Origin of the sequence: Xanthomonas albilineans (assembly GCF_002939705.1) — a bacterium.
GTDB lineage: Bacteria > Pseudomonadota > Gammaproteobacteria > Xanthomonadales > Xanthomonadaceae > Xanthomonas_A > Xanthomonas_A albilineans.
Genome location: NZ_MDCB01000001.1, coordinates 287,465 through 345,135, shown reverse-complemented (window position 1 = coordinate 345,135; position 57,671 = coordinate 287,465). Strand labels below are relative to the sequence as shown.

The 57,671-nt window shown below is 57.0% G+C and carries 54 protein-coding genes, 1 other RNA gene, 4 pseudogenes and 1 riboswitch (1 of these 60 cut by a window edge); of the genes and pseudogenes, 31 read left to right on the top strand and 28 right to left on the bottom strand.

Annotated elements, in window-relative coordinates; translation table 11 throughout:
• Positions 1-109: 109 nt before the first annotated feature.
• The 16 genes from XalbCFBP2523_RS01510 to XalbCFBP2523_RS01440 form a co-directional block, all read right to left on the bottom strand.
• A complete protein-coding gene (locus XalbCFBP2523_RS01510) occupies positions 110-1,282 on the bottom strand; it encodes an IpaC/SipC family type III secretion system effector (protein ID WP_080928089.1) in 1,173 nt (390 codons plus the stop codon).
• A 107-nt stretch (positions 1,283-1,389) separates the two neighbouring features.
• Entirely contained in the window at positions 1,390-2,994 is a 1,605-nt protein-coding gene (gene sctE, locus XalbCFBP2523_RS01505) for a type III secretion system translocon subunit SseC family protein (RefSeq protein WP_012916012.1), read from the bottom strand.
• A 267-nt stretch (positions 2,995-3,261) separates the two neighbouring features.
• Positions 3,262-3,777, bottom strand: a complete 516-nt coding sequence (locus XalbCFBP2523_RS01500; RefSeq protein ID WP_045765732.1) for a SycD/LcrH family type III secretion system chaperone — start codon at positions 3,775-3,777, stop codon at positions 3,262-3,264.
• 180 nt (positions 3,778-3,957) lie between these two features.
• Positions 3,958-5,034 carry an EscU/YscU/HrcU family type III secretion system export apparatus switch protein gene (locus XalbCFBP2523_RS01495; protein ID WP_012916010.1) on the bottom strand — a complete coding sequence of 359 codons (1,077 nt, stop codon included), beginning with the start codon at positions 5,032-5,034 and terminating at the stop codon, positions 3,958-3,960.
• Entirely contained in the window at positions 5,031-5,873 is an 843-nt protein-coding gene (gene sctT / locus XalbCFBP2523_RS01490) for a type III secretion system export apparatus subunit SctT (protein ID WP_080928088.1), read from the bottom strand. Before sctT ends, XalbCFBP2523_RS01495 begins: the two co-directional genes overlap by 4 nt.
• Entirely contained in the window at positions 5,801-6,067 is a 267-nt protein-coding gene (sctS, locus tag XalbCFBP2523_RS01485) for a type III secretion system export apparatus subunit SctS (protein ID WP_045765731.1), read from the bottom strand. Before sctS ends, sctT begins: the two co-directional genes overlap by 73 nt.
• Before the next feature lie 2 nt (positions 6,068-6,069).
• Entirely contained in the window at positions 6,070-6,765 is a 696-nt protein-coding gene (locus XalbCFBP2523_RS01480) for an EscR/YscR/HrcR family type III secretion system export apparatus protein (RefSeq protein ID WP_080928087.1), read from the bottom strand.
• Positions 6,762-7,802, bottom strand: coding sequence for a FliM/FliN family flagellar motor switch protein (locus tag XalbCFBP2523_RS01475; protein ID WP_080928086.1), 1,041 nt, complete (start codon positions 7,800-7,802; stop codon positions 6,762-6,764). Before XalbCFBP2523_RS01475 ends, XalbCFBP2523_RS01480 begins: the two co-directional genes overlap by 4 nt.
• A complete protein-coding gene (locus tag XalbCFBP2523_RS16200; protein WP_146084009.1) occupies positions 7,799-8,947 on the bottom strand; it encodes a hypothetical protein in 1,149 nt (382 codons plus the stop codon). The genes XalbCFBP2523_RS01475 and XalbCFBP2523_RS16200 overlap by 4 nt, the downstream gene beginning before the upstream one ends.
• On the bottom strand, positions 8,937-9,389 hold the full coding sequence (locus XalbCFBP2523_RS01470) for a hypothetical protein (RefSeq protein ID WP_012916004.1): 453 nt from the start codon (positions 9,387-9,389) through the stop codon (positions 8,937-8,939). Before XalbCFBP2523_RS01470 ends, XalbCFBP2523_RS16200 begins: the two co-directional genes overlap by 11 nt.
• Positions 9,376-10,725 (bottom strand): FliI/YscN family ATPase, encoded by a 1,350-nt coding sequence (locus XalbCFBP2523_RS01465; protein ID WP_052687929.1) that lies wholly within the window; start codon positions 10,723-10,725, stop codon positions 9,376-9,378. The genes XalbCFBP2523_RS01470 and XalbCFBP2523_RS01465 overlap by 14 nt, the downstream gene beginning before the upstream one ends.
• Positions 10,726-10,727: 2 nt before the next feature.
• The gene (locus XalbCFBP2523_RS01460) at positions 10,728-11,138 is read right to left on the bottom strand and encodes a type III secretion system chaperone family protein (RefSeq protein WP_045765729.1); all 411 of its coding nucleotides are present in this window, start codon (positions 11,136-11,138) and stop codon (positions 10,728-10,730) included.
• Positions 11,139-11,149: 11 nt separating this feature from the next.
• Positions 11,150-13,261 (bottom strand): EscV/YscV/HrcV family type III secretion system export apparatus protein, encoded by a 2,112-nt coding sequence (locus XalbCFBP2523_RS01455; RefSeq protein ID WP_045765728.1) that lies wholly within the window; start codon positions 13,259-13,261, stop codon positions 11,150-11,152.
• Between the two features lie 195 nt (positions 13,262-13,456).
• Positions 13,457-14,572 (bottom strand): HrpJ domain-containing protein, encoded by a 1,116-nt coding sequence (locus XalbCFBP2523_RS01450; protein ID WP_080928085.1) that lies wholly within the window; start codon positions 14,570-14,572, stop codon positions 13,457-13,459.
• Positions 14,559-16,346, bottom strand: a complete 1,788-nt coding sequence (sctC, locus tag XalbCFBP2523_RS01445; protein WP_158250765.1) for a type III secretion system outer membrane ring subunit SctC — start codon at positions 16,344-16,346, stop codon at positions 14,559-14,561. The genes XalbCFBP2523_RS01450 and sctC overlap by 14 nt, the downstream gene beginning before the upstream one ends.
• A gap of 89 nt (positions 16,347-16,435) precedes the next feature.
• Entirely contained in the window at positions 16,436-17,056 is a 621-nt protein-coding gene (locus tag XalbCFBP2523_RS01440; RefSeq protein ID WP_158250764.1) for a helix-turn-helix domain-containing protein, read from the bottom strand.
• 181 nt (positions 17,057-17,237) lie between these two features.
• Between XalbCFBP2523_RS01440 and XalbCFBP2523_RS01435 the strand changes: the two genes are divergently transcribed.
• The 8 genes from XalbCFBP2523_RS01435 (at position 17,238) to XalbCFBP2523_RS17310 (ending at position 22,230) form a co-directional block, all read left to right on the top strand.
• Positions 17,238-18,641, top strand: a complete 1,404-nt coding sequence (locus XalbCFBP2523_RS01435) for a PrgH/EprH family type III secretion apparatus protein (protein ID WP_146084007.1) — start codon at positions 17,238-17,240, stop codon at positions 18,639-18,641.
• Between the two features lies 1 nt (position 18,642).
• A complete protein-coding gene (gene sctF, locus XalbCFBP2523_RS01430; protein ID WP_012915996.1) occupies positions 18,643-18,936 on the top strand; it encodes a type III secretion system needle filament subunit SctF in 294 nt (97 codons plus the stop codon).
• 87 nt (positions 18,937-19,023) lie between these two features.
• Positions 19,024-19,308 carry a type III secretion system inner rod subunit SctI gene (sctI, locus tag XalbCFBP2523_RS01425; protein WP_146084006.1) on the top strand — a complete coding sequence of 95 codons (285 nt, stop codon included), beginning with the start codon at positions 19,024-19,026 and terminating at the stop codon, positions 19,306-19,308.
• Positions 19,309-19,314: 6 nt separating this feature from the next.
• On the top strand, positions 19,315-20,202 hold the full coding sequence (sctJ, locus tag XalbCFBP2523_RS01420; RefSeq protein ID WP_080928082.1) for a type III secretion system inner membrane ring lipoprotein SctJ: 888 nt from the start codon (positions 19,315-19,317) through the stop codon (positions 20,200-20,202).
• Entirely contained in the window at positions 20,199-20,795 is a 597-nt protein-coding gene (locus XalbCFBP2523_RS01415; RefSeq protein ID WP_012915993.1) for an oxygen-regulated invasion protein, read from the top strand. The genes sctJ and XalbCFBP2523_RS01415 overlap by 4 nt, the downstream gene beginning before the upstream one ends.
• Positions 20,767-21,441 (top strand): hypothetical protein, encoded by a 675-nt coding sequence (locus tag XalbCFBP2523_RS16195; protein ID WP_146084005.1) that lies wholly within the window; start codon positions 20,767-20,769, stop codon positions 21,439-21,441. The genes XalbCFBP2523_RS01415 and XalbCFBP2523_RS16195 overlap by 29 nt, the downstream gene beginning before the upstream one ends.
• On the top strand, positions 21,438-21,668 hold the full coding sequence (locus tag XalbCFBP2523_RS01405; protein WP_012915991.1) for a hypothetical protein: 231 nt from the start codon (positions 21,438-21,440) through the stop codon (positions 21,666-21,668). Before XalbCFBP2523_RS16195 ends, XalbCFBP2523_RS01405 begins: the two co-directional genes overlap by 4 nt.
• Before the next feature lie 115 nt (positions 21,669-21,783).
• Positions 21,784-22,230: a lytic transglycosylase domain-containing protein gene (locus XalbCFBP2523_RS17310; RefSeq protein WP_045765723.1), complete on the top strand. Its 447-nt coding sequence runs from the start codon at positions 21,784-21,786 to the stop codon at positions 22,228-22,230.
• Positions 22,231-22,450: 220 nt separating this feature from the next.
• Here XalbCFBP2523_RS17310 and XalbCFBP2523_RS01395 read toward each other — a convergent pair whose 3' ends face one another.
• A complete protein-coding gene (locus XalbCFBP2523_RS01395; protein ID WP_146084004.1) occupies positions 22,451-23,968 on the bottom strand; it encodes a hypothetical protein in 1,518 nt (505 codons plus the stop codon).
• Positions 23,969-24,092: 124 nt separating this feature from the next.
• Between XalbCFBP2523_RS01395 and XalbCFBP2523_RS01390 the strand changes: the two genes are divergently transcribed.
• On the top strand, positions 24,093-24,500 hold the full coding sequence (locus XalbCFBP2523_RS01390) for a hypothetical protein (RefSeq protein WP_146084003.1): 408 nt from the start codon (positions 24,093-24,095) through the stop codon (positions 24,498-24,500).
• 320 nt (positions 24,501-24,820) lie between these two features.
• Here XalbCFBP2523_RS01390 and XalbCFBP2523_RS16190 read toward each other — a convergent pair whose 3' ends face one another.
• On the bottom strand, positions 24,821-25,009 hold the full coding sequence (locus XalbCFBP2523_RS16190) for a hypothetical protein (protein WP_146084002.1): 189 nt from the start codon (positions 25,007-25,009) through the stop codon (positions 24,821-24,823).
• 249 nt (positions 25,010-25,258) lie between these two features.
• Between XalbCFBP2523_RS16190 and XalbCFBP2523_RS01385 the strand changes: the two are divergent.
• Positions 25,259-25,431, top strand: a pseudogene (locus XalbCFBP2523_RS01385) (transposase); the annotation flags it as partial.
• A gap of 96 nt (positions 25,432-25,527) precedes the next feature.
• Here XalbCFBP2523_RS01385 and XalbCFBP2523_RS01380 read toward each other — a convergent pair.
• Positions 25,528-27,408, bottom strand: coding sequence for an IpaD/SipD/SspD family type III secretion system needle tip protein (locus XalbCFBP2523_RS01380; protein ID WP_080928080.1), 1,881 nt, complete (start codon positions 27,406-27,408; stop codon positions 25,528-25,530).
• 153 nt (positions 27,409-27,561) lie between these two features.
• On the opposite strand from XalbCFBP2523_RS01380, the pseudogene XalbCFBP2523_RS01375 reads away from it, so the two are divergent.
• Both XalbCFBP2523_RS01375 and XalbCFBP2523_RS16185 read left to right on the top strand, forming a co-directional pair.
• Positions 27,562-28,326 (top strand): annotated as a pseudogene (locus XalbCFBP2523_RS01375) (IS5 family transposase).
• Positions 28,327-28,370: 44 nt separating this feature from the next.
• Complete coding sequence (locus XalbCFBP2523_RS16185) at positions 28,371-32,696, top strand: F-box protein (protein WP_146084001.1); 4,326 nt, start codon at positions 28,371-28,373, stop codon at positions 32,694-32,696.
• Positions 32,697-32,754: 58 nt separating this feature from the next.
• On the opposite strand, the pseudogene XalbCFBP2523_RS01360 reads toward XalbCFBP2523_RS16185, so the two are convergent.
• A pseudogene (locus XalbCFBP2523_RS01360) lies at positions 32,755-33,875 on the bottom strand (IS3 family transposase).
• 492 nt (positions 33,876-34,367) lie between these two features.
• On the opposite strand from XalbCFBP2523_RS01360, the gene XalbCFBP2523_RS01355 reads away from it, so the two are divergent.
• The 3 genes from XalbCFBP2523_RS01355 (at position 34,368) to XalbCFBP2523_RS01345 (ending at position 36,735) form a co-directional block, all read left to right on the top strand.
• Positions 34,368-34,880: a cytochrome b gene (locus XalbCFBP2523_RS01355; protein ID WP_045756825.1), complete on the top strand. Its 513-nt coding sequence runs from the start codon at positions 34,368-34,370 to the stop codon at positions 34,878-34,880.
• A gap of 65 nt (positions 34,881-34,945) precedes the next feature.
• Positions 34,946-36,307, top strand: coding sequence for a hypothetical protein (locus XalbCFBP2523_RS01350; RefSeq protein ID WP_045765716.1), 1,362 nt, complete (start codon positions 34,946-34,948; stop codon positions 36,305-36,307).
• 29 nt (positions 36,308-36,336) lie between these two features.
• Positions 36,337-36,735 carry a c-type cytochrome gene (locus XalbCFBP2523_RS01345; RefSeq protein ID WP_045765715.1) on the top strand — a complete coding sequence of 133 codons (399 nt, stop codon included), beginning with the start codon at positions 36,337-36,339 and terminating at the stop codon, positions 36,733-36,735.
• Between the two features lie 149 nt (positions 36,736-36,884).
• Here the strand turns inward: XalbCFBP2523_RS01345 and XalbCFBP2523_RS16800 are convergent, their stop codons facing one another.
• Positions 36,885-37,040, bottom strand: coding sequence for a hypothetical protein (locus XalbCFBP2523_RS16800; RefSeq protein WP_196297177.1), 156 nt, complete (start codon positions 37,038-37,040; stop codon positions 36,885-36,887).
• On the opposite strand from XalbCFBP2523_RS16800, the gene XalbCFBP2523_RS01340 reads away from it, so the two are divergent.
• The 11 genes from XalbCFBP2523_RS01340 (at position 37,033) to XalbCFBP2523_RS01290 (ending at position 45,504) form a co-directional block, all read left to right on the top strand.
• Positions 37,033-37,677 (top strand): TorF family putative porin, encoded by a 645-nt coding sequence (locus XalbCFBP2523_RS01340; RefSeq protein ID WP_230599050.1) that lies wholly within the window; start codon positions 37,033-37,035, stop codon positions 37,675-37,677. The two genes, XalbCFBP2523_RS16800 and XalbCFBP2523_RS01340, sit on opposite strands and share 8 nt — an antisense overlap.
• A 63-nt stretch (positions 37,678-37,740) precedes the next feature.
• Positions 37,741-38,325: an RNA polymerase sigma factor gene (locus XalbCFBP2523_RS01335; protein WP_045765714.1), complete on the top strand. Its 585-nt coding sequence runs from the start codon at positions 37,741-37,743 to the stop codon at positions 38,323-38,325.
• A complete protein-coding gene (locus tag XalbCFBP2523_RS01330; RefSeq protein WP_045765713.1) occupies positions 38,322-38,963 on the top strand; it encodes a hypothetical protein in 642 nt (213 codons plus the stop codon). Before XalbCFBP2523_RS01335 ends, XalbCFBP2523_RS01330 begins: the two co-directional genes overlap by 4 nt.
• Positions 38,960-40,327 carry a S8 family serine peptidase gene (locus XalbCFBP2523_RS01325; RefSeq protein ID WP_104629880.1) on the top strand — a complete coding sequence of 456 codons (1,368 nt, stop codon included), beginning with the start codon at positions 38,960-38,962 and terminating at the stop codon, positions 40,325-40,327. Before XalbCFBP2523_RS01330 ends, XalbCFBP2523_RS01325 begins: the two co-directional genes overlap by 4 nt.
• A gap of 10 nt (positions 40,328-40,337) precedes the next feature.
• On the top strand, positions 40,338-41,153 hold the full coding sequence (ccmC, locus tag XalbCFBP2523_RS01320; RefSeq protein ID WP_045765712.1) for a heme ABC transporter permease CcmC: 816 nt from the start codon (positions 40,338-40,340) through the stop codon (positions 41,151-41,153).
• Positions 41,150-41,365 (top strand): heme exporter protein CcmD, encoded by a 216-nt coding sequence (gene ccmD / locus XalbCFBP2523_RS01315; protein ID WP_045765711.1) that lies wholly within the window; start codon positions 41,150-41,152, stop codon positions 41,363-41,365. The genes ccmC and ccmD overlap by 4 nt, the downstream gene beginning before the upstream one ends.
• On the top strand, positions 41,349-41,816 hold the full coding sequence (gene ccmE, locus XalbCFBP2523_RS01310; RefSeq protein WP_045758005.1) for a cytochrome c maturation protein CcmE: 468 nt from the start codon (positions 41,349-41,351) through the stop codon (positions 41,814-41,816). The genes ccmD and ccmE overlap by 17 nt, the downstream gene beginning before the upstream one ends.
• Before the next feature lie 49 nt (positions 41,817-41,865).
• A complete protein-coding gene (locus XalbCFBP2523_RS01305) occupies positions 41,866-43,848 on the top strand; it encodes a heme lyase CcmF/NrfE family subunit (RefSeq protein ID WP_045765710.1) in 1,983 nt (660 codons plus the stop codon).
• Positions 43,845-44,387, top strand: a complete 543-nt coding sequence (locus XalbCFBP2523_RS01300; protein WP_045765709.1) for a DsbE family thiol:disulfide interchange protein — start codon at positions 43,845-43,847, stop codon at positions 44,385-44,387. The genes XalbCFBP2523_RS01305 and XalbCFBP2523_RS01300 overlap by 4 nt, the downstream gene beginning before the upstream one ends.
• Positions 44,384-44,854 (top strand): cytochrome c-type biogenesis protein, encoded by a 471-nt coding sequence (locus XalbCFBP2523_RS01295; RefSeq protein WP_045765708.1) that lies wholly within the window; start codon positions 44,384-44,386, stop codon positions 44,852-44,854. The genes XalbCFBP2523_RS01300 and XalbCFBP2523_RS01295 overlap by 4 nt, the downstream gene beginning before the upstream one ends.
• A complete protein-coding gene (locus tag XalbCFBP2523_RS01290) occupies positions 44,848-45,504 on the top strand; it encodes a tetratricopeptide repeat protein (protein WP_045765707.1) in 657 nt (218 codons plus the stop codon). The genes XalbCFBP2523_RS01295 and XalbCFBP2523_RS01290 overlap by 7 nt, the downstream gene beginning before the upstream one ends.
• Positions 45,505-45,647: 143 nt before the next feature.
• Here XalbCFBP2523_RS01290 and XalbCFBP2523_RS01285 read toward each other — a convergent pair whose 3' ends face one another.
• Both XalbCFBP2523_RS01285 and XalbCFBP2523_RS01280 read right to left on the bottom strand, forming a co-directional pair.
• Entirely contained in the window at positions 45,648-46,991 is a 1,344-nt protein-coding gene (locus tag XalbCFBP2523_RS01285) for a voltage-gated chloride channel family protein (protein WP_045765706.1), read from the bottom strand.
• An 80-nt stretch (positions 46,992-47,071) separates the two neighbouring features.
• Positions 47,072-47,142, bottom strand: a riboswitch (Fluoride riboswitch).
• A gap of 100 nt (positions 47,143-47,242) precedes the next feature.
• A complete protein-coding gene (locus XalbCFBP2523_RS01280) occupies positions 47,243-48,616 on the bottom strand; it encodes a replication-associated recombination protein A (RefSeq protein WP_045765705.1) in 1,374 nt (457 codons plus the stop codon).
• A gap of 82 nt (positions 48,617-48,698) precedes the next feature.
• Between XalbCFBP2523_RS01280 and dmeF the strand changes: the two genes are divergently transcribed.
• Positions 48,699-49,721: a CDF family Co(II)/Ni(II) efflux transporter DmeF gene (dmeF, locus tag XalbCFBP2523_RS01275; protein WP_045765704.1), complete on the top strand. Its 1,023-nt coding sequence runs from the start codon at positions 48,699-48,701 to the stop codon at positions 49,719-49,721.
• Between the two features lie 4 nt (positions 49,722-49,725).
• Here the strand turns inward: dmeF and XalbCFBP2523_RS01270 are convergent.
• The 4 genes and pseudogenes from XalbCFBP2523_RS01270 to XalbCFBP2523_RS01255 form a co-directional block, all read right to left on the bottom strand.
• Positions 49,726-49,801, bottom strand: a non-coding RNA gene (locus XalbCFBP2523_RS01270) — sX9 sRNA.
• Positions 49,802-49,913: 112 nt separating this feature from the next.
• Complete coding sequence (lolA, locus tag XalbCFBP2523_RS01265; RefSeq protein ID WP_045758001.1) at positions 49,914-50,540, bottom strand: outer membrane lipoprotein periplasmic chaperone LolA; 627 nt, start codon at positions 50,538-50,540, stop codon at positions 49,914-49,916.
• A gap of 97 nt (positions 50,541-50,637) precedes the next feature.
• Positions 50,638-50,934, bottom strand: a pseudogene (locus tag XalbCFBP2523_RS01260) (transglutaminase); the annotation flags it as partial.
• Between the two features lie 62 nt (positions 50,935-50,996).
• Complete coding sequence (locus XalbCFBP2523_RS01255) at positions 50,997-53,354, bottom strand: DNA translocase FtsK (protein WP_012915960.1); 2,358 nt, start codon at positions 53,352-53,354, stop codon at positions 50,997-50,999.
• A gap of 289 nt (positions 53,355-53,643) precedes the next feature.
• Here XalbCFBP2523_RS01255 and trxB point away from each other — a divergent pair, with 289 nt between their 5' ends.
• The 4 genes from trxB (at position 53,644) to infA (ending at position 56,916) form a co-directional block, all read left to right on the top strand.
• Positions 53,644-54,612 carry a thioredoxin-disulfide reductase gene (trxB, locus tag XalbCFBP2523_RS01250; protein ID WP_045765703.1) on the top strand — a complete coding sequence of 323 codons (969 nt, stop codon included), beginning with the start codon at positions 53,644-53,646 and terminating at the stop codon, positions 54,610-54,612.
• 105 nt (positions 54,613-54,717) lie between these two features.
• Complete coding sequence (locus tag XalbCFBP2523_RS01245; RefSeq protein WP_045765702.1) at positions 54,718-55,848, top strand: GNAT family N-acetyltransferase; 1,131 nt, start codon at positions 54,718-54,720, stop codon at positions 55,846-55,848.
• 18 nt (positions 55,849-55,866) lie between these two features.
• Positions 55,867-56,604, top strand: coding sequence for a leucyl/phenylalanyl-tRNA--protein transferase (gene aat / locus XalbCFBP2523_RS01240; protein ID WP_045765701.1), 738 nt, complete (start codon positions 55,867-55,869; stop codon positions 56,602-56,604).
• A gap of 93 nt (positions 56,605-56,697) precedes the next feature.
• Positions 56,698-56,916 (top strand): translation initiation factor IF-1, encoded by a 219-nt coding sequence (infA, locus tag XalbCFBP2523_RS01235; protein ID WP_004425677.1) that lies wholly within the window; start codon positions 56,698-56,700, stop codon positions 56,914-56,916.
• Positions 56,917-57,057: 141 nt separating this feature from the next.
• On the opposite strand, the gene clpA is transcribed toward infA, so the two are convergent.
• Positions 57,058-57,671, bottom strand: partial view of an ATP-dependent Clp protease ATP-binding subunit ClpA gene (clpA, locus tag XalbCFBP2523_RS01230; protein ID WP_045760663.1) — the final stretch only. 1,672 nt of this gene lie beyond the right edge of the window; 614 of the gene's 2,286 nt are visible here — the last part of the coding sequence; the start codon falls outside the window, past its right edge — the gene reads right to left on this strand; it ends in the stop codon at positions 57,058-57,060.

Genomic DNA, 57,671 nt, shown 5'->3' with positions numbered 1-57,671 from the left:
CATAAAGACCTCAGTAAATTGTTCGCGCGATGCTCGTTCGACACACCTGATCGACAGGACACGCCTAGGCGTCGATGCAATTGCTCAATATGAAATCAATCACCGCGACTCAGGCGCGCAAGTTGCTCGCGACCCGTGCCGCAACGGAACTGATATTGTTAATCAGCTGATTGGTGATGGTATGCATTTCCTGCGCGATGGCGCGGCTTTGACGCGCGCTTTCCTCGTGCAGCGATGCATTGCTGCGCGACACTTCCTGCTGATTCTGATCGATCGTCTGCTGCGCACGCTCTTTGCTCTGCTCCATTTGCCCCATGCCATCGACCATCTTCGCGCTGACATCGCCGCCCATGCGCCACAGGTCAGCCTTCGCATAATCGCGCCCCCAGGCACGTTGATTCAATGCATGTTGGGTAGAAGCATCCCCTGCACGCGATCCGGACATCACTGCCGTCTCGCTCAATCGCGCCTGGTCGCGCGCTGTAATGCGGACCTGGTCTTCCTCCAGACGCAAGGTGCGACGCTCGACGCCGCTTCCAACCGTAACTTCGTTGATTTCTGAAGGACGAATAGCTTGAGCAGAACGCAACTCGCGATTGATCAGATTTTCGCGCGTATTTGAATCCTGAGCGTTTTGCGTATTCACTTTTAGCGACGCGTGTTCTTTGTTCAAGGCGCCAACACGGACGACGGTACCCATCACCTGCATGCCAGCGGACAGTGCCGATGCCGAGACCGCCGACGCAAAGGCGTCGTTGCCGGCAGCGATTTGCGAATCCGACTGCGCGACTGCCGCTTTCGACGCGAGCGTCGTCATCTCGCTCTGAAGTCTCCTGTCTGCGACCTGTGCTTTTTGCCATTCGGCACTCATCATCAACAACACGTCCACGTCGGCCTCCCCCATCAGGAAACCTGATAGACGACCTCTACTTCCAGCCACGTCCTTAGCGGCAGAGTCGATCAACGCACCGACAAAAGCGTTGCCGATCACGTCAGTCCCTTCGGCAAGCGGCTGAACGATCGAGGCCATTTCGATTGGCGGGAGCTGCTGCTCCGCGCCGGCACGCGGTGCCGTCAGCTGTGGCAGGTTTGTCGCGGCAATCCCTGGTATTTGTACGAGAAAACGTCCCGGTTGCTCAAGCACCGCGCTTTGCAACGCTACCGCACCAGACGATTTTGTCCGCGACGACGTGCTCGCAGCTTCCGCAGCTTGGCTTTGCGTGGTTTCGATGCGATAAATATCCAGACGAATAGTGTCTTCCGAACCGATGTTGATAGTCATGGTTATAATCCCGTAATTTTGATAAATTTATATAGAAAATTCAAATAATTCGTATAAAATAACGAAATATTTCGTGTAAATTTTTTATTTCGAATTCGTATCTTGACTCAAACGGAGCGCGCGTTTTTCAACACGAATATATCGGCGTTCGTTTCGTTCTTCAGTGCATCTGACATTGTATTGCTAAGAGAAGTCATTGCAGAAAGGTTATTCGAAAAAGATGTTGCCAATTCCTGAAGTATTTGGGCAATCACTTTTTTATCCGCGAGTGCCCGCGTAGTTGCCGCCTGCATGATCGAAGCATCCTTGATGTCGTTTGCCGCGATTACGTTGACAACGCCCTGCGATCCCGACAGCCCCGTCTCACCTACCGCCAGCCCCAATCTGCCGCGGGTTGTAATGGCGCGAATCTGCCCTTCTTCCAGCCTATCCAGGCCAGCCTGCTCACGCATTTCTGTATAAAATGTCTTTACCTTGGAAACCACCGACTTCAAGCCGTTATCGTCAGCAAGCTTCGCCATGACATCTTTCATACTACGAAACACTGTAGATTCCATACATTCGGCAAATTCCTTCGCGACCGAGTCCGCCACCAAAGATGCAACTTTTCCGGCGGCACTGCCGACTGCCACGACACCTGTCATCATCACAGTGGCCACGACAAGGCCTGCGATCACCGCCCCACCGATCTCCGCCTTGTCTTTGGGCACGCCGCAATCCTCCAATAGTGACGTGACTTTCTTGCTCAGCCACTCCATCATAGGCTTGATCGTATGATCCATGAGCGGTTGCATTGCCTCGTCAATAAACGACTTGCCGGTTTCTTTCTCGTAGATCGCATCGGCCGCCATCAATGCGACACCCGCCGCCGCGATCAGCAGACTGGCGCCACCTGTAATTAATGCCAGACCCAAGCCGATGATGGTCATTGCCCATCCGCCAATTTTTGCGATCGTGCCGATTATTTTCTCCAAACGCTGTGCCTGTGCGACCTTGGCTGCATATTCGTCGGCAGACTTCTGCAAGTCGGCTTGTCTTGCTGCCGAAAGTTCGTTCATTGTCTTTCGCTGACTGTCTAGCCCATCAATATCGCTTTTCGACATGAGCTTCTGCAGCTTCGCCATCGCAAGGGTCAGGATTGCAGTTGCAGACAGAAGCGGCGTGACGTCGATACCGAGCGACTCCGGCGTAGACGGCAGTGCTCTAGCGCATACACCGCACGCGGCTTCATTGCTCACAGCTTCTGCGAGCGCGGCTGCCGCCGCATTCATTTTCACGGAGGTCATCGCGCCACGCTCGCAATCATCCACTGCCGCCTGCGCATGTCCGACCGACACAGAGAACGCAAAAATCGCTTTCATGTGCGCCTGCACCTTCTCCGAAAGTGATGCCTCCCAGCTTGCCACATTGCCCCCGATCCGCTTCAACGCGGAGGAAACGTCCGCATCCCCGATGCTCGTCGACTTGATAATTTCAGCGAGCGATTCAGCTTGCCCCGCATCCAGCGTGATACCGGCACGCGGTGTTTTCAACTGCGGCACCGCAAGCGAAGCAGCTTCCGCTGTGTATTTCTGCGTCGAATGTAAAGATATTTTCCCAGATGGATGAACGGTGTTTCCTTCAAGAGCCACACTTTTCATAAGGGCGATGACATCGCCATTCGGAACATAAAGGGCCCGGTCCGCTATTGCGTTCATTGTTTGATAGATCAAAATCTTCTCCTTTCGAAAAAATCAACAGGGTTGATACATATTTAGGGAACCTCCGAGCAAATTCATCCTGCTCTTGATTTTTAATCTAAAAAAATCAATTACTTGCATTGCTGCCGAGGGGTTTAATCAGAACTTCCTTAGATTAGCTAAAAACACTTGGTTGGCAGTCACCAGACGGGTGTGGATAACATGCGGGACGGAATCTACCAGTGGAACCAGCACTTCCAGCAACGACCACACCGCCTGACAGCTAGCAAATGGTTTTTATTAGTCTCCTTGCTCCAAAGATGCTGTTTCGGCATGGCGCAAATCCTTGTCCATCACGTTGAGACAAGCCTTTGCGGCATCTTTCAACACTTGTTCACCGGAGCACTTCAGCACAACCTCGAAGTTTTGCCGCGCAAGGGAGCGTTTTCCCAGGCACAGGTAGCACTGCGCCGAGTGGAAAATCGGCCGCAAGTCATCCTTTGCCAGCGAACTCGCTATCGCGTAATACTCGATAGCCTTCTGATATTCGCCTTTTAGTTGATATACCGCCGCCAGCCCCATCGGGTATTCCGCACAACGGAAATTGTACATAAACAAGAAACGGAAAAATGATTCTGCTTCTTTCAATTTCCCTTGCTGGTAGAAGCGATAGGCATAGGCATACATCCCTTCCATCGCCGCATCCGTCACTCCGTGCAAATCTTTGATCGTCGCGCCTTTCTGAATAGCCGCGAAGATCGATCTATTCAATCGATTTAATTCCTCCATATCAAATTTTTGTTCTGTTTCACTCATTAATTAAATCTCCGATGCTCACTGGCGGATGAGCAATGGCCTATGTGGATACTATAGCGGATAGGTTTGAAAGCGCTATAAAAAAACGCTCAAATCCGCAGAGGAAAGTGCCGCCACCCTTCCAGTATGAGCACGCGGTGTTGACTCTTCTGTTTCTCACCCAATGCGCGGATCGTGCAGTTACCCGAGTGGATTGCCTTCATCTGCATCCGCTCGTGGGGCTGCCGCCTCCTCCACCTGCCGCAGCCAGGTCAGAATCCTGATGATAGGTTCCAGATCTTCGGTTGAAACGAACTGATAGCGTTGCGTCCGATCGAAAATTCGCCTCGCCAATGGGATATCCCGTAAGACCGGTACGCCGCATTTCATCGCGTAATCGATGACTTCGCGTGCCCTCGCATCAACCTCTCGCACAGACACCATTGGAAACGGTGCAACTTTAAAATCGGCGTAAATTCCTATCGCAATATGGGTCGGATTGGCAAGGACAAAAGTCGAACCTTTAACGTTCTCTTTGACCTTTTCGCTCAATACCTCACGGGACAGTTGCCGTTGCCTCGATTTGACTTCCGGGTTTCCTTGACTTTGCTTAATTTCCTGCTTTACTTCGTACTTCTCCATTTTTAATCCATGTATATATAAAAAATACTCAGTCAAACAATCGAGCACGAGTACCGGAATCGCCATTCCGATCATATACAGGCAAAGATACTTTGCCAGATGCCCTAGCTCTGAACAAAGCGCGAATTCCGGCATGCGCATTGTCATAAACAGTTCGCGACAATGGTTATGTATAAAAATAGCCACCGCAGCACTGGTTGTGATGATGTAGAGCAAAGTTTTGACAAGATCTTTCGCTACACGAATATTGAAAAGCTTCTTCAATCCATTCGCTGGATTCAATGCATCAAAATCGAATCTTATTGCATCGAATGCGAGCGTGAGCCGACTCTGGATCAATGAAGGCACCGTCGTCGCGAACGAGCAGACGACGATGAAGATGACGGTGCCCTTCACTGCCACCCACCCCAGCGTCTTCACATATGCGAACGGGCCAGGAAGATCCTTAGCTTGTACGGCGCTACCGAATAATTTGAATAAACTAAAGATACTGTCAAAATCGAACAAGAACGGAATCGCCACTCCTCCCACGATAAGCAGTAGCATCGCGCCGATGTCCGCCGCCTTGAACGATTTCCCCTTTTTTTCCGAATCGGCGCGTTTCTTTTGAGTAGGCTTTTCGGTTTTTTCGCTCACTCAAACACCCTGTGAAAAGACCAATCATGCACAAGCTGATAGATCCGCATCGGCACCACGGAAGAAAAATAGAAATACATGATGCCGTACGCAGCGAGGCTTTTTACTGTCAACGAAAGCGAGAACGCGTTTAATTGCTTGCAAAATCGCGACAGGAACGCCAGCACACCGTCTAGCAGCATGAGTCCGATCGCCACCGGTGCCGAAATACTGATTGCCAACTGGAGTACATGGCCGAGCAGCGTGACCAGTCCAACGTAACTAAAGTGGGGTATCTGCCCGAGCGGCACATCAGACAGGCTTTTCGAGAAAAACAACATCAGCACGATCAATCCGCCCTTTTGCAAGAAGACATTTGCAAACATCAGATTCAGGAACGGCGCCATAACGGATGCCTCCACGCCACTCGCCGGATCGATCGAATCGGCGATCGTCGCGCCACGCTGGTTGTCGATCAATTCACCGACAACCGATGCGATCCAGAATGGACTCGCCACAATCACGCTTATTACGATTCCGATAATGGTCTCCACGACGCACGAGCCGGCAAGCGCAACTCCAGCGGGTCCATTGACGCGGAATGGCACATGTGATTCTAGGCCGATCACGACGAACAAAATGACGATCTGTCGCGTCACTGGGTTGACCACAAAGCGCGAACTGATGATCGGGATAAGCTGAAAAGTGGGAGCAACACGTGCGTAGAGCATTGCCCAGAGCACGAGGTGATGAAAAATATAATCGACCCACCAACGCATCAAAAGCATCAGCCAGCTCCGCTCAGGAACGCCATTCGAAAAACTTCCCGCGCGAATCTCATCACGATCATCGCCATCCATGGCTCAAGTAGAAGCAGACAAGCCAACACGGCAATCAATTTCACACCGAATGGCAGGGTCTGCTCCTGCAGCTGGGTGACGGTTTGAAACAACCCCATTGCGATGCCGACGACGGTGGCAGTAATAATTGCCGGCGCGGAAAGCAGGAGTACGAGAACAAGTGCTTTATTTACCGCGTAGATGATTTTTTCCATAATCACGTCACCGAGTGAAAAGCCATATACGGTTCCATCAGGTCCTTCGACACGAGTGTCCAGCCATCGAGCGCCACGAAAAGAATCAGTTTGATCGGCATGGAGATCGTTACCGGGCTCATCATCATCATCCCGAGCGCCAGCAACACATTCGATACGATCAGGTCAATAACCACGAATGGCAGATAAAGATAGAAGCCGATGCGAAAGGCGTCGCGCAACTCGGTCAGCCCATAGGCCGGCAATAGCGCATACAGTGACGGTTGCTGCACTTGATGGATCGCACTCTGGTTGGCCGTGCCCTGCCCTGGAGTGATGGGCGTGTTCTGGACAGTGGACGGCACTCGCTGAAAGAATTCCACAAGCTCCTTGTCCGCATACTTAGTCAGATACTGCCGATAAGGCGTCAGCACCGTCGTGAGGTATGGACCGACCTCATCCATGGAGGTGACCTGATCGGTTTCCTGGAACGCATGAAACGTCGATGTGATGACGGGCTGCATGACGAAAGCCGCGAGCATCAGCGCAATGCTGTTCAACACCATATTGCTGGGAACCTGTTGCATGCCGATCGCATTACGCAGCAACACGAACACAACCGAAAATTTCAGGAAGCATGTTCCCGATGCAAACAGAAATGGAATCAACGCCATGACGGCGATCAGCGCGATTAGCGATAATTCTTGATTGTGCATCATGCTTCCGACTTCAAATGTATCGCAGTGACCTCTGCCGCAAGCACGCCCTCCACTTCGACCAGTTCGGCCTCGCCAACCGGGCGGCCGTTCGCGTGAATCAATAGACGCACGCCCGATTCGAGCGGCACGACGTCGCCCGGACGCAGCGCCGATAGCTCAGCGAGCGTAAGTGCAAGCGGTTCAAATGCAAACGATAGCTCGACGGGCAATTCGCCGACCCAAATCGGGCTCGACTCATTGGGCGCTGGATCGTCATCCACGGAGTGCGTAACAGGAGGCACACTTGGTGTCTGCGACACTTGCTCCTGGTAGGGGAAAGGAAGGTCAGCCACAGTCAATACTCCTTGATCTAGCGATAACGGAAACGCAATGTGTGATGCACGCAGCAGAAGCGTGGGGGTGGTTATCTTTGTGACATCGCCCAGACGCAACGAACGAAGCAAACGCAGGGGAACACGAGTACTGCCCATCACGACGGTTGTCGTCACAGGACAGGCCCGCGAAAAGGCTCCTTCATGATGAGGCGGCGCATCGACGGCAAGTTCAAGCGAGCAGTGGGCCTGTTGAAAGAAAAAACACGCGCCGAGATGGACAACTTCGAGCATCATCCCTGCCGCGCTTGGCACCGGTCCGACATCTTCGAGACGTACTCCACCCCATCCACCGACAGGGCCTGGAATGAAATCGTGCCATCGCTCTCGATGCAAAATGGTATGAAGCGCCTCATTGCTGAGCGCCTCCCATGCCCACTCAGTCGCGTCCGGATAACGCCACGCGATGCAGGCGTCGACGTCTACATATACCGACGTCGCGAACGCTCCCTGCCGTACCGAAAAGCACGCATGGCGCGTCCGCGTAGATGGACGTGAAATCGCGGCGTCCATACCAAGCGCACGCATCGCCCAAATGTCGCGCAATGGGCGCAACATGCACACGCCATCCACTTTTCGTAGGCTGCGCCAGTCGCGCAGAGCCCTTTTCGCCTGAGTGGCGATCACGTTGTTTCTCAGTTCCACGGCGCTTAACACGCGGCTCATGCGGTAACCCCGCGGACCGACGTAAGAGTTGCACCAGCCAGTTCGGCTGGCGCGTCGTCTCGTGCCAATGCACGTTCGATCATCCGCTGGGCTGCGGTGCTCACCTCATTATTGCTCGCCGTAACAGCAACCATTAACCGTCCCGTGCGATCTGTTCTGTCTAATGAGGCAGGGTCCCGCACCAATTCGATCGAAGGATCGCCATTCCAACTGCGGAAGATGTAATGCAAACGCCATGGCGTGGCTTCGCCGTGCGCTGCCATGTCCTCGGCAGACGACTGCCGGCATGCCGGTGCGACATCCATCGACGGCACATACGCGGCAGCGCTCTTCACACGCGACGATGTGCTGTGCGCGACGCTTTCTACCTTGTCTTTGCCTGCACAGGAAAACTGTCGCCGCGTCCGTATAGGGCCTATATGCTTTTCAACGGGCGCATAAGCCGAGAATTCAGTGGATTGATTATCGATCAGGTCGCAATCGTAGCGATCACTAACCTCGTCGGTTGTCTGAGCGTCGATAACAAGCCTGCTCATCGACCAACAATATGCGGCGAGACCCGATTCATACAGCGCGGTCGCGTGCGTCTTGGCAACACTATGGGTGACGGGCGCATGACTGCTCCGTGGATCACCGTCGCGTCTTAGGCGTGATATCACCGTGGCGTGATGGACAGCCTGGTAAGATTTCGTAACCGGTATCACGTCCAGCCATACGTTGTACGCGCTTTCCCGCGTCAGGGGTGGTTCTACATATTGTGAATTTTTCGCATTTTCGATGTTGCCTTCCTGCCGCGGTTTGCAAGCTGATCCAGGATGCGCGTCATCGTGCCTCGGTTGCACCATAGACCCACGTGCGGTTTCTGCTGGCGCCGCGATTAATGACAGCGCTGGATAATTCAATCGTTCGATGCAGTCTGTATGCATATTGATATGGTTCTGAGCGGACGCATGCTGCTTTGTTCGATCAATTTCGAGTTCGTCGTCTTTTTCATTTTCCGACGATGATTCGGATATCGATGCAAGCTGCAACAGCTGCTCATGCAGCGCATCGAACCGTGCCGTTTCGCAACGTGCCGACGCAGTGGCCTCGTCGATGCAAACTGACATGACGGTCTCGTTTTGCAGAATTACCTTATCGGACATAGCTTTTCACCTCCAGAATTTCATCGATCTCGCTTCGCTCTACGGCATTTTTCGCTGCGAGTGCAAAATTTCGCTGGAAATTGACAATCTTTTCACGCTTTTTCTCCGCGCGCTGCCTTGCGCGCCCCGCGTCGGCTATTTCATCGCCAGCCGTCGATTGCTGGACGACGAGGCTATCCAATTCCGCCTGCAGCATCGCGAGCGCATCGAGCGACTCGGCCTGCCGTGCAAGTGCCCGCGCATAGTCCGCTTTCGAGTAACATCCAGAATGAATGCATGCTTTCGCACGCCCATGCTCCGTCTGAATAGACGCTTCCGTTTCTTTTACCGAGGCATCGAGCATCGCATGGCGCGCAACTGCGTCCCGATGTCGTTGCTCGGTTCGCATGCGTCTCAGCGTCGCGGAGCGCGTCGCCTTATCCAGCAAATCACGTCGCTTCATGTAATAATCGTCTTGTTTCTGAAGGGTCTGACCAACGCGATTGATCCTGTATCAAAAATTGACGCATTTGCGCATAGCCATCTACGATTCGATCGTTTTCCGCGTTCGTTCCACGCTGGTATTCGCCCATATCGATGTAAACTTGCAACTCGTGATATCTCGCAAGCTGCTTGCGGAATGCGGCAGCCATCATTTGCTGCTGTTCATCTGTGACAGCATTGAACAGACGACTCGCGCTCTTGAGGACATCGATGGACGGATAGTGATGCGTCTCAGCCAAGCCACGCGAAAGATAGATGTGGCCGTCAAGCAATGAGCGAAATTCGTCCGCGACCATGTCCGCTTCCTCTTCGGATTCCAGAAGAACCGTATAGAATGCGGTGATGCTTCCTACATGAATGCGGCCTGCCCGTTCGATCAACTTTGGCAGGCGGTCGAACACAGACAGCGGATAGCCGCGTTTGACCGGCACTTCACCCGATGCCAGCGCAATGTCACGTTCGGCCCTGGCATAACGCGTCAGTGAATCGAGATACACGACAACATGCATGCCTCGATCGCGATAAAACTCCGCAGCGGCCATCGCGACTTTGGCCGCATTCGCTCTTTCCACTGCGGACTGATCCGATGTCGCGTACACAACGATCAACTGGTCGGCGCGCTGGCTGTGCCGCATTTTTTCAACGAATTCGCTAACCTCCCGCCCACGCTCGCCGATCAGCGCGACGATCGCTACATCGGCATCGATGCCTCCGACCAGCATCGAGAGTAACGAACTCTTGCCGGAGCCAGCCGCCGCGAAAATACCGACGCGCTGCCCGATAGCGCACGTTAACAAGCCGTCGATCGCACGGATGCCTGTCCACAAGGACTCCGCGTGCGGATTACGGTCTGTATAGCGCGGCCCCGCGACGTCGAGGGGCATTTCCTGAGGCTCATCGCTGAACGGAGCGCCATTCGTACTCGCTATGCAGGGCGAGTCCGATTTCTCGCCGACCGGCGCATCAGGCGATTCAGAGAACCTCTCAACGATCCTGCCATTGGCGTCCAGTACCGTACCCAGCATGTCGACCGACATGCGTACCGTAGCTCGCTTGCCTGTCGGCTGGACGACGAAATCGCGTCGGAAACCTTCTACCGGGTTGAGTGTGCTAAGCACAGTCGTATCGCCTGAAAGCGCGACGACCTGCGCCATACCGATCGGCTCACCCGAAAAAGTACTTTGATGGACCGTGCAGATCTCGCCCACGGCAACATTCCGCAGGCGGACACGAAGCGTCTGCCCCGAAATCACATCGACTTTGGCGGACTGTTGTGTCAGATCAAGCAGCCCCATTCCTAATCTCTCACGATATGCAGCAGTGCGCATGTCTCGTCGAAGAAATATTCGAGCGCGTCGCGAAATTCGGGCATTCTTTGTGCATCGGCTATAAGCTGGGCCTGCAGCGACAATCCATCTTCGTACCAGACGATGACCGGCCTGCAAGGAGAAAAAAGCGGGTTTGGCGGACGCAACAAAAATCTCGCCAAGAGCGTCGAGGCGTGCGCCAGTATCTCCTCCGTGACAGAAGGCATCGGTGCGATGAAAAGCACGCCGTCGCTGCTGGTATCGATCCGGATTTCCGATCCATCACGAAGATTGATGCAGAGCGGCAGATGCGGACTCACCGCGTCATCCATCTTGTCAGCGCAACCTATCTCTTGGAGTACCTGCCTTACCAGGCTGACGATATCTATGTCTGTTCCCATTGCAAGATCCTTTAGATATTACCGATAACGTCGAGCTCGACGTTATCGGATACTTCACCGAATGAAATAACCTGCAATCCCGGAAAGCGCGACTCGATCAGTGTTCGTGCATAACGGCGCACATCCATTGATGCGAGTAATACGAAATCGCGACGCACCGCATGTAACTGGTTCAACGCAACAGTAATACGGTCCACGAGTTCATTTGCTACGGCAGGGGTGAGATTGAGAAATGTCCCAGTAGACGTATGCTTTATTCCCTGCCGCACTTTTTCCTCAAACTCCGGAGTCAGCACTATAACCTTCATGTGTCCGTTGCGTGCGATCCGATGCGAGATATAACGGCCCAACGCGATACGCACGTGTTCGGTTAGAACGATGCTGTCCTTTTCACGCGTCCCCCAGTTCGCCAACGTCTCGAGAATCAGTTTCATATTCCGGATTGCTACGCGCTCAGTCAACAGGCGCCTCAATATTTCGCATAGCTTCTGGACCGGAATTTGTCGATACACCTCCTTCAACAACTCCGGATAGCGGCTATCCAGCATATCGAGCAGGTTCTTAGTTTCCTGTATTCCAAAAAATTCGCTGCAATTACGCAGAACCACAGTAATGAACTGATCGTGCAACTCGTCGAGCGCGCTACGGAATGCGATACCAATATCCTGCAATTGTGCCGGCTGCGCCATGCCCCACTCTACCGGCTCACCGTCGCAATCGATGAGCCGCGAAACGTTCATGCCGAGGCCAAGGAGCAAATCGGAGTCGCCCACGAGCCTCACACCGTCGAATGCGATGTAAAGCACCGCCGCATCCACATCATTGATGCGAATCACCACACGTTGCTGTGCATCGTCCTGGGAATCGCTGACTATCGCATCGGCAGCGGCGAAACCCACGACGATGGTCGGCAACAACAACCCAACTTCATCGAATACCCTCGCATGCAACGATGTGGCAAGATTCTGTGGCGAAAGTGAAGGCGTATGCGCACAGGCATGTGGCAAAATCACCACCAGCGGATGACCCAAGAAGGCTGTATCTGTATCAGCTTGCACATCTGCGTCCGCTTGCGCGGTACCGGCGCCCAGCGCCTGAAGCGCGGGTCTTCCCGCGTTGGCATGTCGACCCTCTGCCGAAGCCGACCTTTCGGCACGCCAACGGCTCCAACAGAAAAATCCGAGACTTGCCGACACGGTCAAAAACACTGGCAGCGGAAAACCCGGAAGCAATCCGATCAGCGCGGACAGCCCTGACGAGATCAGCAATACGGGGCTGCTCGACAACAGTTCCGAGACAATATCATGCCCGAGGTTCTGTTCGCTTCCTGCGATCCGCGTAACGAGAAAGCCGGCACCCATCGAAATCAGCAGTGCCGGAATCTGTCCGACCAACGCATCGCCCACGCTTAAAATCGAGTAAGTTGACATCGATTCTGAAAATGACAAGTGATTCTTGATCATTCCTATCACGATGCCACCGATCATATTAATGAAAATGATCAATATTCCAGCAATCGCGTCGCCCTTAATGAACTTCATCGCACCGTCGAACGAGCCATACAGCTGACTTTCGCGCTCCAGTGCGCTGCGCCTTGCGCGTACACCATCTCCATCAATCACACCGGCACGAAAGTCCGCGTCGATGCTCATTTGTTTTCCAGGCATCGCATCGAGCGAAAACCGCGCTGCTACTTCCGCCACGCGCTCCGCGCCTTTCGTGATGACGATGAACTGCACTATCGTGACGATCGAGAAAATGACTAATCCAACCACGATGTTCTGACCGATTACGAACTCGCCGAAGGTCTGGATGATCTGCCCGGCGTGCCCGTACATAAGAATCAGGCGACACGAGCTGATCGAGAGCGCGAGCCGGAAAAGCGTTGTGAGCAAAACGATCGCGGGAAACGTCGAAAGGCTCAGCATATTCACAACATGCAGCGCGCTCATCAGCACTAGCACGCCCCCAATCATGTTCACGGCGATCAGAAAATCGAGCAACCCGGGCGGCAGTGGCATCACCAGCATGCCGATGATCATGATGATCAGGCACAGCACGACCAGCTCAGGTTTGCTCTGAACAGTCGTGAAAATACGGCGTCCGGTAATCAGGTATGACATATTTTTATGTTAATTATTATTTTTAGAATTAGCACTTATGGATGTTCCGGTTAAATTTATTAAACTGTAAATAAATTTTAATTAAATAAGAAAATTAATTGAGAAAAATATATTAATCAGAGCATACCTAGCGATGAAAGACGAGAAATTGGCAAGAAGATGAATACAGAAACGCTCGCAGCCACTCTAGTTTCGCTAGAAACAGGGGGTAGTCAGATCGAGAATGTCAACAAGAATGGCTTCGCGGCACGTGGCGTCGGGGTAAAGCGCCGCCGGCAACGCGGCAAACGCGCAATAGACGCGCTGCACGAATCGTTCTCGCGCGGTCAACGCTTTGACCTGCATGCACAGTGAAGCTACCGCCAGCTTGACCTGGGATGGCTCGCGCATCATCGTCGTCAACAAGCCCGCGAGATGCTGTTCAAGCGGCACGCGTGATTCCACGGTAGCGCTATCATGCATGATCTGCGCAAATAGATGTTCCGCGGCCGTCATCATCCGCAATACATCGCATTGCGCGAATAGCGAAGAAAACACCGCCTGCTCGCAACTCGGATCCTGCGCCCGACGATCGGCGATAAGCGTTCCTCCGATGTAGTGCGCGAGGCCGACGCGCTGATCGTAGGCGAAGCGACTGATCCAATCGTCATACAGGTCCGGCAATGCGTCGGCAAAATCGAGAAATTCCCTGTAAATTACGCGCATCATGCGGGCGCAAAGATTCAATCGCTCGCCAAAGTGCCGTGCTTGCCGGGCGGCATTGATGCCCGCCTTGATGTTTCGAACGTTCCCCTCTTTAAAAACTTTCCTAATTGCCGAATCGAGCAACCTCGCCTCGCCGGTGCCATCGAGTGCATTTGCACCATTTGTTCCGTCTGTAGCATTCGTGGCCTCGGCTTCCTCGTCACTGGCGGTTCCGACCATGCGTCGACGCGAGCGCAGCGCAAGCACCAGATCGCTGTCATCGGGAAAAAGCCCACGCGCCTGTCGTAGAAACTCCCGCAAGCTTTGATTACGCGACTTTACGACCCGCGCAAGACTGGCCAGGCGGTTCTCACGGTCCTCTTCGAGAATCAGCTCTGTCTCGTCCGAGACGCGCGATCGCATGCGCTCGACGTCTTTGCGGCGGGCGCTTTGTGCGAGCATCATGCCCAGGTCTTCCTGCAGTGCGTAAAGTTCCATTTCCGGCGATTCAACCGTTACTGCCGTGGCTTGCCCCGACACATTGCGGTAAACGCCTTCGACGATCGCGCCACCCGATACGGTGTTGTCTATCCTCGGTTCCATTGCCAAGCTATTAATGCCTTGCATCGTGCGCCTCCGTTGATTTTCCTTTCTTGTTTCCCCCGAAGTCGCTTCCTACGTTTTGCATATATTGCTCCAGCATCTGACTGGTTTTCGCCATCTCGGAGCGCTCGTTCATTAGGTCTCCCGCCGGTAGCGTTTGCCCGTCCATCCAGCCATCCTCATGCATCAGCACGCGCGGCTGAATCAAAAACAGGCGGACCATGTGTTCGGTAATCGTCTTATCCAGACGGAATAACCTTCCCACCACTGGTAGTTTCGACAAGCCTGGGATGTAAGACGTGTCGTTTTCGTGTCGATCGATCGTACTCCCCCCCAGCAGCAGACTTTTGAATTTCGGCACACGCGCCACGGTACTGATTTGAGTGTCGCTTACCTCAGGAATGACAGTCGTGTTCTTTGCCGTGCTGATATTTTGCGACTGGCCGTCTCGCACGGTCACGATCATTTCGACCTCTCCGTCTTGCGTCAGACGAGGCAACACGCTGACCATCGTGCCGTATGTGAAATGCTCTAATGAAACTGCTCGCTCGCCAACGAGTTGATAATACTGAGTATGACTGTTATCGAAAATTGCCGGTACATTTTCCTCCGTGAGCACAATTGGTCGCGATACGATATTTGCCAACCCCCTTTTCGACAGCGCACTGACAGTTGCAAGAAATTTAATTCCGTTAAGCGAGGCCATTTGCGGGCTGTTCGCGCTCATGGTGAAAGACCCGTACTGAGCCGAGGACTGCCAGTCGATACCGAGCGCGTTAAGCTTCTGACGATCGACATCGATGATCCACAATGACAGTTCGATCTGGCGTTTGGCGACGTCCACCGCGTGGATTGCCCGCTCCATCAGCTCAACATGCGCACTCGGTCCATACAGCAAGATGCTATTGTCGTCAGGGTTGGGCACCATACGCACGTCCCAAACGGCCTCTCCCTTCATCGCCACCATTCGATCCCGGCCTGAAAGATCTTCAGCCTTTGCATCACTTGATTTCGGCAACGGTAGATTCAATACGTCGGCGGGCACATCTTGCTGCATATCCAGCACACTGCTCCCTGAAGGCGTGCTCTGAGGATGCGCGCCACTCGACGAACCAAAGAGCTCATGAATGACATCGGCCACACCGGGCACTTTCACCATTTCGTCGCGGATCTTATAGCGACGATTGACGACAAACGTGTTGTGTAGCGGCACGACTCGCAACACCATTGCCGAGTTGAACTGAACATCCGGCTGTTGATCCAGATATTTCGCCGCAGCGACGACCAAACTTACATAGATTGGAGGTCCCGACACATAGAATACCGGTGCGTTGCCGTCTCCGGTTAACGGATAGTGTTCGTCATAAAGCCCAGAAGAACGCAAAAAAGACCGCACGTCACTCATGCGTTGATGGCCCATATGCACAATGGAATTTTTTACTTCGCTATCCCGATACAAGTAGATCGATCGTCCGTCGTCGTATGTCATTAATCCCATCGTACGGATGAGTTTTGTCAGAGTCGCCATGGGCGATTCGAGGTCAAACGTACCCGTGACGAAAATCGCTCGCACCTTCGGACTGGCGACCATCGGGCGTCCTATCTTTCCCTGGATCGCATCGATCACATCGTTCAAGCTAGTATTGTGGGCGATGAATTTCGGCGGTATCGTGGCGGGCGTAGGAACACCCATCGACGGCGACGTTACAGTTTTCTGCGAATCAGCTTGCTGCGCCACCACCGGGCGAGATTCAGTCGACTGCAACCCTGCCTGCGCGGTATCTTGCGCCGACGCCACGACGGACCACAAACCGGTCAGAGTCACAACCAACGCTAGCACAATTCTATAACCGTAGCGTCGTACAGCCGACGACAAAACGCAGCCAATCACTGTTGGCGTCCTGGACGCGCACCAAAATGAAACTTCATTTCCTGAGAAAAATGCGATGAAGACGCGAAACCGTGCTGATACGCCAGCTCGGCCACCGATTTTGCTCCGCTCAACAGATCGTGCAAAGCGCTTTGAGCTCGCCACTGTCTGAGACGACTTTTCAGTCCACCGCCAAAAATTCCGCGACATATCCGACGGAAATGGGAAGTCGACAGACCATAGCGGCTCGCGAGTCCGGCCACAGAGGAGTGGTCGTCAAAGGAACATAAAAGGAAACGCACCAATAGATACGCTTCCTGTGCACGAAGGAATTCGCGTAGTGGCTCGATGGAGTCGTCCATATTAAGGATGCGATCACAAAACCAGCGCTCGAACGCCGCAGCATGATGTAGGTCACGCGCAAAGAATCTCACCCCATCTCCGGCTTGACTTCGCCTAACCGTGATCGGCTCATTGGCATCAGTGCCTTCCGATGCCTCCATGAATGCTAGCAAGCTGGCAATTCTGGCAATCGATTCGCTCCAATCTTCGACATCGGCATCAGCACGCATCACCACTAGGCGGTGTTTATCGACTATTACGTCCCGCCCCATGTTTTTCTTAATACATATTGACATTCTTAAATTCATCCAATTATTAGCTTATGGCATTGATAAATTCATGCATTACACTGAATCGATAGTCGGTCCACGCCAATAATATACAGCCAAAAAACGTTCAAACGGGGTAGGCTCGCCCTTAATACGATCTAGGCATTTGCCCAATTACGAATAGGGCAAGCCTCAATCAATCATCAAGGTGGTCATTGGCCTTGACAAGGCTATTTCAGCCATGTTCTTATCGGCGGCCTTAATAAATTCATTCCTATTATTCCTGCACCCGATTCCTATGTCATTCGATGACGAAAAACACTACGAATTGCGTATTTTGTTTGGCCCAATGTACGGGGTCGACTTGCTACTTCCTAAACAGGAATCGATCTTTGTATTCGTTGGCGCCGAAACAGCCCAATCACAATCAGCCTCGCAATTCGCGTCGAATGCACTGGTAATACCGCACCATAAGTCAGGAATCAACTTTAGAATCAGTTTTGATGGGCACATCAGCCATAGCGACATAGCGAATAAGGATGACACACCATTTGACATGGAGATGTCGTCGCAAAGGTCGACTGATCATGATCGAGATGTCAATGATGGCCTGCTTCGTTTCAGCGTCGAATGGATCAAAGGCAACGAAGTCACCGTCGAGGAAGGTGTACTCAACAGTATATGTCAATTCGAAGACATCGCATTTGCGATCCGACTCAACAATACACCATGGTCCGATGCTGTACGCCAGTTTCTGATCAAGTCGACAGACGAAAACGCAGCCGAAACATCCGAGGTGACTGCGGATTTGCTCGTGCCATCTGGCATGGGGCAACGTACCCGTCGCTTTACCGCTTTGGCTTGCATAGCGGTAGCGTTGCTCGTGCTTCCTTTGAGGTCATTGATAAGCTTCTTCGCCGACCATGCAAGGACGAAACAACTTGCCGCCGTGTTCGACACCGATACTGCGAGGAACGATTTGATCACGAGGGATGGCAAAGTGTACGTCATCGCGAAAACGCAAAGCGATCTAGAATGGGACAAGCAGATCGCGCTGCGTTTTCCTGCTGCACAACGACCGGTGGTGACCTCGGTTGACGATCTCCGGGAAAAATCGGAACAAGTGCTGGATCAGCACAATATAGATTATTTCACGATGCTTTTTCGCAACATAGACGAACCTGAATTAATTCTCGTCGCACATCAAGACGAGGACGAAGAAACCGTCAAGAAGAGAATAGCCGAAGTGACTCGCCTCCTAAAGGGCGTATTACCCTTTGCCAAGGGTTTACATATACGAGAAAAGACGCTTTCCAACGTGGCCGGAATCGCGGGGTCCAAATTGACCCAAATACCGGTAACATACTCGCGCATCGAATCCGGCGGCTATATTACATTTTTTATTAACGGTTACATCACAGATTACGCACTGTCCGAAGTATCGGATCTAGTGAAAGGTTTTTCGCATGACTGGGGTCAGCGAAAGGTCCGTTTCGGCCTTGTTCTAAAGACGACATGGCTGGATGGAAAATCTCGGCAGGTAGGTGAGGACGGTTATGTTCTCGTCGATCCAAGCCATTGGTACTTCAACCATACAATTAATGGAAACTAAAATGACAAGTAATATTTCTCCTATTTCTAACTCTCCGTCCGACATACTTTCGAATGATGGTGATATTAATACTTACATCTATGATATCGCCAAAGGCTTCCAAAACGGCGTAGGCAGCCTAGGCAGCGCGCTGACCGCAGCGCAGCAAGCACTGGAGGCTAACCCGTCGGACCCTGCGGCGCTGGCCTCGTATCAGGCTGTCCTGTCTGACTACACCATATTCCGGAACGCGCAATCGAGCGCAGTGAAAGCGATGAAAGATATCGACACGACTATCCTCGGCAATCTACGGTAACCCATCACCGGCCTCATACGATTTTCGCTATCGCATGAGGCCGGAGCGAAAGCTGATCCTTATGTTCAATCTTAAAGGCGTTATTCGATGCAAATTTTCCCCATGGTTGCTCCGTCATTCTCAGCAACCGACTTTCACAACGAACAGCACCTCGATATGGATTTGCAATCCGCCATGCGGAATCTGACCGACGACATGATTTCGGCGCGCCACCGGATCGATGCGTTCATGCAGACACCTGCCGATTATTCCAATCCTGCGGCACTGGCTGCCTTTCAGGTGGAAATGGCCAACTACACCGTCAACAATACGCTCGTAAGCGGTGTCGTAAAACGCCTCGCCGGTGGCGTCGAAACGCTAGTCAAAGGTTAATCCGCCGTGCGCGGTCTCTACAGGATACTATTTCTCATAAGCTTGTTCGCACTCTCCGGCTGCCACAACCGTTCACTGCTATCCGGGCTTACCGAATCGCAAGTGAACGACGTGGTGGCGATATTGCAACGTCATGGCGTGACGGCGATAAAGAATGACTTGGGAAAAGGCGTTTTCGAAGTAGATGTTTCGCGTGCCGATTTTCCGGCTGCTGTCGACCTGGTGCGGCGCTACAATTTGCCGACTCCGCCCGATTTGCAGATCAGTCAGGCGTTTCCCTCCGACAGCCTTGTTTCCACACCGCTCGCGGAGCATTCGCGCCTAATTTCCTATATCGAGCAACGGCTTTCGAACAATCTGTCAGCACTTAACAATGTTGTCAGAGCACACGTCAATGTCAGTTACCCGCTTACGGAGGATGTCGACAGCCCGCAGCGTATGCATGTCGCCGTACTGATAGTCTACAGCGGCGAGCTGGACAAGGACACATTGATCAGCAAAGTGAAGCGTTATGTCAAGAATAGTTTCGATCAGATCGACTATGATGATATCTCCGTGCTAGCCGAACAAAGTGCACCCATTTTCCGGGGTATGCCGCCATCCGCACCGCTGATCTCGTGGAGCACGGACTGGATGCATGTCTGCATGCAAGTTTCTGCGTTTGTCGGTTTTTTCGCGCTGCTCGCCGCGGGGTGGCTCGGGCTGACCTCGCGACCGTTCAGGACTCGCTGGTGGCGCGAGCGGCGCATCGATTCCGAACCCAGGCACGATCACGACAAATCACGCCCGCTCGGCGCGCAGCTGGCCAATAGTCCGCCATCCGGACCAGTCGATTTTTTTAAACGTTTTCGCAAGTCCCGAAAGCGCGATCGTGTTGAACCTTTCATCAAATGACAGATTTTAAATACCTGTTGAGGATCATGCTGGCTCCCGACGACTACCTGCATCCGGAGCGTGTGCCGATGACATCGGCGCAATGGTGCGCGCTGCCCAAGGCAGTGAGGAACACCATCCTCTTCGACACGTACGATTTGAGAACCACGTCGCCCGAGTCGATTCCGATCGACCCATGCACGTCCATCCTACTGCGTAAGTGGTACGTGATCCCTGATCTTTGCTTTCTGCTGGGCCTATTCAGTCAGCGCGGGGAATGGTTATCATCCAATCGATATCGGCAGCTTGACGGGCGATGCAAGCGCTTCATCGAATTGCCTCTGCCCCATCTCGCGGTCCCAGCATGCGTACTAGACGAAAATGTCGATCCGGTGGTCTGCGGGCTCGCTGCGCTTCGGTTTTTGATTCCGGCAATGCCACCCGTCATCGATGAACGTCTCCGACTGCTCTTTTCCTCACGAATCGAGGCCGAAACGGCCGCCCTTTCCTTACAAGTGGGACGAGCGTCACCGGAAGATTGCGGCAGATGGATTTCCATTACTCTTTTTTCAATGGCGGCACACTATGCGCAAAATCGTGCAGAAGGTTTATAACAAAGCGTCCGATAGCGAAGCACAGGTCGTCTATCGGCACGCAGCCCTGCATCGCGCCAATCGGCGACATGCACTAGAACAGGCTGCGAAAAAATCGGCCAGAAAGATCATAGAAGACGCCGAACACTACGCACATACGCAGTATGAGCAGGCGCGCTTCGAAGGCTATCGTGATGGCATCAGGCTTTTCGTCGACACGCTGATCGACGAAACCACGCATCTTTCTCAAACATATGCGTTGCAGCTCGAACAAGAACGCGGTGCAATCGCTCACAACGTGCGAAAGCTTTTCGAAGATTCGAAGACGGCCACAGCGTTGATCGAGGAGTACCTCGATACGCAGGATGCCGATTCCGATCGATCTGTCACCGTTTATCTTCCGAAATGGTGCAAACTCAGCCAGCTTTCGATCGATCATTTACAAACGAACAACGGAAGGCGTATCACGCTCACGACATCGCCCAATGATCACTTCGTAATCAGCAACGGACAATTTTCTGTTTCATTTGCGCCATTTTCCGCTTCGACAGATATTTGCTCGCGCGCAGTGCAACGCCACCAGCAACGTGTTCCGGACACAACGGCGAATATCGTCGAGGCACTGCTATCTTACGTCCAACAAATTAGGATATCCAATTCCCCATGATGATCAACCCGCTCACGATTGCCAAGTATGCACTGGCAAAGGCTCCATCCGCTGAGCCCCATCAGCCAGACGAGAATCTGGCAGAGGCAGCAAAAACAGCGATGCATGGTATAACGACTGATGAAATGAAAAAGTTCATGATGCAAATCATGATGACTGAGATGAGCCAGGACGACGATGCACCTGATGCAAAACCTAAACTCAACGCCGATACTGACATGTTCTGAGAAAGCCGGCAATGCATGTGCCTTATGTGCCGTATCCGTATCACACACCTTTCGCCGATTCCGTGCGTGGCGTGCCTGGCTGATTCTTGGTGTATGTGCAGTCGCATGGGCGAGCATGAGGCCTGCTTATGCCCAAGATTGCTGGACCCAGGCGGCCCGCACATACGGCGTCGACGCGAAGCTGTTGTACGTAATTGCTTCGCGCGAATCGGGATTGAACGCGACCGCAGTGAGCCGTAACAAGGACGGATCGTTCGACATCGGTATGATGCAGATCAACAGCCGATGGCTTCCATTCCTCCGGCGATACGGGATCGACAAGCAACGTCTCTTCGACCGGTGTACCAACGAAAGCGTCGGAGCGTGGATTCTAGCTGGAAATATCACACAATATGGTGCAACTTGGCGCGCGGTCGGCGGTTATAACGCGCATACATTGGAAAAACAACGAATTTATGCGCGTAAGATTTACGACAGCTACTATGCTGAACGCAGTCCGATCCCGATGAAACGCGCGAAAAAATCCTCGGCACGGAGCAGAGTGTCAAAAAACAGCCTGTGACGCTTCATCGCAAGAACTAGGTAGGTCTTTTACTTTGCACTGTTTCCTTGAAATACTGATTTGAGCTACTGAGACACAACATACATGTGAAATATATTGTGTCGTGCATCCTCACAGTTATAAGCAAGCGTGGCACTCTGGTTATGAGACCTTCTCATTCAATACGTGAAACGTCGAACGCGTCTGGCTGTATTATGGCAGTCGTTGAACGGTCCGGCGCTTAACATCGTTTGGGTTCTTCCGCGGAAAACGCACTGTAGCAAACATATTGCACAAGACTATCGCGATTGGATTTGATGACTGCCGCGATTTTCCGAGCATCACGTTGCAACGCTTTGAGCGCTTCTTTCCGATCCGGCGTATCGTTGCCGAGACGGACGGCACCACTATCGATGTCGGCGTCAGCTTGCCCTGATAGCAGTTTGCGATGCAAACGGATTCCGGCCTGGCAGAATGCTTTGAACCCGCTTAATGTGCTGTACCAGCGTGATTCTTCGACATCTTGGAACGCACTAGGCGACGAGGTGACTGGTCCCGTCGAATCCTTATTATCTGCGATCGGAAATACCAGCACATCGCTTCGTTTCGTACTCAGTGCTATCGCACGCATCATCTGAAGCATACGTTTAACCGCCATATCTTTGAAGAATGAGTCGGTAATGATCAATAGAGGATTATTAGCGTTGTTCTCACGCATGGAGGTGATGCGCTCGTCGTCAATAATCTTCCTATCATCCATGTTTGTAAATAAAATAATTGCATCCCTATTTTTCAAGAAATGGTTCGCATGCTCAGACATCGTCGCGATATCCCGGCGCCACGCCTGTACTTCGCGACCAGAAAAACACCTGCGAAATGTACGCCCCAGGTCGATCGCGAGTTGTTTATCGGTCATCGTCACATTGCGTTTGTGGGCTTCAATGCACAACAAACCGGCGAGCGCCAGCAACTCTTTGACTTCAGAGGTGTGTTGTATGTTGCGTAGTTTCTCGTCGGACCACGTCCGCAACGCGAATTCCGCTGCGGTGTCACATTCCGTAGAGGCCGACCTGGAGCACGGATCAACATCAGCTTCCTGCATCGATGACTGGGGCGGCTGCACCGGTGGCACGTTAGGCAAATTCATAGCAGCAAGCTTTTCTTCCTCAAAAATGCGCTGCTGTGTAAAAACGAGTCCCGGCGAAATCAAACGTTTTGATTCCTGCGTCGGATTTATATACTCTATGGACTTGGAAACGCGCACCGCAGCTACGGCACCAACAAGCGCTTCCACTGCCTTCGGCCTGACGATTTCTTCAGGGTTGCCGGCGATCAAACCCAATACTTTACTCACTACAGGCACGTCACTTTTTATAGATGATGGCTGCAAATCGACGCGAGCGTTCGTTGAATGGCGAAACGAATGGAGATTACGGATAGCGACATGGGGTTGATTCATGTCGGTCGCACTATTTCTTATGTTCGTAGCGGAAGCGATGGATTCGTAAGGCCGGCCATCAAACAGCGAGGTTCGTCGAATAGTGCCTATGCCACACGGCAACAACAGAGTCTGCGGTTGATACGAGCCGGCAGGCTCGGGATACGAGGACACTCTGCTGATTTTTTCTGAGATCAACAATCGAAACTTGCCTGGCACGCCGGATTCTATCGATTTATGGCTGGCACGAAGAATGGCTGGCCTACCAATGAATGCCTTGGTGACCGAGTAAGATCCGCGCGATGCGAAAGGAGATAACATGGTGGATGATTCCTTAGCTAAAAAACGAGCGATGGTATTATGACAACGGATGAAGATTTACCTTAGAAAATTAGGCAACCGCACTTTACAAATCTAACAAACGATACCCACTGGTGACCGTCAAGTGGCATCTTTTCTTTCCCAACCTCCATCGAAATATTCGCTCGATGGCGATGAGATGCCAGCCGATCCCAACATCCAATTGTTTCCACAATATCGGACCGCCGAAGTCGTCGACACGTCAATAGACAGGCTAAGCACCTCAGTCCTTGCAATAGCTCGACCTAATCAGTTCATTGTATCCATGCTTTCGCTCGGCGGAACTACGCCCGTGGTGGCGTTAGCCTCCTGCATTAATAACGAGGTTCGCGGCAACGTCACGGGAACTGCGGATGCCGTCTCAATAGGCGAACCCTTGTTGCTCGTAATGTTCAAAATATCCGTCAAAGAAACGATTTTTTTTCGCGACCCGATGGGCAGCGAGTTCGGTCGAGTGACTACAGCACGCGGCAACGACGAAATCTGCGGTTGATGCGAGCTTGCATGCTGAGGATGCGACGATACGCTACTGATTTCTTGTTTGCTAAACGATAGTGGCTGGAATTTACCTGGTACGCTGGATTCACTAGTAGCATAGCTTGAGCGAGTGACTAACCTCTCATTGGATTCATTGATGAGAGAGAAAGATGCATGCGAAGATAAAGAAAACGGCATGGTGGAAAATTCCTGAGTTATAAAAATTGTCAATTTTTAAAACGAGAAATGGCGCCCCGCCAATTAATAAATATTCATCTTGGTAAGCTGGGTGCGCGCGATAGCCAACTCCTGGCGCGCATGCATTGGCATCTTCAGCTATCCATCGTGCATCATCGAATATTCAAAAATTCCAGATGCGCTCATCGCCTTACTTTTCACTGCGATCATCGGACCAGCAAGATCGCCAGCGCAACGATAGACGACCGTGGGCACTGCGAGGCCTGCAACCGCCAAACGTATCAGTGATGCGGGACGCCGTTCGTAAGCATGCAGAATATCAGCCATTAATTTTACGCCGTTACAGCATCCTGTATTTTCCGATCCGATCATCGAACACGATCATCAGCACTATCCTTCTTAACATGAATGTAGAGTCGTATTTATAGTCGATTTCGTGACAAGCGACGATCAAAAATCGATCACTCCAATATCTATCATCAATTAAGGGCACTCTGATTTTTCCGCGCTATCGAAGCGGGGTTTGATACGTCCAGTGATACGCCCACATCTCAAGGCCGTGATTCGAAGGTGTCCATGAACAGCAAGCTGTATCCGGATGAGTTCAAGGTTGAGGTGGTCCGCCAGTGACCGATCGCGGGTCCAACGTAGCGGAGGTCGCCGAGCGGCTATGTGTCACCAGGCACAGCCTGTATGCCTGGCTGCGCAAGTCCGGCAAGTCCGGCGTCGTGCAGCGCGCCGAGTTGGACCACATCGCCAATGATCGCGCAAGCTCGTATTATTGCTCAACCATCTTGCCGCTCGCGCTTCCATCAAGCGCGAGCGGCGACATCGCAGTTCGTCAGTTAAAACTGCAAGTACTTTTCCTCCGACTCGAGCAATGCGGAGATCGCCGAACTCATCAATTGTACCAAATTATCGAACTCGCTGTTCATTCTTGAAAATTTTTCGGCGATACTTTGCGAAAGGTTCATCACGTTGTCCTTCTGCCCTGTAAATCCTGCATACCATGCATTGTATTGCGTAACGCTGATATCCCCGTTAGAGTAATTGGATAGTGAGTCCCTCATCGATTCCAGATTGCTTAGGTCCAACGATATCGACGTCGTGCCATCCGCATTCTGCGTCACGTTGAAATTCCCAGAGAGTTCCTGTTTCCAGTCACTCGCGGATAGCGAAGACGTGCCCGGCAAGGTAAGCGACCATTCTTTGAATGGTGCGCCCTCTTTCAGCATATCGTTGATCACACTTTTAAGATCGTCCGCCTTGAAATTAACCGTCGTTCCGTCTCCAGATGCTGTGACATATTTTGAAAGATTCGATAAGAGATCGGTGATAGACTGCACATACTGCATGTACTCTTGCAGCAGCGAGCCATAGGGATCGATAATGCCGGCCTTGGCATTGGAGGTCACTGTTTGCAAGCCGCCGTATACTGCTGCATCCGAACGGATCAGGCTGTCTATCTCCGCAGACACGTTGTCTGGATCTGGAACAGGAAGTGCGTCAAAGTCTATAATCGCACCGTTCTGAATCACGTTCACCCACTGCTGTTCGAGCGTATCACGTCCCGGCGCGCCCCACTCCGCAACCCATAAACCGGCTAACTCTTCTGCTGCAGCACCTACACCAGTGCTTTTGTCCGGTGGATAGTCTTTTTCCTTCCATGCATTGACATAATTCTGAAATACATTGATCGCATCAAGGAACTTCTGCGACGCTTTAACGGTGTAGCTCCCATCCGCATTTTGTGTAATCTTATAAAAACTCAAATTATCCGGCAGATTTTCGGTGACCTGATAGGTATTTTGCGAGGCCGCTTCGAGCTGCCTGAGCGATTCTTCGGCTTGTCTCAGCGAGACGGTGACTTTGCGTGTTACCGCCCCCCATATCGCATGGGCATCAGTTGCATCCGTGTGCAATTGCTCGATAAATTTCTCTCGCTTTTCCAAATCAGCCAGTGACGCCGCATTGATGCTATACGTTTGATAATTGCCTTTTTGTGGAAGGTTGACGTCACTTACGACGAACGTGTCCCCCAGCGACAGTGAAACGTAGGCTGGATTGATACCGGCGTTGATATAGAGCGGCTTGGCATACCTATGAGCAAACGCGTCAAGCTGCTCTTCGCAACTTTCTGGATCGCTCTCTCCATGTTCCGCGATATAAGTTTTTAGAGTCGCATAGTCTTTAGCATACTGCGTATAGAAGGTTTTCAAATCTTCCAGCGTATTGATGACGATTGCGTCCACCTGTGAAGGGGTGAGATTGGACGACGCAGCTCCACCGAGATGGTAACCCACGACAGAGGTCGTGGGGATTGATGCTGTCAGGTTGCTGATACCTACGGAAATATTCGAGATCGCATCAGCACGAGCCTCGGATTGCATCTTCAACGCAAACGCGAGGTTGTGCGCATTTCCCGTTGCGGCGTCGTTAACCACACGCTGCACGATGTCACCCGCTTTACCGAGCGACGTCATATCCAACTCCCGCAGCTCGTCGGCATCGGGCGGCAGCAGCCCTACTGCAACACGCGTAGCCTCGCGAAGCACGTCACTCACTCTGCCATTTGATTGCAGGTGCTGAACTGGCGCAATGTCATCCGAGTGATTGGCACCACTTGTGTGTGGTGCATCGGCCGACGATTTTATCGTGGCGCGTACCATAGCATATGGTTCGCTTGTGGGGGTCGCGCGTTGAATCATGCTTTCCAACGGTTTCATTGAGACTGTTCTCTGGGTCTGATCGGAAATTTTTTTATAGCTGCTAGCTCCCGGTCTTGGCGCTCAAAAAACGTGCATCTGCATAGTCGATTTAGAGCCTGTTCAAAATCTTCCGACTCTGTGCGAAAGTGGGCGGATGAGAAAAGTTAGCCCATTGCCATCAGTGGTAAGCAGTTCGAGCAAGTGAGGCTGCTGCTGGAAGAAGCCCGGAAGAAGATGCGGCCCCGGACGGTGGACCTGTACGAGGTCTTTTGCGCAGTGTTGTATGTGCTCAAGAGTGGTTGCCCATGGCGTATGCTGCCGGAGAGTTTCCCCAAATGGCGTACGGTGCATGCTTACTTCCAGATCTGGAGTGAAGAGGACGAAGAGGGAGTGAGCCTGCTGTAAAGGGCGCTCAAAAAATCAGGTTGGCACGGCTAGCGCGAGACAAGGGCGCAGCGCCCTCAGCGGGTTCTTGTCGTGGACGCGCAGAGCGTGAAGAACTCGGATACGGCTAGGCAAAAAGGCGATGATACCGGTAAGAAGGTGCCGGGGATCAAGCGCCATATCGCAGTGGATACGCAAGGCTTGCCGCATGCCGTGGCAGTCACAACGGCCGAGGTGACCGATCGCAAGGGCGTCCTCAAAGCGTTCGCTCGTTGCAAAGCTGGTCTAGGCAAGGTGCGGAGCGTGCTGGCCGACAGCGGCTATGTGGGTCAGCCCTTCGCTCTGGATATCCAGGCGATTCTGGGCGAACACGTCACGGTTCAGATTGCCAAGCGCATACGTTCAAGGTCATGCCCCAGCGATGGGTCGTCAAGCAGTTTGGCCTGGTTGGAGAAACACCGAAGGCTCTGGAAGAACTACGAGCGCAAGCTCAACACCAGTTTGCAGTTCGTCCATCTGACCCTTCAGGCATCAATGCTCTGGAGATTGTGAACAGACTCTTAAAACCCAAGATTCGAGAACAGTTTGAGCGATAATTGATAGCCAATGTGACTGACATTGTTTTACCAATTGTATTTCTCCAATACAGAAGAAATAAGGTCATGCCGCAATCTGTGACTGAATACCGCAAAACTACCGGAAACCACATAAACTGGAAAAATCAAAAGCAGGCAAGTCAAAAACAGCAGGATGAACGCGTTCAACAGATGGCTGCTCAGCCCGGAAACCATGCAGGAAACAGACAAAGACATGATGCCATTCATGCTGCGGTACAGTTACTTTCTATACTTAGCTCAGTACAGAACACATCTGCAAGTCCCGCCATCACACCCAGGAGGGCTGATGAGCTATCTACTGAAGCAAGAATAACTCGCGCCGGTAATTTAGAATTGAAAAGAAGGGTTGAACGCGTCGTTAACCGGGAGGTCAATAGAAACGCCAGGCAGCATTCTTCGACGGGAAACGCACCGGGAACACAGCGTGGACAACCCAACTTCGCATTTTCAAACGCGCGACCAGGGTCAATTCCTGAGAAATCCATCACTTTTCCAGTCCACTCAGCAGGAGCGAACGCCGCCAACCTCTCCGGGGACATCATTCCGGAACGTCCTACCTCAGCACAGGACACACAGCCAGCGTTAAGCTGGCTTACGCCCGATACGACAGCGGAATCGCAGGATATGGCAAGACTGATTCCTGCCACAGGACATCCTCTTGCCAGACGCGCCAAACGCGATATCGAAACAGAAGACCATTCTGCAGAAAGCGCTGCTGAAATCATGCGGCATCAGATCGACTCCGTTAGGACTTTATTATCTCGTGCCGGACTTCCACATGACTCGCCAGTCAAAGGTAACAATATCCCGTTTGTCAACAGCGTTGTCCGCTACTTATCGAAATTCCCATCCCGTGCGTCGAAATTAGCACAACATCTTTTCCGAATAACTCACGAATACGGAGAGAGACGTAATGAGACGCTGAGTGAATCGCGCGTACAAAGTAAGATTACTGACTGGCTATCCACATTAACCTTTGGCAGTCCGGCCGAAACGTTTGTGAATGACCAACTTTCCGCATTGGTGCAAGAAGGCAACGCGGGTACCCCGCCATACGTGGAAAATTCACGTATCCGCTTGCAATATCTTATCGGCGCTACAAATCGCTGGCTTTCAAAGCCAGACACGCTCACTAAGAAGTACTTTATTGAGAAATTACTTGATGTGATTGCACCTGCCATCATGTGGCAACCTACGGACTATGAGACGTTTGGCCGTACTGAAATTTGTAGCCTCGAATGGGGATATATGCATGCTGCACTACGGTTTGCCAAGGATATCGGACTGGACACTCATGAATGGGCGATGCAGGATGCGATAGATATTGGGCAGGCACTCGCAACGCTATGTGATGAAGCTGTGGTCCCCTCAGAGTGGCAGGATTATTTTTTACTGCCAGCTCAGCTGCATTTACTTCGAGAAGGCAAAGAAGTTACAGGGAATTCAAACCCGGATGCATCAGTACCGGACATATCAGTGCGAGAACAAGTATCGCGCGAAACAGCACTTCGACTATTTTTCACAGCCCGAAAGGCCGAGCGTCAACGCAATGATCCCTTTATACGACTACAGGAAAGTTTAGAAAATTTTAAAACGCGCCCGGCACTTGCCATGGCCATCCTGCAGGAAAGGTGCCCAGGCCTCGGAACCGAGAAAGACTATGAAACGAAGGCTGATCTTTATCTTGATGCGGATGAACATCGCTGTCTGATTCTTCCGCGCGGGGCAAGTTTCACTGATCCCCGACGCAAAGTCATCGAATTACCGCGGATCAATGATGAATTCGCCGCACAAAACAGGCGGATCGCCGAACAACTCGGCGATGTTGATCGGATCTTACTCCCTTTGGCTTTCACACAACTGAGCGCTGAAGAGTCAGCGTTTATTGAGCACGCTGAAGTGCATAAAGCTGAAGCAACGTTCTCTGCAGCACATGCTATAAGGCATACACTTATAGGAGGAAATCGCCATGCCATTGAAGGGCTTACTAAACGCATGCCGCAAAAACTTGAACTTTTCTCGGCTAAGCATGGTGGCGAGGAGCGTATCTATGCGCTCTATCCAAAGCAAGGCATAGGCTACTCTTTGAAACGAGTGGATAGGAATCAAGATTTCTATCTTAACCTCTACGAGGAGATCACCGGCATTTCACTTCGACTCGACAATGATTACCGCCTACGCGTCACAACGTTGAGAGCTGCACTGAAAGACAGTGCCTCGGATATCAGCGTCTTATACAACGCGATCCGACAAAAGCATGAAAATCAGATCCAAGAAGAGCTACATGCATATGGTTACGCAAAAACTACCTATGAAAAGGTCACAGACTTCGCCTTAAGCCTTATTCCTTTCTATGAATGTGGAAAAAATATATACCAAGGCAAAATTGAGGAAGCAGTAATCCCCTGCACCGTCGATGTGCTCGGCCTGATACCACTAGCAGTGCCGGCCGGACGAGTAGTCATGAAATTCGGTGAAGCCTTGAGCTTCAGTGCACTGAGGGCATTACGCCAAAGCAGTGCCCACAATATCGTCAGGCAAATGGCATTAGCCGGTTCGGAAACACTCACCGCTGGCTCAGTAGCTGAACTCGCCACAGGTGCCGCGCGCGTCTTCGACCCCGGTATAGAGTTGATCGCGGCAGGGGGAAAAGCAGGTATGCGAAGAGCTCAGAAATTTTTAACTGCACTGCGTGATATCTATCCGGGCGCTGAAAAGGTCGCAACGGCTCTCGCCCACCGGGCCGATTTGTTGGTCGAGCCGGCTACCAGCGGCATAGTGAAAGGCCAGCTTCCCGGGCTAACTCACTCCTGGGATGTAGTCAAGATAGGGCAGAGAAAAGGAGAAGACGTTTTCGTTCGGGTCATACCTCAGACAGGCGACAAATTCGGGAAGAAATACTACCGTAACGTAGACGGTGAGCTTCGGCCTGTTTATCCGGGGTTAGGCGAACGTTTACATGTGATGCGCCAGCAAGGGTTGGGCGGGCGAGGCTCTAAAGTTGTAGCGCGCACTTGGGGGCGAGTGCGCGCCTTGGGGGCGAGACAAGATGCCGCCGGACAAGCAGAGCTCGGTGATCGCCTTGATCCTCATGAAGTCGATCCACTACGCGCCCCCGCACAACCTCAAGAAAGCGAGCAACTACCCGCACCTACACTATCTCAGGAAGGTGAGCAACTACTCGCGCCTGCATCACCTCAAGCGATCTATGCCAATGAGATAGGCGGGGGAGCACCACACGATCCGCTCCCCAGTAATCTTGAACTGCAACAGTTGCCTTACGATGCCCTTGAACAGATTATTTTGCGTTGCGACCTTGACACGCTGGTGAATCTTTCCAAAACCAATAGGCAGTTGCATGAAGCGGTATCTAATGTTTTTAAACAAAATTGGAAAGACAAAAAAGGTTCTTCCGCAATCCAGGCTATAACTCAAAATAAATCCGAATTGCTTCAGTTTCTTTCCTCACAGAATGTCAGGATCGATGAAGTTTATGTAAATATCGGCACCGAAAATAGAAGTAAACCTCTTCTTGCTTATGCACTCGAGCTCAATCTTGATATAGAGAAATTTAAGCTAATTTTCGATTTAGTTGATAAAATCAACGGAAAAATCCTTCCCAATCCGAAGTATCCCTGGAAAGGGTACGAGCAGTATTTATTAGAAGCAGCGGTCAGGGCAAACAATATTAATGCAGTGATAGCTTTGCTGAATTATGAGCGTTATGAGATCCCGCCAGAACACGCAGGCATCTTGCAAGCCGCGGCCGAAGTAAAAAATCTAGACATGTTCAGATACCTTTTGGATAGTGGGAGGTTCGATATCAACTCTGGCGGCAGTAATGGATGGACCGTGCTACGAAATGAATTACTTAACAGGGGGAATGCTGATAACGCCATATTTCAATATATCCTTTCACGAAATGACATCGAAATGAACGACGCGTATGTTTTTGCAAACCGTTCTCTTAAGAACCCAGAGAAGTTCCGACTTTGGATAGCAGATCCTCGTGTTGACGTCAATATTGAAATTCCAATAGGAAACGAAAACGGGTTTGGGACACCACTCAGCTTTTCCATACTTCACGCGCTGGAATCCCCAATCAGCTTGCCTACATTCGATTTATTAGTCGCCGAGCCACGTGTCGATGTACTGAAAACATCGCTTTGGCTGGATGGCACCCGGCGCACACCTGAGCAGGTTCTTGACTATTACGTGCAACGTTATGAGAATTTGAATGATGACGTCGTATCTCATATCCGACAGAAGCTACATGATCGCGTGGAAGCCGCTGATGCTTTATGAAGCCTGTGATCCACTCACAAAAAGGGTATTGTCCAGGCCTGTCAACACAGAGATGGCATTAATCCCACCGGTTTTTGCTGACTCCGAAAGTGGAGCTATGCGGCAAGCGCCAGTTTCTGTATGGGGGTGATCCGCCGAGTGCTATATCCGGGCACCCCTCGTTATAAAAGCGCCGCCACTGTTCGATTTTGCTCCGTGCGTCGGCCAGTGACAAGAACCAATGCTCGTTGAGACATTCCTGCCGCAGGCGTCCGTTGAAGCTTTCCACCAAGGCGTTATCGGTTGGTGTGCCACGCCGGGAGAAGTCCAGCTCCACCCCGTTTTCATATGCCCACCGATCCATGACCTTGCCGGCAAACTCACTTCCGTTGTCCACCTTGATCGCCGCAGGCTTGCCTCGCTGCGCCACCAGCCGTGTCATCGCATCGGCAATGCCATCGCCTTTCAACGACTGGTCAACAACGATATCCAGGCACTCATGAGTGAAGTGATCCACCACCGTCAGCGACCGGAAACGGCGACCATCGAACAGTGCATCACTGACGAAGTCCATGCCCCATCGTGCATTCGGTGCGGTGGCGACCCGTCTCGGTTGACGTCGCCGTGCGCTGCGACTGCGTCGGGGCCTGCAATGCCTCAATGATAGGCCTTCCTCCTTGTAAATGCGGTGTACGCGCTTGTGATTGTCCCGCTATCCTTCACGACGCAGCACAACGAACACGCGCTCACACCCTTAGTGCACACGCGTCTGGGTGATCTCGCGCATCCTCAGACGGATGGCGCTGCAATCGCGTGCTTTAGCCTTGTAGGAAAACGCCGAGCGCGACATCGCCATGATCCGCAGCGCATGCCGCTCGCTTACCCCGAAGTGCTCACGTAGCTGGCCTACCCAGGTGCGTCGTTGGGCAGGCCTTAGAGCTTTTTTGTGACGACCTCCTGCAGCATCGCCTTATCTAGGCTCAGGTCGGCCACCAGCTGTTTAAGCTTGCGGTGTTCCTCCTCCAGCAGTCGCAAGCGCTTGAGCTCAGACGGCCCCAGACCACCGTACTTCTTCCGCCATACGTAAAACGTGGCCTCGGCAATTCCCATCTTCCGACAGATCTCACCGACCGCCATCCCCAACTCGGCCTGCTTGAGCACATAGGCAATTTGCTCCTCGGTAAACCGTGACTTCTTCATCGCTTGACTCCTCGTGATGACGGGGGCCCATGCCGGCGAAGTCTCTACTTTACGTTGGCCCGGTTTTCCGGGGGGGGCACGTTCCATTTGTGCCAGAAACACCTCGCGCCGCGTCTGCTTGCGCTTGCCCGCCCGCATACTCGACATCAGAGAAGGTCAGCTGCGTCATCGCGGGGACTGCTTGGTGGCGGATCGACAGTGTCCTACATTTGAGCAGACTTGTTCAGACCTTCCTTAAGTGCCACAGGCCTACGGAAAGGTTGCCGACAAGACAATTGCGGAAATCTCATCGCGACCAGACAACCTTTTGCCGCCCCCCCGACACTCATACAGGACAACCGCTGCAGCGGCGCCCCGCTTCATGCCACTGCCCCACGCATCGCCTCACTAGGACCAAAGCGAAAGGCCATGACCTCCCCCACGCAGGCCGATGCCGAAACGGCTTCCCACGCTCGCCCAGCGCTTGCGCCCTCCGCCGCCTTGCCGCGCCCGATGGTATGGCTGCACTGGCTCACCGTGCTGTGCCTGGTGTTGGCGGCTGGCCTGATCCTGCTGCGCGAAGAGGTCGATGGGCGAACACTGCGCCAATGGCTATTGGAAGGTCACCGCCACTTCGGCCTGTTCGTCCTCGGACTGTTCTGCCTGCGCGTGGCAGTGCGCCTGCGGCTCGGCCGCAGGCACGATTTCGCGGTCGGCTCGGCGCTGATACGCGCCTTGGCGACACTGACGCATATCGCCCTGTACGCGCTGTTGATGGCTCTGCCGGTGCTGGGTATTGGTCTGAGCCAAGCGCTGGACAAGCCGGTACACATATTCGGTGCGACGCTGCCCACATTTGTCGCAGCGGATCCTGATTTGGCCGATACCTTGGGCGCATGGCACTTATATGCTGCCTGGGGGTTGCTGGGGCTGATCGTGCTGCATATCGGCGCGGCGCTGTGGCACCACTTCGTCCGCCGCGACGAGGTACTAAGACGCATGTTGCCGTTCCTGCGCCGACATTGAATTCCGTATTTTCCTGCTCTCTTCCCTAGCCCGTCACCGAACCGACCAGCCCAAGGACCTATCGCATGCCTTACGTCCCGTCCGTCTTTTCCTTCTCCCGTCACGACAGGACACGCGGCGCCGAGCAGATATTGCTGTGGTCGGCGCTCGGCTCGCTGTTACTGATGCTCAGCCCGCGTGCGGCAGCGGTCCCCGCCTTCGCGCGGCAGACAGGCTCGTCGTGCGCGGACTGCCACATCGGCTCCTATGGTCCGGCACTGACGCCATACGGCATTCGCTTCAAGATGAGCGGCTACACCGACACCGACGGCAACGGCACCAAGATCCCGGTCTCGGCGGAACTCACCGCCACCCAAAGCGTGCCCAAGCACGGCCCAAGCCCTGCGCGCTTCAGCACAGCCAACCTGTATCTGGCCGGCCGCATCACCGACAACATCGGCGGCTACGCCAAGGTCACCACCACCAACAACGGCAATAACAAGTACACCACCAGGCTGGACAACCTGGATTTGCGCGCCATCGCCAAGCGCTTCCAGGTCGGCGGCAAGGACGCGGTGCTGGGCGTGACCGTCAACAACAATCCCGGCGCCCAGGATCCGATCGGCATGCTTCCCAATGCCTCCGGTCTCGGCCCGGCATCCACATACGCCAGTTCGACTAGCCTGCTCAACCAGTCTTCCTTGTCGCACCGCGTGATCGGCACCAGTGTCTACGGCCTCTACGATAACAATTGGTACGGCGAGGTCGGCACCTACACCGCCCTGCCCGTGTCTACCCAGGACGACCTGGGCTACGGCATCGGAGGGGATCCAGGCAAGCTCAGCGATACCGGCTACCTGCGTCTGAGCTACATGAAGGATTTGAAGAAACAGTTTTTCTCCGCTGGCGTCGTCGCCCTCACCACTCAGCGCCAATTGCCGCGCAGCACCGGCCCACGCGACGACTTCACCGACCTGGGCTACGACCTGAACTACCAGTTCCTGGGTACCCGCGAACACGTCCTCAAACTCGGCTATCTCGACATCTACGAGCGCCGCCGCTACGGCAGTACGCTGATCGACCCGACCACACCCGGCCTGACCAGCGCGCGCCGCGCCAGCATCCATGACCAATCGATCAGCCTCAGTTACGCCTACCGGCAAACCTACGGCGTGCTGCTGGCGCACTTCATCAACACCGGCTCGAACGATCCGTTCCGCTATCGCCCGTATGGTGCGCCGGACACCACCAGCAACCTGATCGTTGCGTATTGGGCGCCGTTCGGTAAGGACGATTCGTTCTCTTCGATCTCCAACCTGCGCCTGTCGGCAAGCTGGTTCCGTTTCAGCAAGTTCAACGGCACCACCGGTAATATTTTCGGGGCGCTGCCACCCACCCGCCCGGGTGACCTCAACCAGTTCTCCGTGTCGCTGAGCCTTGCCTTCTGATTTCCCCCATGCCCAGAACCTCATCCATCATGAAACCCGTCAACACCTTCTCGCTGTGGCGCACCCTGATCGTCGGTCTGTTGCCGCTGAGCCTTGCCCTTGTACCCGCCGCACATGCCGCCGGCGACCTGCCCGGTAAAGGCGTGTTCGCCAGCGAGTGCGCCGAATGCCACAGCGCCACGGCAGGCAAGAACAAGAAAGGCCCCAGCCTGTTCGGAGTCGCCGGACGCCGTGCCGGCAGCGTGCCGGACTTCAACTACTCAGACGCCATGAAGCAGAGCCAGTGGACCTGGAGCGACGAGAAGCTGCACAGCTACTTGTCACAGCCGGCGTCCAAGGCAATGCCCGGGACCAAGATGAAGTACGACGGACTCGACGACGACAAACAATTGCAAGAGTTGATCACCTATCTCCACAGCCTGCATTGAAGTCGCTGCGCGATCAGGTCATATTCGGGGGCCGGCTTGGCCGGCCATCGTGCCATGCCAGGCGGGAGCCCTGACCTGCGAGCATCGAGCCCCCCACCCCGTGCACCCCTGTCCTGTTTCCGTTAACGTTTTTACCTCGACCGTCGTCCTCATCCCACATCGCCGTAGGCCTGCTCACGCATGCTGAACAGGCTCTTGCGGGTGGTCACCCCGCTCGTGGGACGCTGGCCGGCAAGGCCCCTTAGGACCGCTGGACCTCTACTGGCGCTGAGCGTCGCGGCCACATCGATATCGGACGTGGCCACTGCAAGCGATTTCGGCGGTGCCGCTGGGCTCAGTTCGCAACTGGTCGATCGCGGCATTGCGCTGACCCGCGACACCCCGGTGCTCCAAGGCACGCTGTTCTGGCTGCCCTCTCCAGGCTGGTCGGTAAACGTCTCGGCCAGTTCCGCGTTGAACGCACCAGGCAAGGTCTTGATGGTCGCCGCTAGCCTGTCACGCAGCTGGACCCTGTCCGATAATTGGCAGATGCAGGCGGAGGTTCTGCGCTACAGCTATCCCACCGATCTCATCAACCGGCTGTTCAACCGCAACGAGGCCAGCCTCGGCTGGAACTACCGCGACCGCCTCAGTATTTCCCTGGCCGCATTCCAGATGCCCGACAGTGGCCTGCGCCCGCGCTGGTACGGCGCAACCGACCTCACCGCACATCAGCCATTGATCGGGGCGCTATCGTTGTCGGCAGGGATCGGCATCAGCCAGGCTCCACCGGCCATGTATGGACTGGAATACGCGTCACACTACCACTACGGACACGCCGGGCTGATCTACACCACCGGCCACTGGAACGTGGAACTGGAGCGCGTGTTCAGCAACTCCCGTACCGGCTACCCTGGCCGGGGCATATGGCCCTGGGTGGCCAGCGTGTCCCGCAGTTTCTGATTCCGGTGCAACCTTTCCCTCCCACTCCGGCACATACGCGTGCCCGTTGCCAAGTCCTCCCCCATGAACGACAACGATCTACTCGGCGATGTCACTGACCGTATGCTGCTCCAGCGCATGGTGGCCAGCGACCGCGATGCGCTGGCTCGTCTATATCGCGCCTACCATGGGCGCCTGTGTCGGTTCCTATCGCGGTTGACCCGGCGCCCGGACATCATCGAAGAAGCCATCAACGATTGCTTCTGGATCGTGTGGCAAAAAGCCCGCGATTTTCGCGGCGACTCGCAGGTCTCGACCTGGATCATGGGCATCGCCTACCGCTGCGGACTCAAGGCGATCCGCCACCACAGTGATGACGCCATTGACGACGACGCCAACGCCGAGGACCACGTCACCGCGGCGGATCCGGACGAAGACCGCGAACTACGCGACTGGCTAGGCAAAGGGCTGGAACGTCTATCGACCGATCAGCGCCTGGTGGTGGAACTGGTGTACGGCCTGGGCCACAAGCTGGAAGAAGTCGCGACGATCATGCAGTGCCCGGTGGGCACCATCAAGGCCCGGCTCTTCCATGCCCGGGTCAAGCTTCGCAATGTGTTGCCAGGATTGGCCGGCGACACGTCAGCGCTAACGGGGAGCGCATCATGAAAACAGGCTTCAACGAGCCAGGTAACGAATGCGCACATGCCTGGGATCTCATGCCGTGGGTGCTGCAGGGCAGTGCCACGGAAGAACAGAACGAATGGTTGGTGGCACACTTGGCGAAGTGCCGTTTTTGCAGCACCGAGTTCGCGCAGCAGAGCCGCTTGCGCATGGCGATGTCGCTGCCCAGCAATGTACCAGTGGATGCCGAAGCCGGACTGCAGCGACTGCTCCAACAGTTGGATGCACCCTTCCCCCAACAGGGTCCACTGCGCCCGCGCTCCAGCTGGACCACACGGGCACTGGTCGCGGCGGCGCTACTGCAGGCTGTCGGTCTGGGTGTGCTTGGCTTCAGATTGTCGGCCGATCACGACCGCGGCACCGTCTACCGTACCCTCAGCGATACCGCGCCGCCACCGGCCACGGGTGCGATCCGGGTGGTGCCGGACGCACGCATGACCATGGCCGACTGGGACGCCCTGCTGCACAAGCTACAGTTGCATGTGGTCGCCGGCCCCAATGGCGCCGGTGGCTACACGGTGGTACCCGTGCAGGCAGGCCCTGCGGCACAGACGCAGCGTAATGTGCAGCAATTGCGGGCCAGCAACCGCATCCGTTTAGCGGAGCCGATTTCCACGCCATGATCATCGGCATACGTCTCGTCAGCCTGCTTACCGCCTGCCTGATTCTCGGCGCTTGCGCCCACAGATCACCCGACGCGCTCGCCACCACGGGCGACGCCAGCAGTGCCAGACTGCCGTATCAGGACCCGTCACCGACATTGGACAGCCAGCGCCAGATCGTCCTTGCCGTGGCCAACCCGATGGCCGCGCCGAGCCGCCATGCTGGCTCGGATCTGCTCGGCTACGCTTCCGCGCGCTACTACGGCGCCGGCACCCAGGCGGTCGCCACGTTGGAGGCGTTGAATCGCCGTTACGGCCTGCGTCAGGTCGCCGGCTGGCCGATCAAGACGCTGGGGCTTTACTGCGTGGTGCTGGAGCCTGCACCCGGCAGCGACCGTGCGTCACTGCTCGCACAACTGGCCAAGGACGAGCGCGTCGCGCTGTCGCAGCCACTGCAGGAATTCGGTACCTATGCAGATCCCAGCGCAGAGGCACCTGCGACTACGTCGACGCCTGCACCAAGGCCCGCCTCCTCGGTGCAGGCGCTGCACTACAACGATCCCTACGTGGACATGCAACGCGGCTTCGTCGCCACCAACGCCGCCGCCGCGCAGGTATGGAGTCAGGGCCAGGACGTGGAGGTGGCGATCGTCGACACTGGCGCGGACACCGCCCATCCAGACCTGCGTGGACGCTTGCGCATCGTGCGCGACCTGGTGGCCGCCGACCCCACTGCGTTCGACCGCGACCCCCATGGCACCGAGGTGGCCGGCATCATCGGTGCCGGAAGCAACAACCATCTGGGCATCGTCGGCATCGCGCCCAAAGCAATGCTGGACGTGTACAAGGCCTGCTGGTATCCGCAACACCCCGGCGCCGGTGCTGGCTGCAACTCCTTCACTCTGGCCAAAGCGCTGGTGGCAATCGGCGACACCCCCGCACGCATCGTCAACCTGAGCCTCGGCGGACCCGCCGACCCACTGCTGCGCAAACTGCTGGAACAACTGCTCCGACAGGGCCGCATCGTGGTCGCGGCGATGCCGCCGGACGGACGCATGAACGGCTTTCCCGACAACACGCCGGGAGTCATCGTGGTCCGCAGCAGTACGGCAACGCCTGCACCAGCTGGGGTGCTGAGCGCACCCGGGCAGGACATCCTCACCACCCAACCCGACGGCGGCTACGACTTCACCTCCGGATCGTCGATGGCCACCGCGCACGTCAGTGGCGTGGTCGCGTTGCTGCTGGCGCTATCGCCGCATCTGAACGCATACAACGTGCATGACTTACTACTGCGTACCAGCCAGCAACGCGATGGCATGCTGCAAATAAACGCGGCGGCGGCGGTGCAGGCCCTGCCCGGCATCCGTCACACCACTCAGTGAGTGCTGCGCCATGACCTCGTGGATTCCAATATGGTTGCACCGGTTGGCTTCGCCTCCTACCTTCTTCCGCGTGGCCGGTCGCTTGCGACCTTGGAGCCTCGGCACGGCCGTCGTGCTTGGCGCGGTTGCGTTCTACGGCGGCCTGGTGCTTGCCCCGCCGGATTATCAACAGCACGACGCCTATCGCATCATTTTCGTACATGTGCCTTGCGCCTGGATGAGCCTGTTCATCTACGCCGCGATGGGCGTGAGCGGATTCATCGCGCTGGTGTGGCGGATCAAGTTGGCGGAAGTGGCGTGTATGGCCTCGGCCCCGATTGGCGCAGCATTCACCCTCGTCACCCTGTGCACCGGCTCGCTGTGGGGCAAACCCATGTGGGGCACATGGTGGACCTGGGATGCGCGGCTGACCTCTGAACTGGTGCTGCTGTTCTTGTATCTCGGCGTGATCGGCCTGCACCGCGCCATCGACGACCCGCGTCAAGGCGCGCGCGCTGCGGCGCTGCTGGCGCTGGTCGGGCTACTCAATCTGCCGATCGTGCATTTCTCCGTGGTGTGGTGGAACACGTTGCACCAAGGCTCCACGGTGCGCGTCCTCGGTCCCTCAACGATGCCCTTGTCCATGCTCTGGCCACTGTTGACCGCAGTACTGGCCAGCAAGTGCTACTACCTGGCGAGCCTGCTCGAACGCATGCGTACCGATCTATTGGCGCTGGAGTGCGGGAAAGCCTGGGTCCGCACGATCGCCATGGCCGCACAACCGTCGTCACGGCTCCCGGCCAATGCGCAGGGGTCCATTTCGATGCCGGTGGAGCATGCGCGATGAACAGCGGCTTTTGGGCCATGGGCGGCTACGCCGTTTATGTGTGGACCGCCTACGCACTGGCACTGCTAGTGCTACTGGTGGACTATGTGCTGCCGCGCTGGCGGCAACGGCGCTTGCTCGCCGCCGCCCGCACGCACGTCATACGCGAACACGCACGCCGCGCACGTGGCGTCTCCACCGGCACCTGGCAACACGATGAATCCAACCCGTAAACGCCGCTTGCTGCTGGTCCTGTTATTGCTCGGTGCGACGACCCTGGCAACCGGACTGTTCGTGCTGGCCCTTCAGCACAATATCAGCTACCTGTTCACCCCCAGCCAGGTACAGAACGGTGCAGCGAAGGGCTATCGTGTGTTCCGTCTCGGCGGCATGGTCAAGGCCGGCTCGATCCGACGCAGCGCCGATTCCCTGCGCGTGGACTTCACTGTCATCGACAAAGCCGGCGCCACCGCCGTTGCCTATACCGGCATCCTGCCAGACCTGTTCCGCGATAACCAAGCCGTGATCGCCACCGGTTCGATGCAAGGCGCGCGTTTCGTTGCGACCGAAGTGCTGGCCAAGCACGACGAGACCTACATGCCTCAAGAACTGAAAGACGCCATGGCCCAGGCACACGCCACCCGCTCGCACATGGGCGCCAGCGTGGCGCCCACGCACCCATGAGCCTGAACATGGCCGTGCACAGCGTCTACAGCAAGACAACGGTGCCGCGATGAGTGCCGAACTGGGCCAGTGCGCGTTGATCCTGGCATTGCTGTTGGCGCTTGCGCAAAGCGTGCTGCCACTGCTCGGCGCCTGGCGCGGCGAGCGCGCCTGGATGGCAGTGGCGCGGCCAGCGGCCTATGCCCAGGCCGGGTTCGCTTGGCTGGCCTTCGCGCTGCTCGCGTATGCGCTGCTAAGCCTCGATTTCTCGGTGCGCTACGTCGCCGCCAACGCCAATCTGGCGCAGCCCTGGTACTACCGCCTAGCGGCGGTGTGGGGTGCGCACGAGGGTTCGCTGTTGCTGTGGATCGCCATCCTCAACCTGTGGACGGTGGCGCTGGCATGGAGCGGGCGACACCTGCCGGAAGCCTTCGCCGCGCGCGTGCTCGGCGTGTTGGGGCTGGTCTCCAGCGGCTTCCTGGCCTTCGTCCTGTTCACCTCCAACCCCTTCGCGCGACTCTCGCCGATGCCACGCGATGGCAGCGAGCTCAATCCGGTGCTGCAAGACCCCGGCATGGTGTTTCACCCACCAGTGCTCTACACCGGCTACGTCGGTTTCTCGGTCGCCTTTGCCTTCGCCATCGCCGCGCTACTGGGCGGCGAACAGCAGCAAGCATGGGTGCGCTGGGCGCGTCCTTGGACCAACGTCGCCTGGGGCTTCCTCACCGCCGGCATCGTCGCCGGCAGTTGGTGGGCCTATGCCGAACTCGGCTGGGGCGGCTGGTGGTTCTGGGACCCGGTGGAAAACGCCAGTTTCATGCCATGGCTGGTCGGCGCGGCGCTGATCCATACCCAGGCGGTGACCGAAAAGCGCGGTGCGCTCGGTGCCTGGACCTTGCTGCTGTCGATCCTGGCATTCTCGTTGTCGCTGCTGGGCACCTTTCTGGTCCGCTCCGGCGTGCTGACCTCGGTCCACGCCTTCGCCGCAGATCCACGTCGCGGCCTGTACATTCTCGGTTTCCTGGTGTTGGCGGTCGGCGGATCGCTGCTGCTGTACGCCCTGCGCGCGCCGCGACTGGCGGCAGGCAAACCGTTTACCGCGCTATCGCGGGAAACCGCGATTCTGGTCGGCAATCTGATGTTGAGCGTGGCCGCGGCGATGGTCTTGCTCGGCACCTTGTTTCCGCTGCTCGGCGAGGTGCTGCGGCTGGGCAAGATCTCGGTGGGTCCGCCCTACTTCGGCCTGCTGTTCCCGCTGCTGATGCTACCAGTGATCCTGCTACTGCCATTCGGTCCTTATCTGCGCTGGGGCCGCACCGAACCCGGCGCGCTGCGCGCGGTCGCCGCACGCGCCGGCCTGGCTGCCCTGGGCTGCGCACTGCTGGCCTGGCTGCTGACGGCCGGCACCTTGCGTGCGGTCGCAGGCGTCGCAGCGGCGGCATGGGTCGGCGTGGGGACCGCACTGTATGCCTACACCCGCTGGCGCGATGCACCGCGCGGCCGCCGCTTTCCGGCAGAGATGGCCGGCATGCTGCTGGCCCATGTCGGTGTGGCGGTATTCGTCGCTGGCGTGTTGCTGTCGGAAAGTCTATCGGTAGAGCGCGACGTGCGCCTGGATCCAGGACAAAGCACCCGCATCGGCGCCTACGATTTCCGCTTCGATGGCGTGCATCTGCTCGACGGCCCCAACTGGAAAGCCGAACAAGGCACGCTGACCGTGCTGCACGATGGCGCCACGGTGGCGGTGCTGCATCCGCAAAAGCGCTTGTACAGCAGCGAACGGATCCAGACCGAGGCGGCCATCGACGCCGGCATCCTGCGCGATCTCTATGTCGCCCTGGGCGAACCGCTGGACGACCAACACATCGAATACGGCTGGACCGTGCGTCTGTACGACAAGCCCTGCATCCGCTGGATCTGGGCCGGCGGCTTGCTGATGATGCTCGGTGGCTTCGTCAGCGCCAGCGCGCGCCGGCTGCGTGCACGGCCTGATGAAGCCGCCGCGCCACCCAGCGCGACCGACACAGCACATGCGATGGGAGCGACACCATGAGCCGTGTGTTGCCGTTGCTCGGCTTCCTACTGTTGGCGGTGCTGTTCGGGGTCGGGTTGTGGTGGAGCCGCACCCACGATCCACGCGAACTACCATCGCCATTGCTCGGCAAGCCAGTGCCGACGTTTTCGCTGCCGCGCCTGGACCATCCAACTGAAAAAAGCGGCAGCGCTGCGTTACGCGGCCGTCCATATCTGCTCAACGTCTTCGGCAGTTGGTGCATAGCCTGCAGCGAAGAGCATCCGCTGCTGATGGCGCAGGCACCCACCCTGGGCGTGCCCCTGATCGGATACGCCTACAAGGACGATCCACGCGACACAGCGGCCTGGCTTGCGCAACGCGGTAACCCGTATGCGCTGGTGCTGGTGGACGAGGATGGTCAGCGCGCGATCGACCTCGGCGTCTACGGCGCACCAGAGACCTTCCTGATCGACGCCCATGGCGTGGTCCGCTACAAGCATGTCGGCATCCTGACGCAGACGGTGCTCGCCGAAGAACTGCGCCCGGCGATCGCGGCGCTGACCAACGGGCGGCGATGAGCATCTTTCCTATCCGCAAGCTTCATCGCATCCGCTGGCACCTGATGCTGCTGCTGTGGCTCGTCTGCAGTCTGCCGGCCATCGCTCAGGCGGTGGATCCGTTGCCATTCAAGAATCACGCGCAGGAACAACGCTTTCAGCGGCTGACCACGCAACTGCGCTGTCTGGTCTGCCAGAACGAAAACCTGGCCGACTCCGACGCGCCCCTGGCACGCGACCTGCGCCATCAAGTGTTCGCACAATTGCAAGCGGGGCGTAGCGATGCGCAGATCAAACAGTACATGGTGGCGCGTTATTCCGCCTTCGTGTTGTACGACCCGCCGCTGGCACCAACGACTTGGCTGCTGTGGTTCGGGCCGGCACTTTTGTTGATTGGAGGCGGCGGCCTGGTCGTGGCGACACTGCGACAGCGTGGCCGTGGCCCTGATGCCATGGCGGCGGAGCCGGAAGCGGAGGATGGCTGGTGATCGCGAGTTTCGTGCTGACGGTGGCCGCAATGCTCGGGATTGCCATGCTCGCCGTATTGCGTCCGTTGCTGGCCCGTCGCGAGGGCATGCGTCCGCACTATGCGATCGCCGCCTTGCTGGTCATCGCCTTGCCCATGCTTGGCACCATTGTGTACTGGCATGTCGGCGATCCCGCCGCACTGGCTGGCATACCGCTGCAACCTGCAGCGCCCGCCCTGACCGAGCCTATTGGGAAGGCGCTGCCAATCCTGCTGCAACAAGGTTGGGACGCACAACAGGCGCAACGCCACGCCGACGCAGAACAGGCCTATGCGCAGGCCTTGCAGCTCGCCCCGGACAACATCGAGGCCTTGCTCGGCTGGGTCGAAGCGGACATGGCACAACGCCCTGATTTCGCTATCGTCACGGCGGCACGCGACAGGCTCGAACGGGTCCTGGCACTGCAACCGGACAACCAGCGCGCACTATGGATGCTGGGCATCGCCGAATTTCAGCAACAACACTACGCGCAAGCCGCAGCTTACTGGCGCCAACTACAACGTCTGCTGCCGGACGCTACGCCATTGCGTGCGGCAGTGGCGCAGAAGATCACCATCGCCGAGGCGCGGGCCAGCACGACAGCACTCCCGCCCCGCACGCTCAATCAGTGAGCGTGCCAGGCGACTCACTACCGCGCGTGAGTCGGCACTGAGAACTGCCTTGAACAGATCGCCATCCACAACTTATGGATAGGCGCATGCCGGTCATCTCCCGATGAAGATGCGGCAGACGCTGTGCCGTCGCACTGCAACGCTCATTGCATGCGCTCATCGTTGCTCTCCTGCGTCTGCGACGATGGCGGCGTTTCCTGCCACTGCACAATGCGACGCAGTCGGGAAGTCAGGCCGGCGATCTTCACAACCTGCTCACCGCGTCGATATTTGCCATGTCCCACGCGTTGGGAATGGTAGATGCCGGTGTGGCCGGAAAACAGATAGGCGGTGACGCAGCCGATGGCAGCCAATGGACCGATGTCGGCGCCGAACAACTCCATCGCCATGAGCGTGGTGGCGATCGGCGTATTAGCAGCTCCGGAAAAGACCGCAACGAAGCCGATGCCGGCCAACAGCGAAAATGGCAGATGCAACAGCGGCGCCAGCGCGTTGCCGAGCGTCGCACCGATATAGAACAACGGCGTAACCTCCCCGCCCTTGAACCCGGTCCCCAACGACATCACCGTGAATACGAATTTGCCGAAGAAATCCCACCGCGGTATCGGTTGCTGAAAAGAGCGCACGATGTCAGGAATGCCAAGGCCGACATAGTGGTAGGCGTCCAATATCCAGACCGCCGTGGCGATCACGATGCCGCCGATGGCCGGCCGCAACGGCGCGTATCCGATCGCGCGTTTGACCACAGCGCCAAACCGATGCGTGGCAGTGGCAAACAGCATGCCAATCAGGCCGAACACGATGCCTGCAGCGACCACGGATATGACGCTGCCGACACTCACCGGCACGCTCTGACCTATCGCGTATGGCGTGTGATGCACGCCCCAGGCCAAGCATGTCTGATCGGCGATGAGTGCGGCGAGGATGCAGGGGAACAGCGCGTCGTAGCGCATGCGCCCGATCGCCAGCACTTCCAGGCCGAACACCGCGCCAGCCAACGGCGTCCCGAATACCGATGCGAAACCAGCGCTGATACCCGCCATCAACAGGATGCGCCGGTCCTGACGCCGCATGCGCAATACGTGGGTGAGTTGGTCGGCCAATGCTGCGCCCATCTGCACCGCCGTCCCCTCGCGCCCCACCGAGGCGCCGAACAGGTGCGAGACCACGGTACCGCCCAGCACCAGTGGCGCCATGCGCAACGGCACGACCTGCTTCGGGTCATGGATTTCCTCGATGATCAGGTTGTTGCCGCCATCGACCGGCTTGCCCAACAGCTGATAGACCAAACCGACGCCGAATCCGGCCACTGGCAACAGCCAGATGGCCCAATGGTGCGCTTCGCGCCAGGCTGTGGCGTGGTCGAGGGAAAACAGGAAGAAGGCCGAGGCGCTGCCTGCCATCATCCCCACAACACTGGAGATGAACAACCATTTGCCCAGATGAGGCATGACATCGAACTGTTCGGGACGTTGGAATAGAGGCATCGGTGGTCTCCGCACGAATGGATCGGACCAACCGAAGCGAGGGATGTGGACGCGCACGCCTACAGCCCCGACCTGATCGGGCGGCTGTAGGCGTCATCAACCATGCGGATCGCACGGTGGTTAAAGGAGGAACGCCATCTCCTGCGGCGCAGTATGGAAGACGGCCGGTCGCGTGTCCAGCCGCAGCCACGCAAGATCATGCACCCTCTACCGATGCAAGCGGCACCAGAGTAACCAGCGCACAGCTTGGGTCAACTGCGTGGTGGCTTGGTCTTCTCCGCACGCGCTTGTTCGCGCGCGGCGCGCAGCCGGTCGAGCTTGTCCTTGAGCTTGATCTCCAGCCCGCGCGGCACCGGCCGGTAGTACACGCGCTCGCCCATCGCGTCGGGAAACCCGGTCTGGTCCAGGGCGATGCCGCCTTCGGCGTCGTGGTCGTATTGATAGTCCGCACCGTAGCCCAAGTGTTTCATCAACTTGGTCGGCGCGTTGCGCAGGTGCAACGGCACCTCCTGCGTCCCGCTCTCGTGCACTTCCGCCTTGGCCTGATTGAACGCGGCGTAGCCCGCATTGGACTTTGCGGTGCTGGCCAGATACAGCACCAGTTGCGCGAACGCCAGTTCGCCTTCCGGGCTCCCCAAACGCTCATAAATATCCCAGGCTTCCAGCGCCATCGACTGCGCGCGCGGGTCGGCCAGACCGATGTCCTCGATCGCCATGCGCGTGAGCCGCCGCGCCAGATAGGCAGGATCGCAACCGCCATCGAGCATGCGCGTCAACCAGTACAGCGCCGCATCCGGGTTGGAACTGCGCACCGATTTGTGCAACGCCGAAATCTGGTCGTAGAACTGTTCGCCGCCCTTGTCGAAGCGGCGGGTGCGATCGGCCAACACCTGTTGCAAGGTCTGCGCCGTGATTTCGCCACCCTCGTCCTGAGCCAGCTCGGCGGCGATTTCCAGAAGCGTCAATGCGCGCCGCACGTCGCCGTCGGCGGCACTGGCGATCTCCAACAAGGCCGCATCGGACACCTGGATCTGCTCGGCCCCCAATCCACGTTCAGCATCGTGCAATGCACGCTGTAAGGCCTCGACGATGTCCTGAGGCGACACCGCGTCCAGCACATGCACGCGGCAGCGCGACAACAGCGCCGAATTCAGCTCGAACGAGGGATTCTCTGTCGTGGCGCCGACGAACAGGATGGTGCCGCGCTCGATGTGAGGCAAAAACGCGTCCTGCTGCGCCTTGTTGAAACGGTGCACCTCATCGACAAACAGCACTGTGCGCCGCCCATCGGCGAAACGCTGTGCGGCCTCGGCCAGCACCAGCCGCACGTCCGGCAAGCCGGAGAGTACCGCCGAAATCGCCTTGAATTCGGCATCGGCATACTGTGCCAGCAACAAAGCCAACGTGGTCTTGCCGCAACCGGGCGGCCCCCACAGGATCATCGAGTGCACACGCCCGGCGGTAACCGCGCGACGCAGCGCGCTGGATGGCGTCAACAGACGCTTCTGTCCGACCATCTCCTCGAGCGTCTGCGGGCGCATGCGCTCGGCCAGCGGTCGCATCGCTTCACGATCGACGCGCAGCAGATCAGGAATATCGGAGGCGAGACGTTTGCGCTTGGTCACGTGGGCATTCTATCGCCGCGACCGCTGCAGCGACGGCATGCGGCTACAATCGCCCAGGTCACACTGCCTAGCGAGTCCCGCCATGAGCCACCACCGCACCCTGGATGCATTCACGCATTCGCACAATTTCCTCGGCGCGCGCCACGAGCGCAATGCGCGCCGCACCTGGGCGGTGGTGGCGCTGACCGCCGCGATGATGTGTGTGGAAATCTTGGCCGGCTGGTGGACCGGCTCGATGGCGCTATTGGCCGACGGCCTGCACATGGCCACCCACGCCGGTGCACTGTCGCTGGCGGGCTTCGCCTACTGGTTCGCGCTCCGGCACCGTAACAATCCGCGCTTTACCTTCGGCACCGGCAAGGTCGGCGATCTGGCCGGGTTTTCCAGCGCACTGATCCTGGCATTGATCGCGCTCGGCATCGGCGTGGAGTCGGCGCTGCGCTTGGCGCAGCCGGTGCAGATCGCTTACGACGAAGCCCTGTGGATCGCCGCGCTGGGCCTGCTGGTGAACCTGCTCAGCGCCTGGATGCTGGGCGCCGATCACCACCACGATCATGCGCATGGCCATCATCATGGTCATCACGATCAACGGCATTCCCACGACGGGCACGACGATCGCCATCACGACCACGCGCATCACGCTGCAGCGCACGGCGCCACAGGCCATGGCACGCACGCGCATGCCGACCACAATCTGCGCTCGGCCTACGTGCATGTGCTGGCCGATGCGCTGACCTCGGTGATGGCGATCATCGCCCTATTGTTGGCCAAGTACCTGGGCTGGCAGTGGACTGACGCGCTGATGGGCATCGTCGGCGCCATCGTCATCGCGCGCTGGTCGCTGGGACTACTGCGCGATACCAGCGCCGTACTGTTGGACGCGTCGGCGCCGAACGCGCTGCAAGCGCAGATCCGCGAACGCCTGGAACAGGACGACGAACGCATCGCCGACCTGCACGTGTGGCGGATCGGCCCTGGGCAACACGCGGCGATCGTGTCGTTGGTGACGCATCGGCCACGGCCGGTCGCGTTCTATCACGCGCGCCTGCACGACATGGCGACGTTGGGACACGTCAGCATCGAAGTACAGACATGTTGCGACTAAAAGTGGCTAGCAAAACCTCACAAATCGCCGTCGGGTGAGCGCGGACAGCGCGCAGGAACCGCAGCGTACAAGCGGCACATGAGGATTCCGAGCACTGCCTGCCCCCGTCCGACAGCGACGCAGTCGTTTTGTTAGGTACTCTAAGAGTGGCTAACAAACGCCCCGCATGCCAGTCACGGGGCGCGACACGCCTCAGCGGTCACCAACCACGTCCACGTCCTTTTCCGGGACGTAGCGAAAGGTGCCGGCGGTAAAGCGCGGGTTGCGCTCCCAGCCACTGAAGCTGATCTCGGTGCGCTGGCCGACCGGGTCGACCACCTCCATCCGGGCCAGGCCTTTGCCGTCGAAACCGAGCTTGGCCAACTGGAAGTTGGCCTCGGTGCCAACCTTCGGGGTCATGGTCAACCACTGTAGGCCATCGCGCGCCACCGCCTCCTCGCTGACGTCGTACTGGCGATCGAGCTTGCCCGGGTCGATCAGCGCAGTCAGCGGGCTATTTTGCTCCTCGGCCCCCTGGGTGCGCACCGTGGCTTGCTTCAAGTCCGGATCGTAGACCCACACCTTGCTGCCATCGGCCACGATCAATTGGCTATACGGCTTGCGGTACTCCCAACGGAACAGACGCGGTGCCGACAGGGCGACGCGGCCACTGGAACTCTCCTTCAGCGTGCCTTTGCCATCGTAGACCTTCTGTGCAAATTGGCCATCCAAGCCTTTGAGCCCGTGGGTGAAAGCCGTTAGATCCTCGCGTGCACCAGCGTAGGCGGTGCTGGCCAACAAGGCGGTGACGAGGACGGTATAGCGGAGTGTGCGAAGCATACGGATGGATTTCCGGACGGAGAATGCGAAGTGTGACGCACGCGTGCTGAATCGGCGATCAGACGGCGTCGTGTCGCTCAATGTTCGGTCTGCATTGCGTGGCGATCACGGTCTGCCCCTCGCGAACCCAGTTCGCGGTGTATTCACCAGCGGCGTTACGGAACCGAATGTCGGTCGGAATCGCGATGATCGGCACACTGTCCGGAAAGGTCAGCCAATAGGTCTCGCTGTGCAGAAAGCGGTAGACATCTCCGGATGGCCGACTCAGGTCTTGCGGCGTGCCCTGCAATTCCAGTTCGCCACTACCATTGAAAGCGGAGAAGGCAATGATCGACTCCTCGATGCGCTTGCGGTTTTGCTCGTTGAGCTGCACGAACATCGTGCGTCGGCCGATAGGGACACCAGGGGTCTGCCACGCTCCCTTGCCAGGGCCCGACACAATCAACGTCGCGCGGTTCACTTCGGCGGTGGCGGCGCCAACACACTACGATCGCCGTTATGTTCGGGCGGGCTGACCACGCCGGCCGCTTCCATCGCCTCGATCAGCCGCGCGGCGCGGTTGTAGCCGATCTTCAGCCGCCGCTGCACGCCGGAGATCGAAGCGCGCCGGGTTTCGGTGACGATGCGCAGCGCTTCGTCGTACAACGGGTCGGATTCGTCGCCGCCGCTTGCGCTGCTTTCGGGCAAGCCGGTCGCGCCGACCACGGTGCCGTCGCCCATGGTCTGGACTTCGTCGAGCACACCTTCGATGTAGTCGACCGGGCCACTGGCCTTGAGGTGCTCGACCACCCGGTGCACCTCCTCGTCGCTGACGAAGGCGCCATGCACTCGGTCCGGCATCGCCGTGCCCGGCGGCAGGTACAACATGTCGCCGTGGCCGAGCAGGGTTTCGGCGCCAGACTGGTCGAGGATGGTGCGCGAGTCGATCTTGGAACTGACCTGGAAGGCGATCCGGGTCGGGATATTGGCCTTGATCAGGCCGGTAATCACATCCACCGATGGACGCTGAGTGGCCAGGATCAGATGGATGCCGGCCGCACGCGCCTTCTGCGCCAGGCGCGCGATCAACTCCTCGACCTTCTTGCCGACGATCATCATCATGTCGGCAAATTCGTCGATGAAGATGACGATGAACGGCAGCGTCTCCAGCGGACGCGGCGCCTCGGCCAGATCCGGATTGGGTTTGAACAGCGGATCCATCAACGGCTGCCCGGCGTCCTCGGCATCCTTGACCTTCTTGTTGAAGCCGGCCAGGTTGCGTACCCCGACCGCGCTCATCAGCTTGTAGCGGCGCTCCATCTCCGCCACGCACCAGCGCAGGCCGTTGGCGGCCTCCTTCATATCGGTCACCACCGGTGCCAGCAGGTGCGGAATGCCCTGGTAGACGCTCAGTTCGAGCATCTTGGGGTCGATCATCAGCATCCGCAGTTCCTTGGCCGATGCCTTGTACAGCAGGCTCAGCACCATCGCATTCACCGCCACCGACTTGCCCGAGCCGGTAGTACCGGCGACCAGCAGGTGCGGCATGCGCGCCAGGTCCGCCACCGTCGGGCGCCCCGCGATGTCCTTGCCCAACGCCAGAGTCAGCGGACTGGTCGACTTGTCGTACTCCTTGGAGCGCAACAATTCGCTGAGGTAGATCATCTCGCGGCTGACGTTGGGAATTTCCAGGCCGATCACCGACTTGCCCGGAATCACGTCGACCACGCGGACCGACTTCACCGACAGACCACGGGCAATGTCCTTATCCAGGGAACTGATCTGGCTAACCTTGATCCCTGCCGCCGGTTCGATCTCGAAGCGGGTAATCACCGGCCCTGGATAGGCGCCGACCACCTGTGCATCGATACGGAAGTCCTTGAGCTTGAACTCGATTTGCCGTGACAGGGTTTCCAGAGTCTCCTCGGAATAGCCCTTGGCCTGGGGTTTTGGATCGTCCAGCAAGGCCAGCGGCGGCAGGCCCGAGGCATCGCCGCCGGTCCCATAGAACAGGGGAATCTGCTGCTCGCGCTTGGCGCGATCGCTTTTCTCCACCACTGGTGTCGGTGGCGGCTCGATCTTGACCGGCTCGCGCTTGGCGCGCTGCACCGCATCGACCTTGCGGACCTCCTCGCGCTCCTCGCGCAAGGCGCGGGTCTGCTGCCATTCGTTGGCCTGCTGGGTGCCACGCCGAGCCAGCGCCGGCAGCGTCATCACCGCTTTGCCGATACGCTCCATCAGGGCGAACCAAGACAGGCCGGTGGCCAGGGTGATCGAGACCAACAGCAGAACCAGCACGAACAGGTTGGCGCCGAGCGCACCGAAACCCGCCGCCAGCGAATTGCCAACCAGCTTGCCAAGGATGCCACCAGCCACGCCGACGTCGCCCGCGAACAAGCGCAGGTGCAGCAGCCCGGTCGCGGCGATCATCAACCCGACGATGCCCACCAAGCGTAACGCAGGACCCAGGTCGGCCTCGCCATCGCCATCGTGGTCCATGCCGAACAGCGCGATCCAGGAAATCGCACCGATCACCACAGGCAACAGGAATGCCACATAGCCGAACAGTTGCAACAACATGTCGGCGATCCAGGCGCCAAACTTACCGCCCATGTTATGGACCGGCGCGACCACGCTGCCGGTGTGCGACCACCCCGGATCGGCGACTGAATATGTCGCCAAGCTGGCCAACAGATACAGCAACAATGGCGCGATTGCGATCAGTGCCAGATCGCGCCATAGCTTCTGCCGACGCGGGTTGGGCGCGGCGGCCTGCTTGCGTGCCGCCGCATTGCCGCCCTGGGATTTACCGCGTTCCGGAACCTGCTTTGCCACGCTATAACCAGACCTTAGAAATATACCGTTAGTATTTGATAGTAAACGACTCTACCCAGAATTTCAGCAGCGCTCTTCTGAGCCGCCCTTCCCTACCGAGCGCGATGTAACCGTTGGAGATCGGGGAACACGCACGCGACCGCAAGCGCCGGCGCCATGACGTTCCATGCCGCAGCGTTTCCACAGCGCAGCTTGATTCGTCCAAGACCGGCCGCCACTCTATGGACGATCGCCGGAGTTGGTGCAGTGCCACGATTCCGCCGCCATTTCACCCTGTCCGCGAGTATACATGAGCCCTTCTGCCGCCCATTCTGCCAAGCATTCCCGCCTCCTGATCCTAGGTTCCGGCCCAGCCGGCTGGACCGCCGCGGTCTACGCCGCACGCGCCAACCTCAAGCCGGTGGTCATCACCGGCCTGCAGCAAGGCGGCCAATTGATGACCACGACCGAAGTGGACAACTGGCCGGGCGACGCCCACGGCCTGATGGGACCAGACCTGATGGCGCGGATGCAGGCACATGCCGAGCGCTTCGACACCGAAGTGATCTTCGACCACATCCACACCGCCGACCTATCGCAGCGTCCGTTCCGGCTCAGCGGCGACAGCGGCGACTACACCTGCGACGCGCTGATCATCGCCACCGGCGCCACCGCCAAGTACCTGGGGATCCCTTCGGAAGAGGCGTTCAAGGGCCGTGGCGTATCCGCCTGCGCCACCTGCGATGGGTTCTTCTACAAGGACCAGGACGTGGTCGTGGTCGGCGGCGGCAACACCGCCGTGGAAGAAGCACTGTACCTGTCCAACATCGCCCGCAAAGTCTACCTAGTGCATCGCCGCGACACCCTGCGCGCGGAAAAGATCATGCAGGACAAGCTGTTCGCCAAGGTCGCCGCAGGCAAGATCGAAACCGTCTGGCACCATGCGGTGGACGAAGTCCTCGGTAACGACGCCGGGGTCACCGGTGTGCGGGTGAAGTCCGTCATCGACGGCAGCACACGTGAACTGCCGGCCCAGGGCTTCTTCGTCGCCATCGGCCATCATCCGAACACCCAGTTGTTCGACGGCCAACTGACGATGCACAACGGCTATCTGGAAATCCGCTCAGGCCTGGGGGGCGGCGCCACCGGAACCTCGGTGCCGGGCGTCTTCGCCGCCGGCGACGTCGCCGACCAGCACTATCGCCAGGCGATCACCTCCGCCGGCTTCGGTTGCATGGCCGCGCTGGACGCCGAGCGCTATCTGGACAAGAGTGCCTGAGTCGGCGCTGCGCGCTGGCCGAGTGCGGCAGGATGCGGCCGCACTGCTGCGCGCCCGCATCTCATTGCCCTTGCGACGAAGAGAGCCACCGCAAGGGCCATCGCCATGAGCCGGGTGCGCTGGTTACGCCAGCTCGACGCGCTGCCTGCGGCCGCCTGGGACGCCCTGCACGACGGTCGCAACCCGTTCGTCACGCATGCGTTCCTTCAAGGACTGGAACGGTACGGTTGCCTGCGTCCAGACTGGGGCTGGAGCCCGCTGCATCTCACCCTGTGGGACGGCGACACCCTGGTCGCCGCCGCGCCCGGTTATCTGAAGAGCAACTCGCACGGCGAATTCGTGTTCGACCATGCCTGGGCACACGCCTACGCGCGCTACGGCCAGGACTATTTTCCGAAATGGCTGTGCGCTGTGCCTTACTCACCGGTCACCGGGCCGCGGCTACTGGCGCACGACGCACTAACGCGGCAGGAACTGCTGGAGACGATGCAGGCACTGACCGAAAGCAGCGACCTGTCCTCGGCGCACGTGAACTTTCATTGCGCCGAGGAAGACCCTGCGTTCGGCGAGGACTGGCTGGCGCGCCACGACGTGCAGTATCAATGGCACAACGACGCCGGCTGGACTGGATTCGACGACTACCTGGGCGCGATGGACCACAAACACCGTAAAAATATCCGCCAGGAGCGGGCCAAGGTGCAGCGGGCCGGGATCGAGTTCCGCGTCGTGCATGGCGACGAGGCCACGACCGCCGATCTGCAGGCCATGCATGGATTCTATCTACGCACCTTCGAAGACTACGGCAACTCCCCGGCACTGACACTCGACTTTTTCTCACATCTTGCACGAGAAATTCCTCGTAATTTTCTGATATTTCTAGCAATTTATGAAGAAATTCCGGTGGCCGGAGCTATTTGCCTGCGTGGCGGCGACACCTTGTACGGCCGTTATTGGGGGGGCGCGCCTCTGCCTGGCTTGCACTTCGAGACCTGCTATTACCAAGGCATCGACTACTGCTTGCGCGAGGGACTAACCCGCTTCGAGCCCGGCGCACAAGGACAGCACAAGATCGCCCGCGGCTTTCTGCCGCGCCTGGTCCGCAGCCGCCACTGGATCGCCGATCCGGGGTTCCGCGCCCCCCTGGCGGACTGGTGCGCGCAGGAACGCGCAGCGGTACGCGAACAGGCGCAGGCTCTGCAGCGCTCCTCGCCGTTTCGCCACGACCCGCTGAGCTGATCGGCCAGCTGACTGACGATGCGCCGTCTTCCCGTCCTGCTGGAAGCAGACCCCACCGCTCCGTTCCCGCCGCCGGAACGGGCCTTGCGCGATCCGGACGGATTGCTCGCCCTCGGTGGCGATCTGACCCCGACACGTCTGCTCGCCGCTTATGCGAACGGCATCTTCCCCTGGTACTCCGACGGCCAACCCATCCTGTGGTGGAGCCCGGATCCGCGCACGGTGTTCCGCAGCGACGGGGTGCGGCTGTCCTCGCGCTTGCGGCGCGGACTACGGCATTCGTCCTGGATCGCCCGTGCCGACACCGCCTTCGCGCAGGTGATCGACGCCTGCGCGCAGACGCCCCGAGCCGGTCAGGCTGGCACCTGGATCACCGCGCAGATGCGCGACGCCTACGTGACCCTGCACCGCGCCGGACATGCCCACTCGGTGGAAGTGTTCGATGGCACGGCACTGGTCGGTGGTCTCTATGGCGTGGCGCGCGGGCGAATGTTCTTCGGCGAGAGCATGTTCAGCGCGCGCAGCGGTGGCTCCAAGGTCGCACTGGCGGCACTGGCGATGCGTCTGCACGAATGGGGCTGGCCGCTGATCGATGCGCAAGTGGAAAATCCACACCTGCTCAGCCTGGGTGCCGAGTGCTGGCCGCGTGCGCGATTCCTCGCCGAGATCGCACCGCTCGTCGCGGCATCCGCCGAAACTATATCGTGGACCCAGCGGTTCGGCGATCTGGCAGTCATGGACATCGCCCGCGCTTGAGCAGGATTAACGCAAACTTTGCATGACCCGGGCAGGGCGAGTAGAATTCCCGCTCTTAAGGCCATTGGCCGCACACGAATCGCACAGGATTACATGTCGAAAGACGACTCCATCGAATTCGAAGGCACCGTCAGCGAGACGTTGCCCAATACCACCTTCCGGGTCAAGCTGGAGAACGGGCACGAAATCATCGCCCACATCTCCGGACGCATGCGCAAGAATTACATCCGCATCCTCACCGGCGACCGGGTGAAGGTCGAGATGACGCCATACGACCTGACCAAGGGGCGGATCACCTACCGCATGAAGTAATCCCTGCGGCGCGGATAGCGAAAAGGCGGCCTGCGGCCGCCTTTTCACGTCTGCGACATCAAGCAAACCGGATAGACACCAAGGCGACAACGGGTTTCCTGTTACCACCGCTGCGTCGTCGTCGCTGGCGTGTGCCCGGCCTTAATCCACTGTCGCAGGCAGCAGACGCTCCGGTTCGGCCTGGGTATCCACCACCAGTTCGCCATCGCGGACATCGATGGTGACGCGGCCGCCATTGACCAGCTTGCCGAACAGCAACTCGTCGGCCAATGGACGCTTGACCTTGTCCTGAATCAGTCGTGCCATCGGGCGCGCGCCCATCAAAGGGTCGAAGCCGTGCTGAGCCAGCCAATCGCGCGCGGTTGGCGTGGCCGACAACGAGACATGCTTTTCCTGCAACAGCATCTCCAGCTCGATCACGAACTTATCGACGACGCGCAGGATATGGTTGAAGGCCAACGCTTCGAACTGCACAACGGCGTCCAGACGATTGCGGAATTCCGGCGTGAAACTGCGGCGGATGACCTCCATCGCGTCGGTGGAGTGATCCTGCTGAGTGAAACCGATCGAGCGCCGCGAGGCCTGGGTCGCCCCGGCATTGGTGGTCATCACCAGAATCACGTTCTTGAAGTTGGCCTCGCGTCCGTTGGTATCGGTCAACATGCCGCGGTCCATGACCTGCAGCAGGATGTTGAAGATATCCGGATGCGCCTTCTCCACCTCGTCCAGCAACAGCACGCAATGCGGGGTCTTGA

Coding starts and splice junctions, on each gene's coding strand:
- XalbCFBP2523_RS01510 (WP_080928089.1), bottom strand. CDS start 1,282: ATGACTATCAACATCGGTTCGGAAGACACTATTCGTCTGGATATTTAT.
- XalbCFBP2523_RS01500 (WP_045765732.1), bottom strand. CDS start 3,777: ATGAGTGAAACAGAACAAAAATTTGATATGGAGGAATTAAATCGATTG.
- sctT (WP_080928088.1), bottom strand. CDS start 5,873: ATGGATGGCGATGATCGTGATGAGATTCGCGCGGGAAGTTTTTCGAAT.
- sctS (WP_045765731.1), bottom strand. CDS start 6,067: ATGGAAAAAATCATCTACGCGGTAAATAAAGCACTTGTTCTCGTACTC.
- XalbCFBP2523_RS01480 (WP_080928087.1), bottom strand. CDS start 6,765: ATGATGCACAATCAAGAATTATCGCTAATCGCGCTGATCGCCGTCATG.
- XalbCFBP2523_RS01475 (WP_080928086.1), bottom strand. CDS start 7,802: ATGAGCCGCGTGTTAAGCGCCGTGGAACTGAGAAACAACGTGATCGCC.
- XalbCFBP2523_RS16200 (WP_146084009.1), bottom strand. CDS start 8,947: ATGTCCGATAAGGTAATTCTGCAAAACGAGACCGTCATGTCAGTTTGC.
- XalbCFBP2523_RS01470 (WP_012916004.1), bottom strand. CDS start 9,389: ATGAAGCGACGTGATTTGCTGGATAAGGCGACGCGCTCCGCGACGCTG.
- XalbCFBP2523_RS01465 (WP_052687929.1), bottom strand. CDS start 10,725: ATGGGGCTGCTTGATCTGACACAACAGTCCGCCAAAGTCGATGTGATT.
- XalbCFBP2523_RS01460 (WP_045765729.1), bottom strand. CDS start 11,138: ATGGGAACAGACATAGATATCGTCAGCCTGGTAAGGCAGGTACTCCAA.
- XalbCFBP2523_RS01455 (WP_045765728.1), bottom strand. CDS start 13,261: ATGTCATACCTGATTACCGGACGCCGTATTTTCACGACTGTTCAGAGC.
- XalbCFBP2523_RS01450 (WP_080928085.1), bottom strand. CDS start 14,572: ATGCAAGGCATTAATAGCTTGGCAATGGAACCGAGGATAGACAACACC.
- XalbCFBP2523_RS01440 (WP_158250764.1), bottom strand. CDS start 17,056: ATGTCAATATGTATTAAGAAAAACATGGGGCGGGACGTAATAGTCGAT.
- sctF (WP_012915996.1), top strand. CDS start 18,643: ATGACAAGTAATATTTCTCCTATTTCTAACTCTCCGTCCGACATACTT.
- sctI (WP_146084006.1), top strand. CDS start 19,024: ATGCAAATTTTCCCCATGGTTGCTCCGTCATTCTCAGCAACCGACTTT.
- XalbCFBP2523_RS01415 (WP_012915993.1), top strand. CDS start 20,199: ATGACAGATTTTAAATACCTGTTGAGGATCATGCTGGCTCCCGACGAC.
- XalbCFBP2523_RS16195 (WP_146084005.1), top strand. CDS start 20,767: ATGCGCAAAATCGTGCAGAAGGTTTATAACAAAGCGTCCGATAGCGAA.
- XalbCFBP2523_RS01405 (WP_012915991.1), top strand. CDS start 21,438: ATGATGATCAACCCGCTCACGATTGCCAAGTATGCACTGGCAAAGGCT.
- XalbCFBP2523_RS17310 (WP_045765723.1), top strand. CDS start 21,784: ATGAGGCCTGCTTATGCCCAAGATTGCTGGACCCAGGCGGCCCGCACA.
- XalbCFBP2523_RS01395 (WP_146084004.1), bottom strand. CDS start 23,968: ATGTTATCTCCTTTCGCATCGCGCGGATCTTACTCGGTCACCAAGGCA.
- XalbCFBP2523_RS16190 (WP_146084002.1), bottom strand. CDS start 25,009: ATGGCTGATATTCTGCATGCTTACGAACGGCGTCCCGCATCACTGATA.
- XalbCFBP2523_RS01380 (WP_080928080.1), bottom strand. CDS start 27,408: ATGAAACCGTTGGAAAGCATGATTCAACGCGCGACCCCCACAAGCGAA.
- XalbCFBP2523_RS01355 (WP_045756825.1), top strand. CDS start 34,368: ATGGTATGGCTGCACTGGCTCACCGTGCTGTGCCTGGTGTTGGCGGCT.
- XalbCFBP2523_RS01350 (WP_045765716.1), top strand. CDS start 34,946: ATGCCTTACGTCCCGTCCGTCTTTTCCTTCTCCCGTCACGACAGGACA.
- XalbCFBP2523_RS01345 (WP_045765715.1), top strand. CDS start 36,337: ATGAAACCCGTCAACACCTTCTCGCTGTGGCGCACCCTGATCGTCGGT.
- XalbCFBP2523_RS01335 (WP_045765714.1), top strand. CDS start 37,741: ATGAACGACAACGATCTACTCGGCGATGTCACTGACCGTATGCTGCTC.
- XalbCFBP2523_RS01330 (WP_045765713.1), top strand. CDS start 38,322: ATGAAAACAGGCTTCAACGAGCCAGGTAACGAATGCGCACATGCCTGG.
- XalbCFBP2523_RS01325 (WP_104629880.1), top strand. CDS start 38,960: ATGATCATCGGCATACGTCTCGTCAGCCTGCTTACCGCCTGCCTGATT.
- ccmC (WP_045765712.1), top strand. CDS start 40,338: ATGACCTCGTGGATTCCAATATGGTTGCACCGGTTGGCTTCGCCTCCT.
- ccmD (WP_045765711.1), top strand. CDS start 41,150: ATGAACAGCGGCTTTTGGGCCATGGGCGGCTACGCCGTTTATGTGTGG.
- ccmE (WP_045758005.1), top strand. CDS start 41,349: ATGAATCCAACCCGTAAACGCCGCTTGCTGCTGGTCCTGTTATTGCTC.
- XalbCFBP2523_RS01305 (WP_045765710.1), top strand. CDS start 41,866: ATGAGTGCCGAACTGGGCCAGTGCGCGTTGATCCTGGCATTGCTGTTG.
- XalbCFBP2523_RS01300 (WP_045765709.1), top strand. CDS start 43,845: ATGAGCCGTGTGTTGCCGTTGCTCGGCTTCCTACTGTTGGCGGTGCTG.
- XalbCFBP2523_RS01295 (WP_045765708.1), top strand. CDS start 44,384: ATGAGCATCTTTCCTATCCGCAAGCTTCATCGCATCCGCTGGCACCTG.
- XalbCFBP2523_RS01285 (WP_045765706.1), bottom strand. CDS start 46,991: ATGCCTCTATTCCAACGTCCCGAACAGTTCGATGTCATGCCTCATCTG.
- dmeF (WP_045765704.1), top strand. CDS start 48,699: ATGAGCCACCACCGCACCCTGGATGCATTCACGCATTCGCACAATTTC.
- lolA (WP_045758001.1), bottom strand. CDS start 50,540: ATGCTTCGCACACTCCGCTATACCGTCCTCGTCACCGCCTTGTTGGCC.
- trxB (WP_045765703.1), top strand. CDS start 53,644: ATGAGCCCTTCTGCCGCCCATTCTGCCAAGCATTCCCGCCTCCTGATC.
- XalbCFBP2523_RS01245 (WP_045765702.1), top strand. CDS start 54,718: ATGAGCCGGGTGCGCTGGTTACGCCAGCTCGACGCGCTGCCTGCGGCC.
- aat (WP_045765701.1), top strand. CDS start 55,867: ATGCGCCGTCTTCCCGTCCTGCTGGAAGCAGACCCCACCGCTCCGTTC.
- infA (WP_004425677.1), top strand. CDS start 56,698: ATGTCGAAAGACGACTCCATCGAATTCGAAGGCACCGTCAGCGAGACG.